Consider the following 57,671-nt stretch of genomic DNA (forward strand, 5'->3'; position numbering starts at 1 on the left):
CAATGCGCTGCACCGGCCACTGATAAGCCAGCGGCCAGGCCAGCGGCGACCAGCCCTGGGCCGGTAGCGCGGCTTCGCTGACATCCAGCGCCAGCTCGACCCATTCGTAATGCGCCAGTTCGAGCATAAACGGCGGATCACCGGCTTCGGCGACGTAGCCCTGCTGCAACCAGGCAAGAAACTCCTGACTGATCTGCAGAAAATATGGTGTGCGTGCCTGATGCTCGGCGATAAAACTGCGCACCAATCGCCGCCAGCGACTCGCCTCAATCAGCCGATGCAGCACCGGAAAGGCGCCACTGATAAAGCCTTCGATATTGTTGAAGAACAGCGTTTCATACACCGCCATACGCTCGGCGCTGATGCCATCGAGCAGCGGCTGCTCTGCTGGTTGGCGAATTCGCGCGGCAAAAGCACGCTGCGCTTCGACGCCGCTCATGTGCCGTAACTCCGCAAAGGAGCCGCAGCCGCTTGCAGCTGGCGAATCTGCGCCACCTCGGCATACAGCTCGGCAATCGGCGGAAAGTTGAAATCCCGCTCCAGCAAGGTCGGGCGCACGCCATGCACGGCGTAGGCCTGCGCAAGCAAGGCCCAGACCGGGTCAATCACCGGGGCACCGTGGGTGTCGATTTTCAGATCACTGGCCTGATCGTAATGCCCGGCCACATGCAGATAGGCGATGCGCGCACTGGGCATGCTGGCGATATACGCCTGCGCATCGAAGTTGAAATTGATGCTGTTGACGAAGACGTTATTCACATCCAGCAACAGCTGGCAGTCGGCCTGTTCCAGCACCGCGCGGACAAACGCCGCTTCATCCAGCTCGCCCGGCAACTGCGCGTAGGCCGAGACGTTCTCGATGATCAGCGGCCGTTCCAGCACATCCTGAACGATGCGCACGCGCTCGGCGATACGCAGCACCGACTCCTCGGAAAACGGCAGCGGCATCAGGTCATACAGTTGGCCATGGTCAGCGCAGGCCGACAGATGCTCGCTGTAACCGCGCACACCGTGCTGCTCGAGAAAGCCCTTGATGGCCTTGAGCAGCTCAATATCCAACGGGGCATAACCGCCGAGGTTGAGGGACAGACCATGGCAGAGCAGTGGTAGACGCTCGCTTAAGGCATGCAACTGCTTGCCCAGACGCCCGCCCACGCCGATCCAGTTCTCCGGCGCCACTTCGAGGAAATCTACCTCGCCGGCGCTGCAGTCCTGCAGCGCGCCAAGCAGGCCGCGACGCAAGCCCAGACCGGCACCGTTGACGAAATCCATCTGCATACTCTGCCCCTGCCTCAGTTATTCAGTTACTCGGCTTTCTTCTCAGCGCCGCACTTGCCTTCACCGCATTTGCCCTCGCCATCGGCTTTGGCTTCGCCACCGCACTTACCTTCGCCACACTTGCCTTCGCCTTCGGCTTTCTTCATTTCGCCGCCACATTTGCCTTCACCGCAGCTGCCTTCGGCGGATTTTTCGCCAGCAGCCAGGCTGTAGCCGCTGCTCAGTTCCTGCGCAGCAAAGGGGTTGCTCGCGGCCTGTACGGTGAAGGCTGCGCTGCTCAGCAGTACCGCGCCCAGGGATGCAACAACAGTGTTCAGGTGGTTCATAGCAACTCTCCAATGGTGGTTTACAGTGGCGGCCGATTGGCTGCCTCGGCCTAATAGACGCGGCCGACAAGCGGCTGTTACAGATAACCCGTAAAAAGAATTCCGCGCAGGCAAAACCCTAGAAGATTTTTGCCGCCGGCCAAGCGATCCGGCACACTACGCCCCCCGAGCAAATGCTCGTTTTCAAGCCTGCAGACTCCGTATGACCCGATCCCCGCTCCGTCGACTTATTTTTGGCACCCTGCGCCGTGTGCTGTACCTCTGGGTGCGCTCGGAAACCATCAACCAGTCGGCCTTCACTCTCAAGCTCGACCGCAGCAAGCCGGTGTTTTACGTGCTGCAACAGCCGTCGCTGAGCGATCTGGCTGTGGTCGATACCGAGTGCCGCAAGGCCGGTCTGCCGCGCCCGGTGCTACCGGTGGGAGTGGGTGAGCTGCTGGAGCCGGCAGCCTTCTTCTACCTGACCCCGGAGCCCGATTGGCTCGGCCGGCAGGACAAACGCGGCATCTCGCCCACCCTGCAACGCCTGGTCAGCGCGCTGAGCCAGCATGCGGTGGACGATGCGCAAATCATTCCAGTCAGCGTGTTCTGGGGCCAATCGCCCGACCGTGAAACCAGCCCGTGGAAGCTGCTGTTTGCCGACAGCTGGGCAGTGACCGGGCGCCTGCGCCGGCTGGTGAGCATTCTGATTCTGGGGCGCAAGACCCGCGTGCAGTTCTCCACACCTATTCATATGCGCGAGCTGATCGAGCAGGACAAAGGCCACGAGCGCACCCTGCGTATGGTCCAGCGCATCCTGCGGGTGCACTTTCGCAACCAGAAGGCCGCGGTGATCGGCCCGGACGTGTCGCACCGGCGCAACCTGGTCAAAGGCCTGGTGCACGGCCCGCAGGTACGTCAGGCGATCATCGAGGAAGCCGAACGCGAAGGCATCAGCCTGGAGAAAGCAGAAAGCCAGGCCCTGCGCTATGGCAACGAAATCGCCTCGGACTACACCTACACCGCCATTCGCTTCCTTGAACTGGTGCTGAGCTGGTTCTGGAACAAGATCTACGACGGCATCAAGGTCAACCATATCGAGGGCGTGCAGGAAGTCGCCCAGGGCCATGAGGTGATCTATGTGCCCTGCCACCGCAGCCATATCGACTATCTGCTGCTGTCCTATCTACTGTTCCGCAATGGCCTGACGCCGCCGCATATCGCCGCCGGGATCAACCTGAATATGCCGGTAATCGGCAGCCTGCTGCGGCGTGGCGGCGCGTTCTTTATGCGCCGCACCTTCAAGGGCAACCCGCTGTACACCGCCGTGTTCAATGAATACCTGCACACCTTGTTCAGCAAGGGCTTCCCGGTCGAGTACTTCGTCGAAGGCGGGCGTTCGCGCACCGGGCGTATGCTGCAGCCGAAAACCGGCATGCTGGCCATCACCATGCGCAGCTTCCTGCGCAGCAACCGCCTGCCAGTGGTGTTCGTGCCGGTGTATATCGGCTACGAGCGCGTGCTGGAAGGCCGCACCTACCTCGGCGAGCTGCGCGGCGCGAGCAAGAAGAAAGAGTCGATTTTCGACATCTTCAAGGTCATCGGCGCACTCAAACAGCGTTTTGGCCATGTCTGGGTCAACTTCGGCGAGCCGATCAAGCTGGCGGAATTCCTCGACAGTGAGCAACCCGACTGGCGCACGCAGGATTATGGCAGCCAGTACCGCCCGGCCTGGCTTAATGAAGCCACCAATAACCTCGGCGAGCGCGTGGCCCAGCACCTCAACGAAGCGGCGGCGATCAACCCGGTCAATCTGGTGGCGCTGGCGCTGCTTTCCACCAGCAAACTGGCGCTGGATGAACGCGCCCTGTCGCGGGTGCTCGACCTCTACCTAGCCCTGCTACGCAGCGTGCCCTACTCGCCGCACACCACCCTGCCGGACGGCAACGGCCAGGCGCTGATCGAATACGTGCAGAAGATGGACCTGCTCGCCGAACAGAAGGATGCCCTCGGCAAAATTCTCTATCTGGACGAGCACAACGCCGTTCTGATGACCTACTACCGCAACAACGTGCTGCATATCTTCGCCCTGCCGGCGCTGCTGGCGAGCTTCTTCCAGAGCAGCTCGCGGATGAGCCGCGAGCAGATTTTGCGCTTTACCCGTGCGCTCTATCCCTACCTGCAGTCCGAGCTGTTTATCCGCTGGGATATGGACGAGCTGGACGCCGTGGTCGATCAGTGGCTGGCCGCCTTTGTCGAACAGGGCCTGCTCAAGCTCGATGGCGACATGTACGTGCGCCCGGCGCCGAGCTCGCGCGAGTTCGTCCTGCTCACCCTGCTGGCCCGCGCCATCGTGCAGACCCTGCAGCGCTTCTATATGGCCACTGCCCTGCTGCTGAATGCCGGGCAGAACGCCATCAGCGCCGAAGAGCTGGAAGACCTCTGCACCGTGATGGCCCAGCGCCTGTCGATCCTGCATGGCCTCAACGCCCCGGAGTTCTTCGACAAGAGCCTGTTCCGCCACTTTATCCAGAGCCTGCTGGAGCATGGCGTGCTGCGTCAGGATGAAGCCGGCAAGCTCAGCCACCACCCGCTGCTCAGCGAACTGGCCGAAGGCGCCGCCAAACGCGTACTGCCAGCAGAAATTCGCCTATCGATTCGTCAAGTGGCCATGGATCGCAACGAGGATGTCGCCGAGCTGGTGTAAACAGAAAATTGTAGGAACGGCTGGGCGACACTTCGCCATGCCCGCGAACACAGCGCATCCAGCCAAGTGATCGCGGGCATGGCCCGCTCCTACACCATTCGCGACGTAGGGTGGATGACGCTTTTCTCATTCACCATGCGATTCGGTGGATGGATAAAGCGTCAGCCACGCGCCCCGATCCACCCTACGAAGCCACAGGCTTGTAGATACCCGAAGATCGACCACGGCAGAGCACCATGGCCCCAAGCGATGAGAAAACCAGCAAACCGTCCCGCGCGGAGTTTCATCAGGCCAACCAGGCCCACGCTGAAGCCGAAGCTCTGCGCCTTCTAGCCGCCAAGGCTGAAATGGGTGGACGCTGGTTAAGCTGGGTGGCAGCAGAGCTGTACGCCCTAAAGCCTGCTGCCTATGCGCAGATGGTGCGCCGCGAGTTGCAACGCCTAAACCACTAACGCCACAGCCACACGATGGAGTGAACGAGGGCACTGACTGCAAAGAATATGCGCGTTTACCGGCCTTACTGCTGATCAGTCAGCGCGCACGAACTGACGCGAGCACGCCCTGCTTGCTTGGCCAGGTAGAGCTGCCGATCAGCTTCGCCCACAACGGTTTCGGATGTCGTCCCGGCAGTCGGCACAATAGTCGCCACCCCAAGCGAAACAGTAACAACGTGCTCCACTTCCGCATCCATATGTTCAAGCTTGAGCGCCCGCACGGCTGTTTGCATGCGCTCGGCAAGCTGCACAGCCTCACTCAACCCCGTGTTGGGCAACACGCAGGCAAATTCCTCACCGCCATAACGCGCCAGTAAATCGTATGGGCGTTTAATCACACCATTAAGCGCCACAGCCACTGCCTGCAAACATGAATCACCCCGTTGATGGCCATAGCAATCATTGAAACGTTTGAAGTGATCGACATCGATCATGATGACCGACAACGCAGTTTTCTCCCGCAAGCTACGCCGCCAGTTGAGCTCAAGTGCTTCATCAAACTTGCGTCGATTAGCAACGCCGGTGAGGCCATCCAATAACGCAAAAGAGCGCAAAATGTCGCTCTGTAGTTTCAGCGTCAGATGGGTGTTGACCCGCGCTTTTACAATGACGGGGTTGATCGGTTTGACGATGAAATCCACCGCACCCAGCTCAAATCCACGCACCTCATCCTGCTCTGCCCCCTGAGCGGTAACAAAGATGATCGGGATGTCACGGGTTTCCGGGGCCTCTTTGAGATGACGGCACACGTCATGACCGTTGAGTCCCTCCATATGCACATCAAGCAGGACCAGGTCCGGCAATATCGTGCGGCAGCTCTGCAAGGCTTGCTCACCGTCCGTGGCCATAAAAATTTCGCACTCGTCACGAAACAACTCGTGCAGCACCAAGATGTTGACGCGTTGATCATCAACTAAAAGTATTTTTGGTTTCTGCCGTGTAGCCGCTTGCCACCTTTGCATCAGTAATCCTCAGACCGAATTCAGCAGTTCATGCCCAGCCAATAAAGATGCAGCAAAGTCTAAGGATTGCACCAAATCTAAAAACTTGCCAAATTGCGGCCGCAGCTCGTGTGATGTCTGTGCCAGCAATGCCTCGCTTTGGGCGATTGCCTGCATATTCCCCGCTTCTAACAACTGCAGAATATCCCCTAACGCTTCACGCCATTGATCCAGCGGCAAACCAACAGAATTTATATCTGCTGAAGGCAACTCAGTTGGCAATTCAAACATAGCCTTCAGCGCTTGATCACTTGTGTGCAGCAGCTCACGCAACGCCTCAACAAAGCTGCCATCGGCTAACACTTGCGCCTTGGACGCGTCATCTCCATGCAGTAATTGCTGCTCCAGCTCACCCGCCAGCTGTGAAATGGCCCACGCGCCCATGGTGCCGCTGCTGCCTTTGATGGCATGCAACACAGCGGCCGCACCGGCGGCATTGCGCTGTTCAACCTGCTCTTGCAAGCGAGCGAGCTGCTTCGCCTGCTCTGGCGCGAAACTGCTCAGCACATTGCGAATCAATTGATGATTACCGCCAAAACGTTGATTAATCGAAGCGGCTGACTCCACCGCAGAGTCATGCGGTTCTGCTTGTGGCTGGGTTACTGGCGCCACATCCTCGCGCCCCGCGTGACGCAGTAGTGTGGCAACCATTTTTTCCAGATCAATGGGCTTACCGAGGTGATCATCCATCCCCGCCGCACGGCATGCTTGCTCATCAGCGCTGGACGCATTGGCCGTCATGGCAATGATTTTTAGCCCCTGGTTCCGTGCATCTGCGCGAATCCGCCGCGTTGCTTCCAGGCCGTCGATGTCAGGCATCTGAACATCCATCAACACGGCATCCAGGGTTTGTGCGTTGTCAGTGACCATCTGCACCCCGTCAAGGCCTCCCTCGGCAAGGGTCACCTGGGCTCCCTCGCCTTTCAATAACTCGAAGGCGACCTGACGGTTGAGCATGTTGTCCTCGACCACCAGCAAGCGCATGCCACTCAACCGCTTTGGCTGCGCAGCGCGTTGGCTGGCTACAGACGGCTGAGGAGCGACCTCCCCCATGGAGACTCGCTGGATCGTATCGGCTAACTGCTGAGGCGTTACCGGTTTACTGAGGAACCCGGCAAAAGGCGCATCGCCTTCCTGCTGCGCATCCGCCAATACCTCTCGCCCGTATGCAGTAATCATGATGATCAAAGGCACCGACTGCCCCTGATTTTGCTGACGGATCAGCCGTGCTGCGCTCAACCCATCCATATCAGGCATACGCCAGTCCATCAGGATTACATCGTAAGTTTTGCCCTCGCGCTGCGCTTGCTCGACGCGCGCAACAGCTTGCAGACCATCGCTGACAAGGTCCGCCTGCCAGCCTAGCGCCTCGACCGTACGCGCCAGCAAGTAACCGGCCACCTCGTTGTCATCCACCACCAGCAAGTGCATCGGTTGATCAACACCGGGGCAGAGCGCACGCAATGGCATGGTTTGCGAGACACCCAGTTCGATGTCAAACCAGAAGCGGCTACCTACGCCCACTTCGCTGCTGACCTGCAGTTCACCGCCCATCAGGTTGATCAGCCGTTTGGAAATGACCAAGCCCAATCCGCTGCCACCAAAACGCCGCGTAGTCGATGCCTCGGCTTGAGTGAAGCCATCGAAAATACGGGTCAGCTGATCGCTGTTGATACCGATACCGGTATCAGTGACTTCAATGCGGACGCGTACCACCTCACCCAGCCGCTGCAGCTCCTCAACCCTGACCACCACCTGACCGTCCCGGGTGAATTTAAGGGCATTGCCTGCCAAATTGATCAGCACTTGCTGTAAACGCAGGCTGTCGCCAAACAAGGCACTGGGTAATTGCGGGTCCAGATCGAACATTACCTCCACATCTTTAAGGCCCTGATTACCAGACAGCACGACCGCTAAATCGCGCATTAACGTCTCAAGCTCAAAGGTGTGTAGATCCAGCTGCAACTTGCCGGCATCAATTTTTGAATAGTCGAGAATGTCGTTCAGCAGCCCCAGCAGAGACTTTGCAGCCGTCTCGGCTTTACTGACGTAATCCAGTTGCCGGGTATCCAGTTCGGTGTTCTGCACCAAGTGCAGCATGCCCAGCACTGCATTCATTGGCGTGCGAATTTCATGGCTCATATTGGCCAGGAATGAAGATTTGGATGCGCTGGCCGCATCCGCCTGCTCCTTAGCATCAAGTAACCGTGATTCGAGCTCACGTTGTTCCGTGATGTCGCGATTGATACCCGTAACCCGGACCGCAACACCCCTACTGTCCCTCTCCACCTGAGCGCCGGCCTGAACAACCCGCACCTGGCCATCAGGTCTTACAACACGAAAAATCGGGTCGTACAAGCCCCGCCCCTCTACGGCCATATTCAGCTTGCTCGCCGCCATTTCCACATCGTCAGGGTGTACGCGTGAATGCCAGTGTTCGTAGTTCAAGCCCGTATCACGCAAGCTCAGCGGCTGGTCATACAACTCGAACATACGGTCGTTCCAGCTCAACGAGTTGTCAGCCAGGGTCCAGGACCAGATGCCCAGCTCGGCCACATCAGCCGCCATCAACAACTGCTCGCGCGCCGACGCAAAGGCATTCTCAGAAGCCTTACGGGCAGTCAAATCCACAGCAATGCTGAGGTAACCGGTGATCTCGTCATGTTCATCACGCATGGCCGTGACAGCCAGGGACACAGGTAAATAGGTGCCGTTCTTACGCACATAGGTCCACTCACGTGTCTCGGCCCCCTTGAGTTCGGCCGTGTGCACAAATACGCGGAAGCCTTCTATGGTTTGCCCGTATTGCGCAGTCAATTCGCGTGAGCGAGCCTCTACTTCTTGATTCAGGTGGAAGATGGCCGGGCTGCTCTTATCGATCAGCTCAGCCGACGTGTAACCCAATATGCGCTCTGCACCCGTGTTGAATAAGCGAATAATGCCCTCGCGATCAGTGGCAATAATCGCCACTTCGGAGGCTGAACGCATCACGTTGCCAAGCAATACATTGAGCTGGTTTAACTCGGATGTACGTTGAACAACCTGAGCCTCAAGGCTGCTGTTGAGCTCATGAATTTTCGCCTCAGCAGCGACTTGCTCAGAATTATCCCGTACGGTTTTTGATGCCCCGATCACTTGGCCAGCAGAGTCGCGGATAGGCGACACGGTGACGGAAACAGGGATCAACGTACCGTTTTTATCTTGCCGTAGGGTATTAAAACTGGGCACTGATTTGCCCGCTTCAATACAGGCCAGAATCTCGGCTTCTTCACTTTTTAGCGACTCGGGAACGATCAGTTCAGAAAGGCGGCGCCCCAACGCCTCCTGCGCACTAAATCCAAATAGCCTCTCGGCGCCTCCATTCCAACTGGTCACCGTGCCATCAAGGTTTTTCCCAATAATTCCGTCTACCGAACTTGCAACAATCGCGGCCAATTTGGCTTGCTCTGCGATGAACTGCAGTTGACGTGTACGACTAACGCTTAGCACGCCGACCAAGGCAGCCAACAGCACAGAACCAATCAACCCAAGACTCAAGACCAATATCGGGGAAAACTGACGAAGTTGGCTGATAAACAGCGGATGCACGCCGAACTGCAACTGCCAGCGCCGGCCATACACATCACGCTCTACAGTTTTTGAAAGCACAATATCCTGAGTAGCCTCATCCTCAGACTTATAAAAAACGACACCTTGTGTGGGGTCGGTAATGTCACGTAACTCAAGGCTAACGGCCTGCTCCGGCGGGCGTATCCCACTGAGTACGGCATCCATACTTAACGCCGCATAGCTCCAGCCAAATGCTTGCGCCTCACGTGCATCAACGGTGCTTGGATCAACCACGCTACGATAGATGGGCATCAGAATCAGAAACGATTGCTGCGGCTGACCAATGCCCTGCACCAGCGTAATAGGGCCTGACAGACGCACTTCACCACTCAACATGGCGGAACGTGCGGCCTGCCGCCGATTCGCCTCGGAGGCGATATCCAGACCAATGGCCACCCTATTGGGCTCGACCGGGCTGATGTATTGGATGACATAACGCTCGGCGTCATGGGGTGTAAGCTGGCGAATAGCAAAGTCTGGCCAGCCATCAGCACGTGCCTGAGCCAAAAATACCACTTCATCTTGCGGGGCTACGCGGCGAATAAAGCCAAACCCTCGCGCCCCCGGGAACTCTACTTCAACGTTGCGCGTCTTGCTGTAGCGGTCAAAACCCTCACGGGTGATGCCGTGCTCGCCCATCGTTTGGATCGAGCCGCGCGCGCCTCGCAAACCATACTGATAAAGCTTGATTCGATTGACCACGGCATCGGCAGACTTCTGCGCAGCAGTATTGACGGCCTCACCAGCCTGCTGCTGATTAAACCGAGCAACTCCCACCGCTGCAGCAATGCTGATAAGCAGGCCGGCAAGCAGGCTGAGAATGGTCCATTTATTGGCAGCAACGATGGCGTAATTGTTTTTTATCGACATAGCATCCCTACAACAATGTCAGAGCGCTGATCAGCAATGTTCACCCACAGCAAAACCTGGGTAACTCAAGCGTGGTGCGGTGATTGGCGAATCAACAAAACGTATCGCACGACTGCTTTTATGGTTATCGAGCACTGAGGTTGCCAGAGTCCAGCAGTACGCAGAGTTGGATAAACGGCACCGGCCGAGAGTACAAGTAGCCCTGCATGATTTGGCAACCAAAGACTTGCAAGGCAGTAGCTTGCTCCTGGGTTTCCACGCCTTCGGCGACCAATTCAAGGCCGAACGCCTGAGCCAGTCTGACAATGGCCTCAATAATCGCTGCATCACTCTTATCAACCAACATGTCACGCACAAAACTTTGGTCGATTTTCAACACATCAACCGGAAAGCGTTTGAGGTAGCTAAGGCTTGAGTAACCCGTACCAAAATCATCGAGCGCAATACGCACCCCCATACCGCGCAAGGCGTTCAGTACGTGTTGCGTGTGCGCGACATCCTTTGCCAGTACACCCTCGGTGATTTCCAGCTCAAGAAACTCTGGCGCAAGCTTCGACGCCAGCAAGGCATCCTGCACTATCTGTAGAAATGACTCTTCGCGAAACTGCACCGCCGAAATATTCACACTAACCACAAGACGCATGCCCTGCGCGATAAGCATCTGGGCATCCTCACAGGCCTGCTGCAGTACGAATGTGCCGATGGGGATAATTAGCCCGGTCTCTTCGGCCAGGGGGATAAACTCGGCAGGGGAGATAAGCTGACCACTGCTGTTACGCCAACGTACGAGCGCCTCCATACCGACCACTACATTCTCGGTGGCCATGACCTTTGCCTGGTAGAAGACCTCAAATACGCCATTCTCCAGCGCTCCACGCATGTGCTGTTCCAACAGGTGCCGCCCGCGGGTGCTGCGCTCGATATCGGGGGAAAAGAAACGACAACGGTTACGCCCATCGAGCTTGGCTTGATACATGGCCGAATCCGCATGACGGTAGAGCGACTCGGTGTCCTCGCTGTCGTCAGGAAACAGACTGATGCCGATACTTGCCGTCAGGTCGTAGCGATTACCTTGAATCATGAAGGGTGTACTGATGATGGCGAGCAATCGCTCAGCAAAATCGCCGACCACATCAAACCCGCTGACTTCTGGCAATAGGACGATGAACTCGTCTCCGCCCTGTCGACTGACCGTATCCAACGCCCTGGATGCCAGCGATAAGCGAGCAGCGACTTCCTTGAGTAGCTCATCACCAATGGAATGCCCCTGCGAGTCATTAATGCCTTTGAAGTTATCCAGGTCCAGCAACAGCATGGCCACATGAACCTCGCTGCGACGGGCCTTCTGCAAGGCTTGCTCGGTACGGTCCTGCAGCAGCGTACGGTTTGGCAACCCTGTCAATACATCATGATTGGCGAGTTTCTTAGCCTCATAACGCAATGCCAGGTGGGCTTTGATATGGGCCCTGGCCACCGGCGCGTTCAGCGGTTTGTGAATGAAATCAATGCCGCCATATTCCAGCGCGCGCAATTCGTTCTCAGACTGAACATGCGAAGTGACAAAGATAATGGCGGCATCGCAAAGTTTCGGATCAGCCTTCAGTGCCTTGCAGACGGCAAAGCCGCTCATACCAGCCATCTCGATATCCAGCAACACAAGATCCGGCTTGCACTGCCTGGCCATTGCCAAGGCAGAAGGGCCATCATTGGCTAAATGTACCTCCCCTAGATCGCGCACGGCCTCATGCAGAGCGAGCGCATCCGTGGTCTGGTCTTCGACGATCAGAATGACCGACTCGACGTCAATTCCTTTACTTATGCGCATGCGCGGCTCCAGATCCTTGCGTTGCAACTCCATACTCGCTCAGCCTAGCTCGCTTTGTGTTTACTGGTAGTTCACCGAATGTATGCCCATACCTCACGCCAAACCAGCGAGTCTGCTCAGCCGGTCAACAGTGGCCGGTGGTTCGCTATTATTTATAGCGGCTGCAAGCCGCATCAGTACCTGCTCGCGGCGGACCTGCGCCTGTGGCAGCGCATAAACAGCACCTATCAATTCTCGCAAGGCCATAGGCAGTTCCCACTGGGCTTTCAGCTTGATCGCAAATGGCGCGGCAAAATCGCAGATAGCCTGCATAAGCAGGTTTTCATCCAGCGTATTACCTTGGTTTTCCCACTTATAAGCTTGATAGATCACACACAGCTCGCCGATTCGATGTAACAGAGCAGCAGTCTGCAGTGGCACCGGCTCAATGCCACACTGCTTAGCCAACGAAACCACACGCTCAGCAAGAGCGGTGGCATTGTCCAAATAATCTTTCATGAGCACTGACAGGACTAAATTGTCCTGCATGTTGACCTGCTTTAAGGCAAACCCCATCGCCAGATTCACACTGGTACGCGGCCCGAGGCGCCTAAGCGCATCACGCAAGCTGGTGCACTGCGCGCCCAAACCGATATAGGCCGCGCTATTGGACGCGGCAATAAGGTGCACGCAAAGTGACGGGTCACCTTGCCAGCCACTCGCCAATTCACGCAAATCAAGTGACTCTCCGCGATAACCCAGTTGAAGCTGCTCTTTCACCTGTTCCAGCATCGGCAAGTCGAGGCCGTCAGCTGTCAGCCCGCTCAAATAGGCGGTGAATGCTTCCTGAGTCATGGGAGCCGTGGCTACAAAATCCTGCTGCGGGAGGAGCCCTTCAATACACGCCACAACACGTGGCACATCAAATGGCTTGGTAATGAAAGCACTAATGCCCAGCCGCCTTACCTCAAGCACACTCTGCCGGTCAGAGCGGCCGGTAATCATCACCAGTGGTGTTTCGCGGTCCTGTAAACGAATTTTCTGCAGCAAACTCACGCCCGAACCGTCAGGCAAATTCCAATCAGCAAGCACCAGGGTATAGCGCGCCTCCTGCCAAGAAGCGAAAGCACTTTGCATGTCACCAAAGCAATTGACCTGAATGCCGGGACGAAGGCTTAGGACGATCTGTTTCAACAAATCTGCTATCCATGGATCATCGTCAACAATCATCACCTGCATGTACCGCCCCCATGGCCGCTTCAATCCGTTACGCGATGTAGCTATAGGCTCGTGCCGCGTTTCTGACCGTCATTTCACCAACTCAGCCTAGCACTCCATTGATGACCCTGACCTGGCAGTAGACATTGACACGAGCACTGGCAGAGCAGCCGCCAAACGTGGAATGCCCGCAGAGATTCGAGAGATGCGCTGTCGACTCGCCAAGTTGCCATAGACCAAAACGCAGACGTCAGCAACCCGGTGTACGGACTGTAGAAACGGCGTGAACGCTTCGGCCAATGGCCGCGAATAGGCATGCCCCGCTCCATCTCCTACGAGACTTGGGGAATAACGCTTTAACCCGCTAACACAACCGTTCTACGAAGCAGGCACCTGCCCCACTGCCGGGCTAACACAAAAGACGCAACGCCTCGGGCGGCATGGGCCGGCTGAGAAAATAGCCCTGAGCTTCATCGCAACCGTATTTGCGCAGCAGATCAAGTTGCTCCTGGGTTTCCACACCCTCGGCAGTCACGGTCAGCGCCAACGCCCGGCCGAGGCCGATAATGGCCTGGATAATCGCCTGGCTATTCTCGGCGGCGTGCAGGTCGGTCATAAAGCTGCGGTCGATCTTCAGGCCATCGAAGGGGAAGGTGCGCAAGTAGCTCAGGGATGAATAACCGGTCCCGAAATCATCCATGGACAGCCGCACGCCCAAGCCTTTGAGCTCCAGCATCAACGCCAGGGCACCCTCGGCATCCTCCACCATCACGCTCTCGGTAAGTTCCAGTTCCAAGCGGTGCGCTGGCAGGCCGGTTTCTTCGAGCACAGCACGGATCTGCGCCACCAGTTGGCCGCGGCGAAACTCCACCGGTGACAGGTTGACCGACACGATCAGCGCTTCGCTCCAGCTTAGGGCTTCCCTGCAAGCGGCACGTAGCACCCAAGCGCTGAGCGGAATGATCAGACCGGTGCTTTCGGCAATCGCAATAAAGCTGTCCGGCCCCAACAGACCACGCTGCGGGTGCTGCCAGCGAACCAGGGCTTCGGCCGCCACTATGCGTTGGCTGCTAACGCTGTAACGCGGCTGCAGCACCAAGCGTAATTCTTCATTGGCCAGGGCCTGGCGCAGGTCACTCTCCAGTTGGCGACGCTCGATGACTCGCTCGTTCATATCTTTGGCGTAAAAACACCAAGAGCTTTGCCCAATGCCTTTGGCTTGGTAGAGGGCGATATCAGCAAAGCGCAACAGCTCATCCGCCTCGCTAGTGTCAGCCGGTGACATGGCCACACCAATGCTGGCGCCGAGAAAAATAGTGTGGCTGCCAATGTTGAAAGGCTGTTCGATACCGGCGATCAGGCGCGCGCAAAGCCGCTCGACTTCCTGCGCCGCAGCTATACCGCAGACAATCAGGATAAATTCATCGTTGCCCATGCGCGCCACCAAGTCACCGTCACGCAGAGCGAAGCGCAAACGTTGCGACACCTCGGCAAGCACCTGATCGCCCACCTCATGGCCGAACGAGTCATTCACCGGTTTGAAACGGTCCAAATCAATGCTCAGCATGACCAAAGGCTTGGATGCTGAAGACAGGGCCTTGAGTTTGCCTTCGAGAAACGCCTGCATGCGATTGCGATTCGGCAGGCCGGTCAGCGCATCATGCAATAACAGATGCTCGATGCGCGCCTGAGCCTGTAGTTCATCGGTGATATCGCTAACCGTACCGCGGTAGCCATCGGCCATCGGGCCGTCCTCAATACGCAGCAATGTCAGATGACAGGTGCGCAGCTCACCATCGAGATCGCGGTACTGGCATTCGCAGTTATGGCTGGCCATTGCATGGCTGTTGCACCCCTGCAGCCAGGCATCCAACCCGCCAGGGAACTGCATCAACTCGCTCAACGGACGACCTAGCCAGGAACTGACCGGATGCCCGGTCAACGTCTGAAAGCGAGTCGACAGGTACGTCAGACGCAGCTCTGCATCAGCCTCCCAGATCCAGTCCGAAGCGGCCTCGGCTACATCGCGAAAGCGCAGTTCACTGGCAGCCAGCGCCTGCTGACTGGCATATAAAGAGGCATAACTGGCATCTACTTCCCGCGCCGACGCGATGGCCCAACGCAGGTTCAGCCAAGTGATCAGAGCAAAAATAGCGCCGCCCAGGCCCAGCAGCGGCAAAATCAGATAGAGCAATTGTCTACCGGGCTGTGCAGGCTCCCAGTGCAACCACAGAGGCCCTGCCCCCACACTGGTCAGCGACAATGTGGGCGAGGCTTGGGGGTCGGCAGGCGCAGCCACCAGCCGTAAGTTATCGACGCCGAAATCCTGGCCAAGGGCCTGCAGCTTTGCGGGAGTGAGCAGGTCGACAAACAGCAGAAGCGAGGGCGGCCCTGTCTGTATGCCGACCTGCGGATCGCCACCCGTGGTAAAACCGGTAGCGGCCAGCAGCGCTGCTTGCCCGCCGACCTGCGCAAACCCGACAACCGGCTCCTCATCTTCGGTTTGTCTGCGTGCCTGCTCCAGCAGTTCGTCTATGTCTTGCCCCAGCCATTGCCCCAGTTCGCTGCTCACCCTCTGGCCGTTGACCACCGAATAGGAGGTACGCCCCTGAGGATCGACCACGAACACGCCCTCATAGGCGAAGTCCTGAAATAGGCTGGGACCCAAATTCTGCCGGGTATAAGCCCACTCATAATTGACTGTGACGTGCAGGTTGCGATACGCCTCCCCCCAGTATGCGTAGTCTTTAAGGGTCGCCAATATCGACTTTTCTCGGGCTCTGATGGCCTTGTCGAGATAGAACAAGCTCTGCTCGGTCGCCCGCGCATTCTGCTGTAGGGCGATCTGCACCAGGCCCCCGCTGGTCACCACAAACAACAGCAATAGCAACGCGGCCATAAACAACAGGGAGTGGCGAGTGGCAGTTGAAGAGGCAACAGCTTTGCCGGGGAGGCGGGCCAATTCGGCGGGTAGCGGCATTTAGAGTCCTTAGGGCCTGTCCAAAAACACTGTCGTGCGGGAACCCCTTTTATTTCACGAGCATAGCAGCATTAAAACGCCCTGCTCGCCGCCGACAGCCGTAGCTTTACTGAGCTAAAAGCCGCACGCCACAAGGCGTTAAGCCGACAGGCGCGCCCCAAAATCATTGACCAAGCGCAACACCTGTTGGCCGCCAAGGCCGACCTTGGTGGGTGCTGGCCCAGCTGGATAGCCGCCGGGCTGCGCACGCCTAAACTCTGCGCTTACACGCAACAAACACCCGTTGGTTACAGCCGCTAAATAACAGCTAGCCCCGGCTTAATCCGGTCAACCGTGACGACAACGCCTGCATGGCACTGCTGACCTCATCCAGCGCCTGGGCGTCGCGGGCGTTTTCCTCGCTGATGCTGTGGATACGCACCGCCAGTTCGTTGATCTCCTGGGTCACATGGCTTTGCTGCTGCGCCGCCACGGCAATCTGCTGAGCGCGCTGGGAAATATCGTCGAAACTCTGCACAGTGCTGGACAGCGCCGTCGCCGCGCCTTCGGCCTCGACCACCGCCTGTTCGGTACGCGCCTCGCCAGCCTGCATCGCCTGCACCGCCTGGCGTGAGGCCTGCTGCAGCGCACTGATCATGGTACTGATCTCATTGGCCGAGGCCTGGGTTTTACCCGCCAGGGTGCGCACTTCATCGGCCACCACGGCAAAACCACGGCCCTGCTCACCGGCCCGCGCGGCCTCGATGGCGGCATTCAGCGCTAGCAGGTTGGTCTGTTCGGAAATCGCCTTGATCACATCCAGCACCGCACCAACCTGCTGGCTGTCTTTCTCCAGCCGACTGATCACCATGGCCGCGCCGGCCATTTCCGCCGACAGCGCCTGAATCGCCGAGCTATTGGAGGCAACCTTTTGCTGCCCCTGCTGCACGACTACCAGTGAACTCTGCGCGGTATTGGCGCAATCGTTGGTGTTCTGCGCCACTTCCTGGGCACTCGACGACATCTCGGTAATCGCCGCAGCCAGCTGGGTGTTCTCTTGCCGCTGTTGTTCAGCGCGCCCGGCCAAGGTGCTGCTCAAGCCGCCCAGTTGTGCGGCTTCGGCCTGCAGGTGATCGGCTTCCTCGGCGATGCGCTGGAGCATGGTGCGTAACTGCCCGGCATAGCGATTGACCGCGTGGCGCAACGCGCCGATTTCATCCTCGCGCTCCACACTCAGCTCAACATCGCGGCTGGCCGACCCTCGGCCCAGGGAATCGATCTGCGCGGTGGTTTCTTCCAGTTGGCCGATTAGCTTGCGACCAGCAAACCAGGCCAGCGCCAGTAACACCGCCAGCAGCGGCAGGAGGAACAGCAGAATCTCCCAGGTCAGCGCCCTGGCCAGGCCGGTAACCCGCTCCTGCGGGGTTGCCAGGCCGATTACCCAGCCGGTATCGGGCATCACAAACAGGCTGACGCGGCTGGCCTGCTTAAGCTGCTCATCGTTCTCCAGGTCAAGGTTGCGAATCGCCCCTGAACTGCTGCTGGCCAGCGCCTCCTGCACCGGCTTAAGCCAGCTGTGCTGCTGCGCCAAATCGGCGAACTTGAGCATTGCGCCGCCCTTAGTTCCGGTCATGGCAGGAAAATGCAGCACGTTACCGGCCTGATCGAGGGCGAAGGCGTAGCCATCGGTGACCTTGCCCTGCTCGGTGAGAAAGCGCGCCAGATCATCCAGCAGCAGATCCAGGGTGGCGACGCCGGCAAAGCGACCCTCAAGCTGGTAAGGCACGCTACAGGTCACCATCGGCACGCCGGTCACCGCATCCTGATAAGCCTCCGACCACAGGCACTGACCGGCCGGGCTGCTGCGCGCACCGGTGTACCAGGCATCGTTGTGGTAACCGGGACCATCGGCGGCGTTGTAATCGTCGGAATAGGCCAACTGCCCGTCACCACCGCGCGCCCAGAAGAAACTACGGCGCGCCGTGCCCTCACTAAAGGCATTTGGCTCTGGCCACACACCACCGCCGGCAATCGCTTTATCACCCTGGCTATCGATCAGATTGGGCAGGCTGTTGAGGTACAACGGCTCTTCACGCGGCAGCACTTCGGCCAAGTGCGCCAGGCTGGCGGTCACCCCTTCTATCTTGGCCAACTGCAACGCCAGCTGGCGCACGATGGCGCTACCGGTCTGCTCGATCAGCTCGCCACTGGCCGCCACTACACGCGGCTGACCACGCAGAGCCATCACCGCAAACACCGCCAACGCGGTAAGAATCAGAAGGACGACGCAACCGAGGGTCAAACGCTGCGACAACCGAACGGGGACAAAAGCCATGCCATTACTCCTGCAAAGGAAGGACGCTCAAGAGGGGCTACCAGAACTGCTTACGAACCGCTCCAAGTTCTACCGGCAAAATCAGGTACTGCAAAAACAGTACTAATGTTGCGTGCGCGCTCTGATGCTGAACACCTCAGATGTATGCCATGAGTTATAGATGAATAAGCGCAGGGCCGTGGCGCTTGACCCGCGCAGCACCAACTACCAGCACGGGCTTGCAACAGCCAGAGTACGACACGAGCACATTTGCCTGCGCGCAACACTCCGTTAAGCTCCAGCTATTGCCTTACCCATCGCACAAGGATTCCCCTCATGCTTCGTCTTATCTCCCTGGCCGCCGGCCTCGCCCTCTCCAGCAGCGCCTTCGCCCTGTCGCTGGCCGACCTCACGCAAAGCGACGCCAGCGGCGGCCTCAAGGACGCCCTCACCCAAGGCGCCAAAGTGGCCGTGCAGCAACTGGGTAAACCCGGCGGCTTCAGCAACAACCCGGACGTACGCATCGAACTGCCGGGCAACCTCGGTAAAGCCGCAAAAACCATGAAGATGATGGGCATGGGCGCGCAGGTTGATCAGCTCGAAGCAAGCATGAACAAAGCTGCTGAGGCTGCCGTGCCACAAGCCCAGGCGCTGCTGGTGGACTCGGTGAAGAAGATGACCGTGCAAGACGCCAAGAGCATCCTCAGCGGCCCGCAGGACTCCGCCACCCAATACCTGAACAAGACCAGCCGCGAACAGATCCGCGCCAAGTTCCTGCCCATCGTCAAGCAAGCCACCGACCAGGTCGGTCTGGCCAAGCAATACAACAGCTTCGCCGGCCAAGCCGCGAGCTTCGGCGTGATCGACGCAAAAAGCGCGAATATTGAGAACTATGTAACTGAGCAGGCGCTGGACGGTCTGTTCGCCATGATCGCCGAGCAGGAAGCCAGCATCCGGGAGAACCCGGCTGGTGCGGCGACCAGTTTGGCCAAGAAGGTGTTTGGGGCGTTGTAAGAAAGGTTGGATAGATGTGAAAAAGCCAGACCGTTAGGTCTGGCTGTTTAGGAGCGGCAGAAAGCGGGTTTATTGGAAATAATATCTCCTCTCCTTCCCCCACAATCACACAGCTGTCGAGCCGCAAAAAAAAAAGCAGCAAGAGATTGTTTTAATTTGAAAAGCAGAGCACCGACTTAGACATTTCCACCCTTATACCGAGGCAAGTATAGAACGTCAAAATTGCCATATGTGGATGATATAAACTCTCGATAAAAATTATAAATCTATTTGAGGTCAATATGTCTCAGTGGAATGACAAACTTAATAATCACCCGGTTTTTAGTCAGTGGGAGAGCTTGGGGAACTTAATTCACCGCGAGTGGAGCGAGGCTTTGCTGACACCGAGCACATTTGAAAGCATTGCGCGAATGAAAAAGGCCTATTCCTATGTGGGAGATATTCTCGACAAGGCTGATCCCGAGCTTACACCCCATAGTAGTCTTTCCGGGATGCAAGGTGCAGTCACAAAATGCATTGCTGAACTCAATGCATTTATTGGAAACAACAATGAAGGGCATTTGAATAATGCCAATTCGCACATCGATACCATTCTGGTGGTATCTCAACAAATGCCGTCCTCTATTCATTCTCTTTCAAAATCCAGCATAGAAAAAAGTGTAAAGTATTATTCGGATGCGATAGATGATTTTGTTATTGGGTTAAAGAACCAATATGAGCTCGGAGTCCAAGAACTTCAGGAGGAAGCCAGCAATGTCAAATCGAGTCTTGAGTTAGAGCAAGGCCTATTGACTGAAATAAAGGCTGAACTGAAGAACATTCAACAAGTCATCCAGCAGCAGACCTCCGAGTTCAACAATCAATTTCAGCGTTCGGAAACTGAGCGCACAAATAAATATGAGAAAGAAATAGAATCATACGAAGGAAAATTTTCGACTCTCTACGAGAGCAACAAGAATACTTCAGATGCGCAATTTAATAATTTATCTCTAAGAATAGGTAAAATAATAGAAGTACTGACGCGATTGCAAGATGATGCATCTAAAGTCTATGGCGTCACAATCAACACTTTGCAGGCAGGTGCATATTCCTCTTATGCAAATGAAGAGAGGAAGATTGCAAATAGGTTTCGATGGCTTGCTGGCGGACTTATGCTTATTGGTGTTGGCTTGCTTGTAACCCCAGAAATTAAGGGCTTACTAGGGAATGGCGAGTATATTTTTGAGTGGATGAAAGTACTTGGGCGCGTCCCATTGTCTTTGGTGGTTTTTGTACCTGCATTTTATTTTGCAAGAGAATCAGGAAAGCATAGGTCTAATGAAGTTCTGAATAGACGGCGTCAACATATATTGTCTACGCTAGACCCCTACATAGAGCTTATGGATAAAGCAAGTGCAGACGCGCTCAAGGCCGATGTGGCAAAGTCGATTTTTGCAGACACCTCAAGTGCAAGTAAAACAGAAGATAGTGATCTCAGTAATTTGATTTCCCAGATAGCTAACCTTATTAAGCAGGCTAGGTCAGACAAGTAAATTTGAGCAAGACATGTGCCCGAAGCTTGATTGATAAAATTCATGGTCGGATTAGTGGGTAGAGGGATTGAGCGCAGAGATACCCAACTCGCCTCTAACACCCGCCGCATCTGCTTTGAATGTGAATCCCCCTTTCGCCCTTACGGCGAGTCACTTTCTCTTTGCGCGCGCAAAGAGAAAGTAACCAAAGAGAAAGCGCGCCCGGCATCCGGGTTTCGCTTCGCTCAACTTCCCTTGCTCCGGTGCTGTTCCGAGGGTCGGCAAGACGGGCCATCCATGGCCCGGCATGCCTCGTTTGGCATCCATGCCAAACGCCCCTCTCCACAGCACCTCCGCTCGGCCTCCTGACGGGATTCGGGGATCGCGTTGTTTGGGCGATTTGTGGAGGGCAGAGCGAAAGGCAAAAGCAGAGCGGAAAAGCAGAAGAAAAAGCAAAAACGTCGCGGACAAGCCCGCTCCTACGGTTTGTTCTGCGTTATCACAGACGACGCCAAACGCCCCATCAGAAGGCCGAGTGGAATCGTTGTGGAAGGGAGCGAGCCGCATGGATGCGGCGAGAGGCGTAAAGGGCCAGGGACGGCCCTTGTACGCCGGCCTCTGGAGCAATGATGGAGCGAGGGAACCCGACGAAGTCGGGCCGAATGCAAGGGGCAAGACTTTTTGCTTACTTTTGGGGCGTCTGCCAAAAGTGAGCCGCCGTAAGGGCGGAACCAATATCCGAAACGCTGCAAAAGCGGCGCAAACAAAGCCCCCCCCAAAAAGAAGCAGCAAAGCTCGCGGCCATGGCCGCTCCTACAGGGGATCTGCCCTCGCCCGCCGAAAAACAAAACCCCGCCAATCCGCGGGGTTTTGTCGGCCAAGCGCCAGGCTTATTCCGCCTGCGCCACCAGCGTGCCGTTGTGGTCACGGCTCCACTGCGGCAGCAGCGTGCCAATCAACATACCGGCCATGCTGAACAACAGACCCGCCAGCTGTGGCGGCCAGAAGGCGGCTTCGCTCCAGCTGTATTCCAGGTAAATCCACGACACCAGACCAAAGGCGATAGCCACCAGCGCGCCCTGGGTGGTCGCGCGCTTCCAGAACAGGCCGGCGAACAACGGCACCACGGCCGCCACCAGAGTCACCTTGTAGGCATTACCGACCATCTCGTAGATGCTCGCATCCGAATACAGGGCAAAGCTCAGGGTGGCTACGGCGCAGACCAGGATGGTGCAGCGCATCAGCAGCAGGTATTGCTTGTCATCCAGCTGTGGCAAGAAGCGCTTGAGCACGTTCTCGGTCAGGGTTACCGATGGCGCCAGCAGGGTGCCGGAGGCGGTGGACATGATCGCCGAGAGCAGCGCGCCGAAGAACATGATCTGGGCGAACAGCGGGGTCTTTTCCAGGATCATCAGCGGCAGGATCATCTGCGAATCTTCAGCCAACCACTTCTCGACCAGCGCCGGGTCGATCATCGAGGCGGCGTACACCAGAAACACCGGCAGCATGCAGAAGCCGAGGTAGAACACCGCACCGGTCATCGAGGCGCGGGCGGCGATGTTCTCGCTCTTGGCCGACATCACGCGCTGGTACACGTCCTGCTGCGGGATGGAGCCGAGCATCATGGTCACCGCCGCGCCGATAAAGGCGACGATATCCTTGGGCTCGAAGGCGTGCATAAAGGTGAACTTGCCTTCGCTGGCCGCCTTGCTGATCACCAGATCGGCGCCGCCGGCCATGTCGCTGAACAGCCAGACCAGGTAGATCAGGCCGACCACGATGATGATCATCTGGAAGAAGTCGGTCAGGGCAATCGACCACATGCCGCCGAACAGGGTGTACAGCAGCACGATAAAGGTGCCGAGGAACATGCCCTGAGTGGTGCTGATGCTGCCGTCGGAGATGACGTTAAACACCAGGCCGAGGGCGATCAGCTGCGCGGCGATCCAGCCTAGGTAGGACATGACGATGACCAGGCTGATGATCAGCTCGACCTGCGGGCCGAAGCGCTTCTTGAAGTAGTCGCCGATGGTCAGCAGGTTCATCCGGTACAGCGGCCGGGCGATAAGCAGGCCGACCAAAAACAGACAACCGAAGGAGCCGAACGGGTCTTCGACGATGCCGGCGAAGCCTTCTTCGAGGAAGGTGGCGGGGATGCCCAGCACGGCCTCGGAGCCAAACCAGGTGGCAAACACCATGGCGGCGACGATGGGGAAGCCCATGCTACGACCACCGGAGGCGAAATCGCGGGTGTTGTGCACCCGGGTGGAGGCGTAGAAACCGATGGCGACAGTCACCAGCAAATAGAGCGCAACGAACCAGATCAGCATGCTTTCCCGTTCCACAGACGTCAGCCCACCGCATGCATGGCCCGCGCAGGCTGCGCGGGACGGATCGATGGGCTACAGGTTTTTGTTATGGCCATTCTCGACGGGTTGCTGCACGCGCCCGTTCAAGGTCGCGCAGTCTGGCAAATACGTAAAATATGTCAAACAAAAACGACGAAACGTAAGCAGATAATTCATCAAAACGCTCTGCACGCCTCGGTAACAGACTGTAATCGCTGCATAACCTGTTCAAGCGCAGCTGCAGGTAGTTGCATATTTTTGACAGCAAACCAGCAAACGCCCTATCCGAAAGGCATAAAAAAGCCAGGCGCTGGGCCTGGCTTTTTCACATCAGCAACAGCCGCTTCAGGCGGGTTTCGCTTCCGCTTCCTTGACCCGGAACCACGCCGCATACAGCGCAGGCAGGAACAGCAAGGTCAACGCGGTGGCGACGATCAGGCCGCCCATGATCGCGACCGCCATCGGCCCGAAGAACACGCTGCGCGACAGCGGGATCATCGCCAGTACCGCCGCCAGGGCGGTCAGTACGATGGGGCGGAAACGGCGCACGGTGGCTTCGATAATCGCGTGCCAACGGTCCATGCCAGCGGCGATGTCCTGCTCGATCTGGTCGACCAGAATCACCGAGTTACGCATGATCATCCCCGACAGGGCGATGGTGCCGAGCATGGCAACGAAGCCGAACGGCTGCCGGAAGATCAGCAGGAACAGCGTCACGCCAATCAGCCCCAGCGGCGCGGTGAGGAACACCATGGCCGAGCGCGAGAAGCTTTTCAGCTGCAACATCAGCAGGGTCAGAACCACCACGATAAACAGCGGAACACCGGCGTTGACTGACTTCTGCCCACGGCTGGAGTCTTCCACGGTGCCACCGACATCCAGCTGGTAGCCGTCCGGCAGTTGTGCACGCACCGGTTCAAGGGTCGGCAGGATCTGCTTGACCAGGCTGGCCGGCTGTTCCTTGCCGTACACATCGGCGCGCACGGTGACGGTCGGCAGACGGTTGCGGTGCCAGATGATGCCTTCCTCGAAGCCGTACTCCAGGGTAGCGATCTGCGACAGCGGCACGCTGCGGCCATTGTCGGTCGGCACCGCCAGGCTCGGCAGCAGGCCGAGCTCCTGACGCTCACTCAGCGTGCCGCGCAGGAGGATTTCGATCAGCTCGTTGCCTTCGCGGTACTGGCTGACCGGCGAGCCGGTCAGCGAGCTTTGCAGGAAGCGCGACAGATCGGCGGTGCTGACGCCCAGGGCGCGGGCGCGTTCCTGGTCGATGTTCAGACGCACCACTTTGCTCGGTTCTTCCCAGTCCAGGTGCACGTTGGTCACGTGGCTGTTCTCGCGCACCTTGTCGGCGACCTGACGGGCCAGTTGGCGCACTTCGTCGATATGCTCGCCGGAAACGCGGAACTGCACCGGGTACCCCACAGGCGGGCCGTTTTCCAAACGCGAGATACGCGTGCGCAGGGTGGGGAATTCGTCGTTAAGAATCTCGATCAGCCAGGTGCGAATCTTCTCGCGGTCTTCGATGCTTTTCGCCAGTACCACGAACTGGGCAAAGCTGGCGGCCGGCAGTTGCTGGTCCAGCGGCAGGTAAAAGCGCGGCGAGCCGGTGCCGACGTAGGCGACGAAGTTGTCGATGCCTTCATGGCCGCTAAGCAGCTGCTCCAGACGCTTGGCCTGCTCTTCGGTGGCGGCCAGGGACGCGCCTTCGCTGAGTTTGAGGTCGACCATCAGTTCCAGACGGCCGGAGGCCGGGAAGAACTGCTGCGGGACAAAGCGGAACAGCAGAATCGAGCCAATAAACAGGGCGATGGTCAGTACGATCACCGTCTTGCGCCGACGCACGCACCACTCCACCGCTGTACGCACGCGGCGGTAAAACGGCGTGCCGTAAGGGTCATGACCATCGGCGCTACCGCCGTGCTTGGCCGCGTGCAGCTTGGCCAGATCCGGCAGTAGTTTGGCGCCCAGGTACGGCACAAACACCACGGCGGCGATCCACGACACCAGCAGAGCAATGGCCACCACCTGGAAGATCGAGCGGGTGTATTCACCAGTGCCGGACTGCGCGGTGGCAATCGGCAGGAAGCCGGCGGCGGTAATCAGGGTGCCGGTGAGCATGGGAAAAGCGGTGCTGGTCCAGGCATAACTGGCCGCTTTGATGCGATCAAAGCCCTGCTCCATCTTGATCGCCATCATCTCCACGGCAATGATCGCGTCATCCACCATTAGGCCCAGCGCCAGCACCAGCGCACCGAGGGAAATCTTGTGCAGGCCGATGCCGAGGTAGTACATGGCGGCAAAGGTCATCGCCAGCACCAGCGGAATCGACAGCGCCACCACCAGGCCGGTGCGCAGGCCGAGGGAGAAGAAGCTCACCAGCAGTACGATGATCACCGCCTCGGTAAGCACGCGGACGAACTCGCCGACGCCGGTCTTTACCGCCGCCGGTTGATCCGACACCTTGTTCAGCTGCATGCCGGCCGGCAGGGTTTCCTGCAGGCGAGCGAACTCGCCTTCCAGTGCCTCCCCCAGTACCAGAATGTCGCCACCAGGCTTCATCGACACGGCGAGACCAATGGCGTCTTCGCCCATGTAGCGCATGCGTGGTGCGGGTGGATCATTGAAGCCGCGCTTGACCTCGGCCACATCCGCGATGCGGAAGGTGCGATCGGCCACGCGAATCGGGAAATTGCGGATTTCATCGACCGTCTCGAAGCGACCGGTGACGCGCAGTTGCACACGATCGGAGGCGGTTTCGAAGAAGCCCGCAGCAGCCACGGCATTCTGTTCTTCCAGCGCCTGCTGCACGGCGGCCAGCGGCAGGCCGAGGGTGGCCAGCTTGGTGTTGGACAGCTCGATCCACACCTTCTCGTCCTGCAGGCCGAGCAGGTCGACCTTGCCGACGTCCTTGACGCGCTGCAGCTGCAGCTGGACGCGGTCGGCGTAATCCTTGAGCACGGCATAGTCGAAGCCCTTACCCGTCAGCGCGTAGATATTGCCGAAGGTGGTGCCGAATTCGTCGTTATAGAACGGCCCCTGAATACCCTGGGGCAAGGTGTGGCGAATGTCGCTGACCTTCTTGCGCACCTGATAGAACAGCTCGGGAATGTCGGCAGAATGCATCGAATCGCGGGCGATAAAGGTGACCTGGGATTCACCCGGACGCGAGAACGAGACGATCTTGTCGTAGTCGCCGGTCTCCATCAGCTTCTTTTCGATGCGCTCGGTTACCTGGCGCGACACCTCTTCGGCGCTCGCCCCCGGCCAGTTGGTACGTACCACCATGGCCTTGAAGGTAAAGGGCGGGTCTTCGCTCTGGCCCAGCTTGGTGTAGGAAAGAGCCCCGACCACCGCCAGCAGCAGCATGAGATACAGCACGATCTGGCGATTACGCAGCGCCCAGGCGGATAGGTTGAAATCCATCAGGCTTACTCCTCGACCGTCAGATCGGCCTTGGCCGTCAGCTGTACCGCACGGTTATCGCGGTCAACCGGACGCACCTGCTGGCCTTCACGCAGCACCTGACCACCGGCTGCCACTACCCAGTCGGTGGCTTGCAGACCTTCGAGTACCGGTACGGTCTTCTCGCCATAAGCGCCGATGCGCACGTCGGTGCGCTTGAGGGTGGAGTCCTTCGGATCAACCACCCAGACGTAGGGCTGGCCCTTCTCCGCCGTCAGCGCCGACAGCGGCACGGCCAGCGGCACATCGCCGTTGTGGGCGATAAACACGCGGGCACTCTGGCCCAGTTCGGCCGGCACCTTGCCTTCGGTAAAAGCTACGCGGGCAGCAAAGGTACGTGACTGCGGATCGGCCGATGGCGACATCTCGCGGATACGCCCGGGGAAGCGCTGATCCGGCTGCGACCACAACTCAACGGCCACTTCCTGGCCAACCTTGAAGCGCTCGAAGGCTTGCTCCGGCAGGTTGATCAGTACTTCACGTTCGCCATCGGCAGCCAAGGTGAACACGGTCTGTCCAGCGGCCACCACTTGGCCAACTTCGACCATGCGCCGCGCCACCACACCATCCTCGGAGGCACGCAACACGGCATAGCCGGCCTGGTTATTGGCCACGTTGAATTCGGCTTTGATCTGTTTCACCCGCGCTTCACCGGCACGGTAGGTATTTTCCGCATTGTCGTACTGCGAACGGCTGACCAGATTACGCGCCAGCAGGGTCTTGTAGCGATCACGCTCGGCGCGCGCCAGCTGCAGGTTGGCCTCGGCCGCCGCGACCTGGGCGCGAGTGGCTTCCAGCTGCAGACGCACGTCCTGCGGGTCCAGCTCGGCCAGCGGCTGATCCTTCTTCACCCGCGCACCGACATCGACCAGACGCTTGGCCACCTTGCCGCCGATGCGGAACGCCAGTTCCGGCTCCAGGCGCGCGCGCACCTCACCGGGGTAGGCATCCATCAGGTCGCCAGCCAATTGCGGCTGCACCACCATGGCCGGGCGCACGGCCACCTTGGCGGGCTCGCCATTGCCGCAAGCGCCAAGCAACAGGATAAGACTGACAGGCAACGCAACAGACAGTGCATGACGAAGCATGATGACGAACCTTTGTGGAGGCTTTTGAATAATTAAACTGGCAGGTATAGTAAAAATAGCAAACTCACTAGTCCAGTATTAAAAACGACCAATGCCAAACAAAGTGTTGCCAACCAGCGGCCCCGGCCGCCCCAAAGACCTAGCCAAGCGCAAAGCCATTCTGGAAGCGGCGAAGACCCTATTCCTCAGCAATGGTTATGACGGTAGCAGTATGGATGCGATTGCCGCGGAAGCCGGGGTATCCAAGCTCACGGTGTACAGCCACTTCACCGACAAGGAGAAGCTGTTTGCCGCGGCGGTGCAGTCCAAATGCGAGGAGCAACTGCCGGAGTTGCTGTTCGAGCTGAACGACGAAGTGCCGGTGGCACAACTGCTGCTGAATATCGGCCGGGGCTTCAATGAACTGATCAACAGCCGTGAGTCGGTGGAGTTGCACCGGGTGATGGTGAGCCTGGCGGCGCAGGACTCCAAGCTCTCGCGGATGTTCTATGAAGCCGGGCCGCAACGCGTGCTGCACGGCATGGAAGAGCTGCTGCGCCGCGCCGATCAGAGCGGCAAGCTGCGCGTTGCCGACCCGCTGAGCGCGGCGGATCAGTTCTTCTGCCTGATCAAGGGCGGCGCCAACTTCCGCCTGCTGATCGGCTGCGGCGAAGCCCTGCAGGGCGCCGAAGCGGAAGCCCATGTGCGCGATGCGGTTGAAGTCTTTCTGCGCGCTTTCCGCGCGGATTGACAGACGCTTGCCGCTCCAGCCGTAGCCTGGATGCAATCCAGGGCTGCCTTCCCCCGGATTACATCCGGGCTACCCTGCTTATGGCTTGTCGCTTGAAGTCTGCAGCTTCTTCTTCGGGTAGATGTCGTAGCGGCTGGATTTGCCTTCCAAGGCATAACCGGGCTTGGCACCATCAATCAACGGGGCCTTGCGCGGGCGCTTGACCACCACCCGATGGCTGGCCAGGTTTAGCGCTGCCTCAAGCAGTGCCGGGGCGTCCAGGTCATCACCGACAAAGGGGCGGAACAGGCGCATCTCTTTCTTCACCAGCGCGCTCTTGTCGCGGTGTGGGAACATCGGATCGAGGTAAATCACCTGCGGCGGATCGCCCTGCCAGGCGCGCATCAGCTCGATGGCATTGCCATTAAGCAACTGCATCTGCGCGGCAATCGGCGCGACGTCGCGATCCAGCGCAGCGCGGGCCAGGCCATCTTCCAACAGTGCAGCGATCAGTGGCTGGCGCTCGATCAAGGTCATGCAACACCCCAGGCTGGCCAGCACAAATGCATCACGGCCCAGGCCAGCCGTGGCATCCAACACCGTCGGGCGTACCCCGGCCTGCAAGCCTACCGCCTTGGCGATCATCTGCCCGCTGCCACCGCCGAATAGCCGGCGATGCGCCACAGCGCCTTCGACGAAATCCACCTTAACCGGCCCCGGCGCCTGCGGACCCAGCTCCACCAGTTGCAAGCCGCCCTCACCCAGCTGCAGGGCAAACTCGCTGTCGCCGTCCAGCGGTAAACCCAGGCGCTCCGCCCAAGTCTCGGCCGCCGCCTGCAGATGGGGAGCCAGGGCTTGCATACGAATTCTGGCTATTAGCCGCTCATCACTCATCAGGAAATATGCTCAAAAATCACTCAATTGACCGCTATAGCGGCCGATAACCTGCCTGAGCGGCATTTTGCCAGACCCGGCAGCTTCCGGCCGCAACGAGTTCGCCATGTTCGATGTCACAGCAGCCCCGCGCAGTGCCGCTTCGTCGGCGGCCAACACCAGCTCGATCAGCGAAACGCTGGAGGACGGCAAGCGTGCCTCGCTGGATTACCAGATTCTGCGCCGCACCCTGATGCCCGATGAAATCGAGGCCGATGCACCACCCAGCCAGCCCGAAGCGCCCAGCGAACCACCCGCCGTCAGCGCTCAGGCCAGCGACTTTCAGGAACTGGCCGCCCAACGCGAGCTAGAGCTGAACGTCACTGTCAACGCCGAACCGCAAAAAACCGACCCTCTGGTGCTCGACCTGGCCGGTAACGGCTTCAGCACCAGCGGCCTGAATCGTTCAGTGCGTTTCGATCTGGATGGCGACGGCAAACTCGACCAGATCAGCGTGCCCACCGGTGACGACGCCCTGCTCGCCTACGACCGCAACGGTAACGGCCGCATCGATGATGGCAGCGAACTGTTCGGCGACCAGAACGGTGCCGCCAACGGCTTTGCCGAACTGCGCAAATACGATGATAACGGCGACGGCCGTATCGACAGCCAGGATGCGATCTTCGAGCGCCTGAGCCTGTTGCGTTTCGATGCCCAGGGCCGGCAATCCAGCCAGTCGTTGAGTCAGGCCGGGGTTAGCGCCATCGACCTGCAAGCGCGTGACGTGAAGATTGCCCTAGGCGCCTACGACGAAATCGCCCAACTCGGCCGCTTCGAATTCGCCGACGGCCGCAGTGGCCAGGCTGCCGACCTATTGTTGGCGCAGCGTTAAGTCAAAGCGGCCCGTAGGGACGCTTTCAGAACTGGTGTTCCGATCTCGCGAGCTAGAGCCATGCAAGGCGCTACGTAGTAACAGCCTCCGGCTGGTCAAAACAGGTGAGGAAGCGGACTGGGCTCGCACGAGTGTACTTTTGTACATGAGCAGTACTCGTTTCACTCGCCCTTCGGGCCGCGCTGAAGCGCGTTAGCCGCAAGCGGCTTGCCGAGCCGGTTTTAACGCAGCAGGGCCGACGCGCAGCAGATCCGCACCGGGTTCTTAGCGGCACATCCGCCACAACCCCATATCCACATGAAAGTGGTCACGATGGGCCGCGTTGTATTCCGGCCCCAGGGTGGTGTTAAAGCGCTTGCAGGCGGCCTGCTGCACCTGGCGCAGAAATTCGGCGTTCTTGCCCTGCTTGGCCCAATCCTGCAGCACACTGATGCGCCGACCATCGGCCAAGCGAAACCCAACAATATCCAGCGCATTGGCCGAGGCATGCTGGCTACGCCGCTGACTACCGGCGATGGTGCGACAGGCGAAGCTACCGACATGCTCAACCCGCGCGACCCGCTGGCCAAACACGGCTTGGGCAGCGGGCTGCAGATCATGTTGTTCAAACAGGGCAAAGGCCGCAGCCAGCGGACAACTGGCAAGAAAGCTGCTGCTGAACGCAACCACGGAGCTGTGAACCCGCAGGGTATTGTTCAGCGGGCAGGCCACTCCCGGGTTGCTGTCGACCTGCGGTGTAAAGCGCAGTGATGAGGTGTTCAAGGCCTGCTGGCACAGCACCGGATCATCCTGCAGCCGCCACAGTTTGAAGCCGGTCAGCAGGTTCGGTGTTTCGCGGATATTCAGCACCGCCCAGGGGTTCCAGCGCGGCGGTACATCCAGCCAGCCACGCCAGATCGCCAACAGCAGGCCAGCGAGCACTACACAGAGAAGCAGAAAAGCACGAAAGAAGGTCATGCGGCGCAGCCTATCAGAGCAGCCCCAATTGCTCGACCGCGTCCTCACGCTGTATTTGTGGCAAGGCTGGCAAACCCGGTAAACGCTGCATCAACTGCTGATGAAAGCGCTGCGCCAGTTGCGGCGCCAGACGGTTATCCGAGGTGTGCAGAAAGACGTAGGGCGTACGCCCCTCTTCGATCCAGCCTGCAACCTTATCCAGCCAGGGTGCCATAAACGGATCATTGGCCGGCAGCTCGGGATGACCAATAAAACGCAGCTGCGGCGACTGACTAAAGGCCGTAGGGCGCAGCGGCAGGCGCGGTTTCTTGGCCTGCGCATGCAGTACCGCCGGGGCTGTGGAAACACAGCTGAACAGCGCCCGCGAGTCCAGGCAGATGCGCTCGATACCACGGCCATGCAGCAGGCGATTAAGGCTGCGTTCCTCCTCGCCCTTGGTAAAGAACCCCGGATGACGCACCTCGACGGCCAGCTCCCCAGCCTGCCAAGGCTCGATAAAGGCGACCAGTTCCGCCAGACGCTGCGGACTGAAGCTCGCCGGCAACTGCAGCCAGAACGGCGACAACCGCTTGCCCAGCGGCGCCAGCAAGCGGCGAAAATCTTCGGTGGCGCTTAGCTGGTCACGCAGGTCGCCGTTATGGCTGATTTCACGCGGCAGCTTGGCGCAAAAGCGCAGGTGCGCCGGCATATGCTCGGCCCAGCGCGCAACAGTTGCTGAGGACGGCTGCGCATAGAAGGTGGTGTTGCCCTCAACCGCGTTGAACACTTGGGCATACATCGGCAGAAAGTCGGCGCTACGACTGCCATCTGGATACAAGGACCCGCGCCAGACCGGCTCGCTCCATGATGGGCAACCGAGGTAGTAAGGCAGCATCAATTTGAAGACCGTTGAGAAATGTAACGAGCGCTGGCCAGGCAAGACGAGATCAGCCGAGGGGGCGCAGTGTACGAGTTGTATATGAGTACGACGAGGCTGATCTCAACCCGGCCTAGCCAAACGCAGTAGTTTCGCAGGGGTCTTCTATGCGTAAAGGTCGAGGCCCAGAACTTGCTGGGCATCTGTCTCGCTGGCGAACCTCGCGGTTGAGCCGTAGCTGGCCAACGCCTGGGCGGCGCGGTTGTTCAACGGCGGCTGGTACAGCTGATCTTGCAGGCGCGCTGGCAGGCGGTCAGTGCTGGCATTGCTGGCTTCGACCTTGCGCATTTGCGCAACTTGCTCAATGCCCTGAGTACTGGCGGGAGATGCCGGTTGCTCACGACGCTGCTCAATTTCGCGCTGTGCGTCGCGAAATGGCGTAACCGCAGAGCCCGGACGGGCACTGCGGTCTGGCAAGTAAGAGGAGGTAAAACCGTCAATACGCATCAATTACTGCTCGGCGTGTTGGGCCAACGATGGTCACAGATGGGTGGCAATTTAGTCTCCAGAGACCGGCTTGGCAATCGAGCATGATGCAATGCTGCAATCTCCGCGACAGAAGGTTGCATTGCAGCCTAGCCGTTTAGACCGCAGCCTTGGGCGTGGCCACCTGATCACGCAAATAAACCGGTTGTGCCAGGTCGGCATCTAACGCCTCACCACGGGCCCAGGCAAAGCGCGCCAGACTAAGCAGATCTTCGGCGTGGGGCAGCATGGCGACATCGTGCCCGCTGATCGCAACAGGAATACGCGCGGCAAAGGTGCCCCAGCCGGTGCCGGCGGCAAACCAGTCGCCGCTGGCATCAACCGGCAAGTTGGCGCGCTCCGGTGGCAATACCGCCTCGACACCGGCCAGGCGCATTTCGCCTTGTTCGGCGCGGTAGCAGCCCCAGTAGACTTCATCCATACGCGCATCAATGGCTGCGGCCACCTGCTGCGCGCCATGCTCACGCAGGCTGCGCTGCGCCAATACCGCCAGATTGGACACCGGCAGCACCGGGCGTTCCAGCGCAAACGCCAGGCCCTGCACAACACCGATGGCGATACGCACCCCGGTAAAAGCACCCGGGCCACGGCCAAAGGCAATCGCGTCAAGCGCCGACAGCGGTACTTCGGCGTCGGCCAGCAGTTGTTTGATCATTGGCAGCAAGCGCTGGGCATGCAGGCGTGGAATCACTTCGTAATGGCTGAGCACCTGACCGTTATGCAGCAGCGCAACGGAGCAGGCTTCGGTAGCGGTATCCAGAGCCAGGAGAGTGGTCATTGCATTCGGACAGGTGACGAAATGGACCGGCATTAGAACGGCTTGAGGCTTTTTTTTCCAGCGTAATCACTGCCTCGCGCGCCTGTCACGCGAGGGAAATCACAGCACTAGAGGCATGCAGAGGCCCGAACAGACCCGCTGCATGCCAGAACAAAAGCTGCTTACCAGGGTTCGATAACGGTCTTGGCGTCCCAACCTTGCAAAGGCGCTTTGGACCAGGTGCCGTAACTGGCGTTGGGGAAGACGATCCACTCGGCGCCCCATTTACCAGCCTCAGCGGCGACGGTAGCGCGCTGATCGGCCAACGGCGTCTTGCGGAAGCGTCCATCGAAGTCATGCAACGTATCGCCCAGCAGCAACACAATTTGATGATCGGCACTGACGATGGCGCGGCGCTCGACCTTGGGCGGGCCCAGCAGCAATACACTGTCTTCGGATATCTGCGGCAGGCCTAGTTTGCTCAGGGTGGCCAGGGTGTGTGGCTTCTGCTCGTCGGCACGGTCCGAGATATAGCGAATGGTCACGCCGAGCTTGTCGGCGTGCTCAAGAAATTTCTTCGCCCCTGGAATCAGTACTGGAGTGCCGTCGCGCTCCCAGGGCAGCCAGGTATCCCAGGCGTCATAGGTGTGACAGTTGGCCAGATCGCGCGCAAGCAACGCGCTGTTATCAATAACCGTTTCATCCAGATCGGTAACGATGGCCAGTTTGGACGGATCTTTCGCTGCGGCCACTGCAGCATCCAGCTTAAGTGTGGCGATGTTGTAGGCTTGCAGCTGCAGGGCCTGAACCTCCGCCGATTGCTGCTGGAAGCGCAAGCCCATGGTGAACTCGGCAACTGCGCAGTCCGTTTTGGGCTTCGCCGCGGTATCGGCAAAGGCCACAGGACTCCCCACCAGCGCTAACGCTAGGCCCAACCAGATGGCACTCTTTGCTGTTTTCTCGGTCATTGAATGCGCTCTCTTCCTTAGTACGGATTAAGGCTGAACGTCTACGACCACCTTATCTCGTGGTATAGACCAGCCAGATGCTAGCTTAGGCGAACAAGGTTACTGTTCTATGAACGACGCTCAGCGATTCCTGCGCGCCAACCGCAGAAACGACAACGGCCCGCAAAGCGAGCCGTTGACTGACTGCAACAGGCTTAGCTGAGTGCAGCGAGCACCTTGGCAGTGATCTCGTCAACCGAACCAACACCAGCAATGGCGCTGTACTTCGGTGTGCCTTCAGCGGCTGCAAGTTTCTGGTAGAAGTCCACCAGCGGCTTGGTCTGCGAGTGGTAGACCGACAGGCGATGACGCACGGTTTCTTCTTTGTCGTCGTCACGCTGAATCAGCGCTTCGCCGGTCTCGTCGTCAATACCGGCGACTTTCGGCGGATTGTGCTCGGTGTGGTAGACGCGACCCGAGGCCGGGTGAACACGGCGACCGGCGATACGACCGACGATTTCTTCGTCATCAACGGCGATTTCGACCACGTTGTCGATGGTCACGCCAGCTTCTTTCAGGGCTTCGGCCTGAGGAATGGTGCGCGGGAAGCCATCGAAGAGGAAACCATTGGCGCAATCGGCTTGGGCGATGCGTTCCTTGACCAGATTGATGATCAGGTCGTCGGAGACCAGGCCACCGCTGTCCATCACGCTTTTGGCAACCAGGCCCAGTTCAGTGCCGGCCTTGACCGCAGCACGCAGCATGTCACCGGTGGAGATTTGCGGAATACCAAATTTCTTGGTGATGAAACCAGCTTGGGTACCTTTACCGGCACCGGGCGCCCCCAGCAAAATCACACGCATCGATGTGCTCCTCAAGATTTAAGTAAAAATCGTCGGACTCGCCTCGTGGGGCCAATCTCAGAATTGTTCAAGCAGCGCTGCCAAACTGGGCCAGAGTGCCGAAAGGCCGCTCAAGATACACAGCGCACCCATAGCGCACAAGCCACCGAAAGTCGGATACACCTGCGACTACATCTAGCAGGTAGTGCTTTCGCCGACGCACTACATCGACGCTGGCGAAAGCACCACTGCACTGATTAATCCACCTAGCCGGTGTTGCGTAAACCGGCTGCAATACCCGCCACACTGACCAGCAACGCCTGTTCCAGAGGGCTGTCAGCCTGATTGTCACGCAGCCGCGAGCGCGCCAACAGCTCGGCCTGGAGCAGATGCAGCGGGTCCAGGTAGGTGTTGCGCACACTGATCGACTCCAGGGTTTCCGGGCTGTGCGCCAAGAGCTGCGACTGCCTGGTCAAACCCAGCACTGCGGTCACCGCCTGCGACAATAGGCCGCGTAGATGTTCGCCTAGCGGACGCAGGGCCGGCTCGACCAAACGCTCGTCATACAATTGGGCGATAGACTCGTCGGCCTTGGCCAACACCATCTCCAGCATGTCGATACGGGTGCGGAAAAACGGCCAATGTTCACGCATCTGCCCGAGCAGCTCGCCTTCACCGCGCTGAAAAGCATTCTCCAGCGCAGCTTCCCAGCCCAGCCAGGCCGGCAGCATCAAACGCGTCTGGGTCCAAGCGAAAATCCATGGAATGGCGCGCAGGCTCTCCACCCCACCCTCGCGCCGCTTGGCCGGGCGACTGCCCAGGGGCAAGCGACCCAGCTCCTGCTCCGGCGTGGCCTGGCGGAAGTAATCGACGAACTGTGGGTGCTCGCGTACGACCGCGCGGTAAGCGCTGACGCCATCGCTAGCCAGTTTATCCATCAGCTCACGCCAGGCCGGCTCTGGACTGGGTGGCGGTAACAAGGTGGCTTCCAGCACAGCCGCCAGATAGAGGTTGAGATTCTGTTCGGCAATATCCGGCAGGCCGAATTTGAAACGAATCATTTCACCCTGCTCGGTGGTGCGGAAACGGCCCATTACCGACCCCGGCGGCTGCGACAGGATCGCCGCATGGGCCGGGCCGCCGCCGCGTCCCACGGTGCCGCCACGACCGTGAAACAGCAGCAGCTCGACATCCTGTTCACGGCACACCTGCACCAGAGTTTCCTGGGCGCGGTACTGCGCCCAGGCCGCCGCAGTGGTGCCGGCGTCCTTGGCGGAGTCGGAGTAACCGATCATCACTTCCTGCGGCCCGTGCAAGCGCGCCCGATAGCCATGCAGCGCCAGCAGCCGGCTGATCACCGGGCCGGCGTTGTCCAGATCGGCCAGGGTTTCGAACAGCGGCACCACGCGCATCGGCCGTTGCAACCCGGCTTCCTTGAGCAACAGCTGCACCGCCAGCACATCGGAGGCCGCACCGGCCATGGAGATCACGTAGGAACCCAGCGATGCAGCGGGGGCACCAGCCACTTCGCGGCAGGTGGCCAGCACCTCCTCGGTTTCGCCGCTGGGTTTGAAGTGCCCCGGCAACAGCGGCCGGCGGTTTTCCAGCTCTTTCAACAAAAACGCCAGACGCGCTTCTTCATCCCACTCGGCGTAACGACCCAGGCCGAGGTAATCGGTAATTTCACTCATGGCCGCAGCGTGGCGGCTGGAGTCCTGACGCACATCCAGACGTACCAGAAACAGGCCAAACGTCGCCGCACGGCGCAGGCAATCGAGTAACGGACCATCGGCGATCACGCCCATGCCGCACTCATGCAGCGACTGGTAGCACAGGGTCAGCGGCTCCAGCAGCTCGCGATTGTCCTGTAACACCGCTACGGGCGCGGGCACCTGCTCCTGCAGTGCGGCCTGAGCCCAGCTGCGGGTGGCGCGCAGACGCTCACGCAGTTGTTTGAGCAGGCTGCGATAAGGTTCGGCACTCTCGCCTACCCGCGCCAGCAGCGCCGGGCTGGCCTGCTGCATGGACAGATCGGCGGCCAGGTTATCGACATCGCGCAAGTACAGATCCGCCGCCATCCAGCGCGCCAGCAGCAGCACTTCGCGGGTAATAGTGGCCGTGACATTGGGATTGCCGTCACGGTCGCCGCCCATCCAGGAAGCAAAGCGAATCGGCGCCGCATCCAGCGGCAGGTGCAACCCGGTGGCGCTATTCAGCACCTGATCGGCTTTACGCAGCACATTGGGAATGGCGTGCCAGAGCGAATGCTCGATCACCGCAAAGCCCCACTTGGCTTCATCCACCGGACTCGGCCGGCTGCGACGGATTTCTTCAGTGTGCCAGGCTTCGGCAATCAGCCGCTGTAGGCGCTGCTTGACCTGCTCACGCTCGGCCGCCGACAAATCACTATGGTCGCCAGCCGCCAGCTGTTCGGCCATCGCATCGTATTTCTGAATCAGGGTGCGTCGCGCCACCTCGGTGGGGTGCGCGGTCAATACCAGCTCGATATCCAACCGGCCGAACTGGCGGGCCAGGGCCTCGCCCTTATGGCCGTTGCTGGACAGCCGCTGCAGCAGGTCGGCGAGCATATTGTCTTCAAACGGTTGCGCTTCACCCGGCGCGCGGCGGCGTACGCGGTGGTACTGCTCGGCGATATTGGCCAGGTTGAGAAACTGGTTGAATGCCCGCGCCACCGGTAACAGTTCGTCATCGTCCAGTTGGTTCAGGGTTGCACTGAGTTGCTCCGCACCCTGCTGCGAACCACGGCGCGAGGCCTTGGCCCCCTTGCGAATGCGCTCGATCTTGTCGAGAAAGACAGCGCCATGCTGCACGCTGATGGTGTTACCCAGTAGCTCGCCGAGCTGGTGGACGTCCTCGCGCAGACGCGCGTCGATTTCTGCCATGAGTCTTGCCTCCGCTGATCCTGCCTTCAGAGTGCCCAGCGCGCCAACTTCTTACAAGTGCGCGACGCCCAGACCGCACTAATCGCCCTAAGCACTAGTCTCAACTATGCAGCCCGCCCAACAAACGGCGGGCATAGAACAGACACGAGGCAATCATGAAGATTCGCGAGCTTGTTCAGCACTGGCAGGAAAATGCCCAGGGGCGGCTGAGCGCAACGCCTTATCAGATAAGGCTCGACCTGGAAGCCGCAGCACGCTTGGCGGCATTGCAGGAGATGTACCCCAAGCACCACGTTGAAGAGTTGCTGGGCGAGTTGCTCGGCGCTGCTTTGGAAGAACTAGAAGAGCACTTCCCGTACGTCCAGGGAACCCGTGTCATCGCCACCGACGAGCAGGGTGATCCGCAGTATGAGGACGTGGGTCCCACGCCTCGCTATCTCGCCCTCGCGCGCCAGCATCTGCAGCGCCTACTCATTGAGTGAGTGAGCGCCGCCCGTCACTTTTCTGTCTAGCAAGGCGTCTTTTGCAAGCGTCTTGCTAACAGCCTGAGAGCACCGCTGCAGAGCGGCTCATGCCATCGCCTACGAGGTCGGGACGGCGATTACCCTGAACCATTGCGCCACTCCTTCAGTCGGAAATAGTGAGTCATGGCACTGTGCCGCTGATTTACAGCAGCGCCTTGCAGCGTTTGCAAAGTGCTTCCCGAGCCATAGCGGCCGGGCTTTTCAGGACTTCCACGGAGTTCACCAATGGAGACGAACAGCATGAAGACCCAGGACAACACACCCGCCTCGAACCCTCTGCGTAACCTGAAACTGGCCGCACTGTTGGTCGGCAGCAGCGTGGTTCTGGCTGGCTGTGCCGGCAATCCACCATCCGAACAGTTCGCTGTCACGCAGTTGGCTGTGAATAACGCCGTCAGCGCGGGCGCCACAGAGTTTGCAGCCGTAGAAATGCAGTCCGCTCGCGACAAGCTCAAGCAGGCTGAGCTGGCCATGCATGACAAGGACTACGAAAAGGCCAAGCGCCTGGCCGAGCAGGCCGAATGGGATGCCCGTGTAGCCGAGCGTAAGGCCGAGGCGACCAAAGCTGAAAGAGCTCTGCAGGACGCCAACCAAGGCATTGAAGAGCTGCGCCAGGAAGGCATGCGCGGCACGCAGCAATAACGCCCGCCCTTCATGACCTCATTTGATTAAGGATGAACCGCTATGCGTAAACACATCATGATTCCCGCCCTTCTCACCCTCAGCGTCGGCCTGGCGGCCTGCTCATCGCAGCCCAATGTCAACCTTGAAGAGGCGCAAAGCAACTTCTCCAGCCTGCAGAGTGATCCGCAAGCAGCCAAAGTCGCCGCACTGGAAACCAAAGATGCGAGCGAAATGCTCAAGCGCGCCGAGAAAGCGTACCTGGACGAGGAAGACGAGGCGAAGGTCGACCAACTTGCCTATTTGGCCAACCAGCGTGTCGAGGTGGCCAAGCAGACCATCAACCTGCGCAATGCTGAAGCCAATCTGCAAAACAGCGCAGCCAAACGTGCGGAAGCGCGTCTGGCTGCCCGTGATGCACAGATTCAGCAATTGCAGCAAAGCCTGAATGCCAAGCAGACCGAGCGCGGCACCCTGATTACCTTTGGCGATGTGCTGTTCGATCTTAACCGCGCCGAGCTTAAACCCGCCGGGCTGGGCAGTATCAACAAGCTGGCCCAGTTCCTTCAGGAGAATCCGGAGCGTAAGGTCGTGGTCGAGGGCTATACCGACAGCAGCGGTGCAGCCAACTATAACCAGCAGCTGTCCGAACGCCGCGCCAACTCCGTTCGCGCTGCGCTGGTGAAGATGGGCGTAGGGCCGGAGCGCATCGTCGCCCAAGGCTATGGCAAGGAGTACCCGGTAGCGGATAACAACAGCTCCTCGGGGCGCGCCATGAACCGCCGCGTGGAAGTCACCATCTCAAACGACAGCCAACAGGTCGCACCGCGCTCGTCGATGGGCAGCAACTGAGTACGCTGTGACCGACTGGCACTCCGGTTAAAAAGCCGCGCCCTTTCGGGGCGCGGCTTTTTTGTACGTACTTGAACCTGAAGACCCGGCTAGCATCACGGTTCGTTGCAGCGCACAGCCTGCTTGCGCCGGTCGACCAGCACGCCGCTGAGGCCCTTCTGCTCCAGATCGAACAGCACCAGCACGCCATCGATGCACTGGGCGACCTGGCTGGCGGGTTTGAGCGAGACTTTATAGTCCTCACCCGGCACGGTCTTGAGCATGGTGAACTCGGACAGCAGCAAGGCGTCTTCCGGCTTGGCGATATGCAGGTAGCCGTAATAACCGAGCACAGCCACCGTGGCGCAGATGCTGCCGATGCCGGTAAGGATCAGCGGGATAGGGTTTACTTCGCTCATAACAGACTCTCGGAATGATCAATTGACGCAACAAGCGGCGCAGCTTGCAGCAAACCCCCACGCCTGCAAAGGCCCAGATTGCCGCATCATTTATCGCCGCCAGCGCGCACTTCCTCGCGAGCCTTGAAGGTCGCTTCATAGATGCGTTCAGCCAGACGCGAGAACGGCAGGCTCTGCACCCACACCGTACCAGTCCCCTTGAGGGTAGCGAGGAGGATGCCCTCGCCGCCAAACAGCATGCTTTTCAGGCCGCCGGCCAAGGCGATGTCGTAATCGATGCCGCTGGTAAAGGCCACCAGGCAACCGGTGTCCAGGCGCAGGGTTTCGTTGTTCAGCTCCTTGCGAATCACCGTGCCGCCGGCATGCACAAAGGCCAGACCATCACCTTCAAGCTTCTGCAGGATAAAACCCTCGCCGCCGAAGAACCCGGCGCCCAAACGCTTGTTAAAGCTGATACCGACCGCCGTGCCGTAGGCAGCGCAGAGAAAAGCGTCCTTCTGGCAGATCAGTGTGCCGCCATGCTCAGCCAACTGAATCGGCACTACGGTGCCGGGGTACGGCGCGGCAAACGCCACCCGCGCAGAGGTTTTACCGACATTGGAAAAGTGCGTCATAAACAGCGACTCACCCGTCAGCATGCGTTTGCCCATACCCCACAGCTTGCCTAGCACGCCCGTGGCCGCGCCATCACCCATACGCGTTTCAAAGCGGATGCCGTCGGTCATGTAATTCATCACCCCGGCCTCGGCGATCACCGTTTCGCCCGGATCGAGAATAATCTCCACGCTCTGCGCCGAAGCGCCGAGGATTTCGTAGTCGAGTTGATGGCTGGGCATGTGTAACTCCTGACAATTAGGCAACGACTCGGTGAAGGCTCCCCGAATTTCATCCGGGCTAAAAAACGACTTTATTTCCTGGAGTGAAAGCGTCGCGAGCGAAGAGCAGGCAAGGCGAAGATTAGGCCGGAAAGCGGAGTTTACTGCTGTAAATGAGCATTTCCGGCCTCACCTTCAACGCCGCATGATCGAGCGCAGCAGCTTTCAGAGGATATTGGCGTAGTCGGCTTCGATCCGATCAAGACTCAGGTGATTGAGGAAGTTGGAGAAGCACATCCAGGCCGACAACGAGTTGAGGTCGCTGAACTGCGGTGGCAGGTACTTAGGCGCAACAACCAGCCCCTCATCCACCAACTGGCGCAGGGTGCGCATGTCTTCTAGGGTGGTCTTGCCGCAGAACAGCAGCGGAATCTGCTCCAGCTTGCCCTTGCGCACGGCCAACTGGATATAGTTGTAGATCATGATGAAGCCTTTCAGGTAGGACAGATCCTTGGTGAAAGGCAGGCCATTGGGGGTGGAGCCACGGAACACCCGGTTGGCGTTGCTGTAGCTGTCTTCCTGGCTGAAACCCTGCTCACGGTAGAAGTCGAACACCTGCAAAAAATCCGCGCCCTCTTCGGCCATATGGATGGCGCGAGTGCGGTTGGTCAACTTACGCAAACGGGTTGGATAGGAGGCGAAGGTGATCACCTCCATCAGGATCGCCAGGCCTTCCTGGGTCACCGTAGACGAGGGCGGACCCTTGGCCAGAAAGGTGCAGATCGGCTGATTCAGCCCGTTCAGGGTGGTCGCCACATGCACCAGGCCCTCGTGCACTTCCAAGGCTTTTACATCGCGGTCATTGAACATCGCATCGGCGCGAATCTTGATGTAGTCGGCACCGGCAGCGGCATCGGCAAGAATACCGTCGGACTCGAACACCCGAATGGTGCCCTCCTCCTCGCCAAACACCTTGTTCAGGCGGTGCTGCAGCAGGCTGACGGCCTCCCTGGCGGTCAGGGTCTTGGCTTCATCCTTCAGGTCGCCGCGCTTATCGATGTTATTGAGGAAGTCAGAAAACATCAGGCCCAGATCAGCCAGGGTCGGGTCGCCGGCATGGAAGGCATCGGAAGCCGCGCCGTAGAGTTCCTGGCTGATCAGACCGAAATCCTCGGTACCACGCGCTTCGAGCATGCGAATGACCATGCGGTACTCGCGACACATGCGCCGCATGATCTTGCCCACCGGGTTGAATTGGCCGAGCTGGCGGGTAATGTCGCGCTCGATATTCTGAAACTCCAGCTTCTTCGCCGCCGCATCAAAGGGCAGCGGGCGATTGGCGTAGTAGGCACGATCGACAGCGGGCAGCTTCTTACCCTTGTGCTTGAGAAACTCGCTGCGGATCGAGTCATCCCATTTCACCGCGTCCAGCACGCGAATCGGCGTCTGCGCGTCGACCAGACGGTCGGACAGCGCACGCACGATCAACTGATAATCGTCCAAACCGGTATGACTGTTCATGCGCTCCCCATCACCCACTAGTCGCCCGCCCGCTGATAACGCGCGACTTCGATAAATACATCCGAATTAGCCTGATCGTCGAGGTAGCTGAACACCTGTTCCAGCGGGCTGCTGATCAGCACACCATCGCCTTCAGCGCCGTCAATCACCTCGCCCTGCAAGGCGCCCTGCTCCAACTCCTGAAGGATCCGGTCGACATCCAGGTTGTAGATCACCAACTCATTATTGGTGGTCAGCTCGAAACCGGCGATGGCGAAGTTTGCTCCCAGACTTTTCGGCAAGCCCGCCGAGAGGTACCAGCGACGGCCATGGTGAGCCACGGTAAAGCCGTATTCTTCAACGCTGTCGAGGTTATCCAAACTGTCGACATAGGCCCGCGCTTTATAGACGTTGGAGCCGGCACGGGTGATCTGCAGATACAGCTGCTCGCCCCATTCATTCTTGCGCGACCATTCGCCAAGCAGGGGAATCGGGGCTGCTTCATTGGCGGGAATCGGGTCCTTGAAGGTCACCAGACAACCACCAAGCAGCAGGAAGGACACGGCAAGCAGCGCGCGCCAGGCTTTCATTCAGCTCTCCTTGTGAACGGATCTAGCAGGCTATCAGGCCTTTGAAAAACGTAGCCGAGGCAGGTAGGACAAGGCAAAAACAGGCGAGGAAACGGAGTTTCCGGGTTGTAAATGAGCATTCCGAGCCTGTTTTTAACGCAGTATTGCCAACGCAGGTAGTTTTTCAACGGCCTGTTATAGCCCCAGCACCAGATGCATATAACGTTTAAGCATGGCCAACATATCCTCACTGTCCAGATGATCAACGCCATCGAGCAGGCCCTGATACTCCATGCGCACAATAATCGCCGTCAAGAGCTTGGCATCCTGCTCTGCCTGCTGAGAACCCAGCACCTCGAAGAAGTGCGTGACGCCCTGCAGCAGTATCTGCCGATGGGCACGCATCAGCCCGTGCAGACGCGGGTTAAGCAAAGCCTCCTGCTGAAAGGCCTGCTCGGCCAGCAAATGTTCGCGGCGGGTCAGCAGCTGCTGGCGCACGTACTCCACGGCCAGCCGGGCGATTTCATTGGCCAGGCGCCGCCGCGCCTCGGCGCTGCCATCCAGGCGACTGACCTGCTCACGCAACAAACCTTCGGTGCTACTCCAGAACTGGCCCATATGCGCCGCACTGCGTTCAACGAACAGAGCGAAGGTGTCGGTAATCAGATCATTGATGTCTTTGAAGTAATAGGTCGTCGCCGACAACGGCACTTCGGCTTCGGCGGCCACGGCGCGGTGGCGTACCGCACGTACGCCTTCACGCACAATAAGACGCATGGCGGCATCGAGAATGGCCTGACGACGCTGTTCGCTGCCTTGGCGGCTGGCTTTGCGTCCTTGGTACTGCACGCTCTCAGCGACGGCATTGGCCACCAGGGTGGCGCTTTCTTGGGCAGGCTTGGCTGTCACAGCAAGGCGATCCTCAGTCGGTTATTCACGATTAGTCAGTAAATCGCAAAATTAATCCATTGGCGGGTGATAAAAAGACCGGCAACCAATAACCAGGTAATAAAAAGCCGCCCGGAGGCGGCTTATCAGCATCAGGCTTGCGGGCGCATGTGCGGGAACAGGATCACGTCGCGAATCGACGGTGAGTTGGTCAGCAGCATCACCAGACGGTCGATGCCAATGCCCTCACCTGCAGTCGGCGGCATACCATATTCCAGGGCGCGAACGAAGTCGGCGTCAAAGTGCATCGCTTCATCGTCGCCGGCGTCCTTGTCGGCCACCTGCTGCATAAAGCGCGCAGCCTGATCTTCCGCATCGTTGAGCTCGGAGTAGGCGTTGGCGATTTCACGGCCACCGATAAACAGCTCGAAGCGATCGGTAACGCTCGGATCGTCATCGCTGCGACGAGCCAGTGGCGAGACTTCGAACGGGTAGCGAGTAATGAAGTGCGGCTGCTCCAGCTTGTGCTCGACCAGCTCTTCGAAAATCATCACCTGCAGCTTGCCCAGGCCTTCGAAGCCCAACACTTTGGCACCGGCCTTCTTGGCGATGGCGCGGGCCTTGTCGATGTTGGTCAGGTCGTCAGCGGTCAACTCAGGGTTGTACTTGAGGATCGAGTCGAACACTGACAGGCGCACAAACGGCTCGCCGAAGTGGAACACCTTGTCGCCGTACGGCACGTCGGTAGTGCCAAGTACCAGCTGAGCCAACTCGCGGAACAGCTCCTCGGTCAGGTCCATGTTGTCTTCGTAGTCGGCGTACGCCTGGTAGAACTCCAGCATGGTGAATTCTGGGTTATGACGAGTCGAAACGCCTTCGTTACGGAAGTTGCGGTTGATCTCGAAAACCTTTTCAAAACCACCCACCACCAGACGCTTGAGATACAGCTCCGGAGCGATACGCAGGAACATTTCCATGTCCAGCGCGTTGTGGTGAGTTTCAAACGGCTTGGCCGCCGCGCCGCCTGGGATGGTTTGCAGCATCGGCGTTTCCACTTCAAGGAAGTCGCGCTGCATCAAGAAGCTGCGAATGTGCGCAATCACCTGCGAGCGCACACGGAAGGTGTGGCGCACGTCTTCGTTGACAATCAGGTCAACGTAACGCTGGCGATAGCGCTGCTCGGTGTCGGACAGGCCATGGTGCTTGTCCGGCAGCGGACGCAGGGACTTGGTCAGCAGGCGTACGGTGGTCATTTCCACATACAGATCACCCTTACCGGAGCGGGCCAGGGTGCCTTCGGCGGAGATGATGTCGCCCATGTCCCAGGTTTTTACGGCAGCCAGGGTTTCTTCCGACAGGGTCTTGCGGTTGACGTAGACCTGGATGCGCCCGGTCATGTCCTGAATCACCATAAACGAGCCACGGTTGAGCATGATGCGGCCGGCAACCTTGACCGGAATGGCAGCCTCGGCCAGCTCTTCCTTGGTCTTCTCGGCGTACTGTTTCTGCAGGTCGGCGCAGTAGTTGTCGCGGCGGAAGTCGTTGGGGAAGGCATTGCCCTGCTCACGGATGGCAGCAAGCTTTTCCTTGCGCTGGGCAATCAGCTTGTTTTCGTCCTGTTGCAGTTCGTTCTGGTCGAGTTGTTGGTCGCTCATGGTGGTCTATCTGCCTGGCATCTAAATCAAAGGGGTTACTGGCCGGAGCGAGCCGAGCTCACTCCGGCGGGAACGGATCAAAGGCCCTGCTTCAGGCTGGCCTCGAGGTACTGGTCGAGGTCGCCATCGAGCACCTTCTGGCAATCGCTGCGTTCGACGCCAGTACGCAGATCCTTGATGCGCGAGTCATCAAGCACGTAGGAGCGAATCTGATGACCCCAGCCAATATCCGACTTGGAGTCTTCCAGAGCCTGAGACGCAGCGTTGCGCTTCATCATTTCCAGCTCGTACAACTTGGCCCGCAGCATTTTCATGGCGGTGTCCTTGTTGGCGTGCTGCGAGCGCTCGTTCTGGCACGCCACCACGGTGTTGGTCGGTACGTGGGTGATACGTACAGCCGAGTCGGTGGTGTTGACGTGCTGACCACCGGCGCCGGAGGAGCGGTAGGTATCGATACGCAGGTCAGACGGGTTGATCTCGATCTCAACCTTGTCGTCGATCTCGGGCGACACAAACACCGCCGAGAACGAGGTGTGGCGGCGAGCGCCTGAGTCGAACGGGCTCTTGCGCACCAGCCGGTGCACGCCGATTTCGGTGCGCAGCCAACCAAAGGCGTATTCGCCCTTGATATGCACGGTGGCGCCCTTGATACCGGCGACTTCACCTTCGGACAGCTCGACGATCTCGGCACTGAAGCCGCGCTTGTCGGCCCAGCGCAGGTACATGCGTAGCAGGATGTTGGCCCAGTCTTGCGCCTCGGTGCCGCCGGAACCGGCCTGAATATCCAGGTAGCAGTTGTTCGGGTCCATCTCGTGGCTGAACATGCGGCGGAATTCCAGCTTCTCGAGAATGTCGCGCAGGCGTTCGATTTCGGCGGCGACGTCGTCGACCGCGCCCTGATCGTCTTCTTCGACGGCCATATCGAGCAGGTCGCGCGAGTCGGCCAGGCTGCCGGTCAGATCGTCGATGGTTTCGACTATCTGCGCCAGCGTGGCGCGCTCACGGCCCAGGCTCTGGGCGTATTCGGGCTTGTTCCAGACGTTCGGGTCTTCGAGTTCGCGGTTTACTTCGACCAGACGATCATGCTTGTGATCGTAGTCAAAGATACCCCCGAATAGTCTGGGTGCGCTCGGACAGGTCCTTGATGCTGTTAAGGATCGGGTTGATTTCCATGGCGTTCAGCACTCGCAGGCGATTGAGGTGTACAGCGGCTCAGTGCGGCCCGACAACCCACCTCACGGCAGCTGATCGGACGCGGCAACCGGACCGTGGCCCCGAAGTTTCAGAAAAGCCGGCGAGTATACCCCAGTCAGCGCCCCCTGGCAGCCCATGCCGCACACTGGCAGACAACACGCAACAGGCCCCCACGCGTGCGCACCACGTCTCAACCAGGCTCAACAACCCCCACCTGGTTACGCCCACTCTGTTTGGCCAGGTATAAACCTCGATCAGCCAGCTCGACCAACTCGGTGGGGGCCATGTCGACCCGAGGCGTGAGCGTGGCAACCCCCAGGCTGATGCTGACAATAGAACCCTGCACGGGACATTCATGGGGGATCGCCAGGGCCTGCACGGAGAGCCGCACTTTCTCGGCAAACAAACGTGCGCCTCCACGCGTTGTTCCCGGCAGAATCATGGCGAATTCTTCTCCGCCATAGCGCGCGGCCATATCTGAAGAGCGACTGCACATCTCATTCATGCATGCAGCAACCTTGCGCAGGGTTTCATCGCCCTCCACATGGCCAAAGCGATCATTGAAAGCTTTGAAGTAGTCGACATCGATCATCAACAGCGATAACTCGCTCTGCTCGCGCAGCGCACGTGCCCACTCACTGTTCAGGCAATCATCAAAGTGTCGGCGATTGGCCAAACCCGTGAGTCCGTCAGACCTCATCAGGCGCTGTAGTACGAGGTTGGCCTCCAGCAACTGCTGCTGACTCTCACGCAACGCACGAAAGGCATCATCGCGCTGCTGCAATGCCAGATAGGAACGTGAGTGGTAACGAATACGCGCAACCAGTTCGATGACATCCGGTAGTTTAACCAGATAGTCATTGGCCCCCAGGGTAAATGCTGCGCTCTTGACCTTGGGGTCTTCCTTGGTCGACAGCACGATAATCGGCACATCCTGCAGGGCGCGGCGAGCCCGATACTGGGTCAACAGTTCGAGGCCGTCGACCCCCGGCATAACCAAATCCTGCAGGATCACCGTAGGTTTTATCTGTTCGGCCAGACTCACTGCTTGCAGGGGGTCCGAGCAGAAGTGAAAGCTAATGTTCGCTTCAGATGCCAAGGCCCTACGCACGGCCTCACCAATCATCGCTTGATCATCAACCAGTAGAACCATCAATGGCGCAGATGTCGATGCATCCTCATGAGCACCGCTAAACTGAGGAAAACCCTGCATACCACTTTCTCCGGGCTTAATGCCCTCTATTGTTATAGACCCTGCGACACCCAATAGCACTTAGCCATCTCCAGCAGTTAGTCAATCAACATCATCAAGCGTCGGCCAATATCGACCAGCGGCAATATTTCGGTTGCGGCCTCAAGCTGTGCTGCCGCCTTGGGCATACCGTATACCGCGCAACTGGCCTGATCCTGGGCGATGGTCATAAAGCCACGCTGCCGCATATTCAACAGGCCCTGAGCCCCATCGCGGCCCATGCCCGTGAGTAGCACACCAATTGCTTCACCCTTCCAATTGGCCGTCACACTGTCAAAGAACACATCGATCGAAGGTCGGTAAATGTGCGCACTGGGCGTGGCGCTATAAGCCAGCTCCCCATTGCCCTGTAAAATCAGATGGTCATTGGTTCCTGCCAATAGCACGCAGCCCGGCTGCGGTATATCCCCCATACGCGCCAGGCGCACCGGTAGGGGCGACTCACTGGCCAACCACTGCGCCATGCCAGTAGCGAATGATTGATCCACGTGCTGCACCAGCACGATGGCAGCGGGGAAACCCGGCGAAAGCTGTTTGAGCAGGTCAACCAAGGCTGCCGGCCCCCCCGCCGAGGCGCCAATCGCCACCAGGGACTGGCGGCAACTGTTACTGTCGCGCAAAGCCGGCTCAGGCGCTTTACGCGCTGTTTTCTGCCCCAGCAGCAGGCCCAGGTTATGGATCTTGCGCAGCAGCGCAGCAGCATCCGGCAACGGTTCCGCCCCCAGTACAGGCGTCGCCACTACATCCAGCGCACCATACCCCATGGCTTCAAATACCCGGCCGACATGCCGTTCAACATCCGAGGTAACGATCAAAATGGCGCAGGGGGTGTTGGCCATGATCTGCCGCGTGGCTTCAACACCATCCATTTCTGGCATCAGCAAGTCCATCAACAGCAGGTCCGGGGTATCTTCACAGCATCGCCGCACGGCCTCCGCGCCGCTGCCCGCAACCCAGGCTACTTGGTGCTCGGGGGCACGCGTCAGTGCACGACGTAACGCCTCCACAGCCAATGGCATATCGTTGACGATACCGATTCTCATCCTTGTGCCTCGCCTATCAATACCTGCACCGCATCAAGCAGCGCTTCGTCATGGAAACTGGCTTTGGCCAGGTAATAATCCGCGCCGGCATCCAGACCTCGGCGACGGTCTTCTTCGCGATCCTTATAGGACACCACCATCACCGGCAACGTGCGTAAACGGTTATCACGGCGCACCAGAGTGACCAGTTCGATACCGTCCATGCGTGGCATGTCGATATCGGTAATCAGCAAATCGAAGTGCTCTGCGCGCAGCACATTCCAGCCATCCATGCCGTCCACGGCAACCGCCACGTCATAGCCGCGGCTGAGCAGCAGCTTGCGCTCAAGCTCGCGCACCGTCAGTGAGTCATCGACTACCAGCACCCGCTTACGGGCGGCTTCCTGAGTACCTTGACTGCGCCTATCGACTCGCTCCAACTGGCCGCTGCCCAAGAGTTTGCTAATCGAACTGAACAAGTCTTCAACGTCCAGAATCAGCACCGGCGTGCCGTCATCCAGCAAGGCACCTGCAGCCACATCTCTGATCTTGCCCAGCCGCGCATCCAACGGCATGACCACCAGCGTGCGCTCGCCAATAAAACGCTCCACGGCAATGCCATAAAGGTTGTCGCGTTCGCGAATCAATACCAGCGGGATGCCAGCGTCTTCGGTACGGCCCTCTGGGCGTTGCAACAGCTGGCTGGCCGAGATCAGGCTGACATGACGGTCGCCGTGCCAGAAGTGCTGACGTCCCTCCAGCTGCACGAGATCTTCCGGGTTTACCCGCACCATGTGTTCGATATGCGCCAAGGGAAAGGCATAGGCCTCGCCGGCGACTTCAACTACCAGGCTGCGCACCACGGAAAGTGTCAGCGGGACTTGCAGAATGAAGGTACTGCCCTCGCCTCGACGATGCTCAAGCCGCACGCTGCCGCGCAACTGACGCAGTTCATGCTGCACCGCATCGAGCCCCACACCGCGTCCGGAAACCTCCGTCACCTGCTCGCGCAAGCTGAAACCCGGCAAGAACAGAAACGCCAGTAATTCGTCTTCATCCAACTTGGCCGCCGTTTCGCTGCTGGCAAACTTGCGCGCCACCACCACCTCACGCAGGCGCTCCATATCAACGCCCGCGCCATCATCGCTCAGCTCCAGCAGCAGCATGCCAGCTCGGTGACGCGCCCTTAGCAACAGTCGCCCCTCTTGCGCTTTACCCTTGCGCGCGCGCAGCTCAGACGGCTCGATGCCATGGTCGATCGCATTGCGCAACAGGTGGGTTAAGGGCGCCTCCAGGCGTTCAAGCACATCACGATCGACTTGCGTGGCCTCCCCTTCGATATCCAGGCGCACCTGTTTACCGAGTGAGCGCCCTAGATCACGCACCATCCGCGCACGTCCGACCAAGACATCGGCCAACGGCCGCATACGCGAAGCCAATGCCGCGTCATAGAGTGAACGGCTGCGCTGCCCGCCCTCCCAGGAAAACTCATCAAAGGCTTCAAAATGATCGTGCAACAGCTGCTGACACTCTTCGAGCTGCGCTCTGGATTCTTCCAGCAACGCCAACACCTGCGGCTCCAGCGAGCTATTCAAGGTGGCATCGCGCAACCCATCCAGGCTCCGTCGAACAGAGGCTTGCTGGCGCTTGAGGCGTTGCAGCGAATCAGCCAGGGGTTGAATACGCTGAAATTCGACCAGTGCTTTACCGGACATATCCAGCAGGTGATCAAGGCGCTCAGCCGACACCCGCAAAACCCGCCCACGACCATCCTCATGCAACTCCTCAGCGGGCTCTTGCGCAGGAGCCGGCGGCGGCATGGCTTCGTTCTGGACCGTGGGTTCTTCTGCCGCAGCCGCACGCCCCAAGGCAGGCACCGCAGTGGCCAACTGCTGCTGCAACAAGCTCACCAGTTGTTCAATCCGCTCAGCCGACGGCGCATCGGCAACAAGCGGTGCGCCCACCCGGCGTAATAGATCGCTCCCCTGCAAGAGCCCGTCAATTTGCTCTGGTAGCAGGCGCAGCAGCCCCTCCTGAGCTGCAACCAACAGGTCTTCCATGGCGTGAGCGACTTTCACCCCATCATCCAGACCGACAATACGTGCCGCGCCCTTGAGCGAGTGCGCCGCACGCATGCAGGCTTCCAGCTGCCCCGCATGATTGGGCTCGCGCTCCAAGACCAATAGGCCTGCGTCCAGCACCTGCGCTTGGGCATCGGCCTCCATGCGGTAGAGTTCCAGCAGCGAAGCGTCCCTCATCTGATCGGGTGTCATGCGAGGCTCCTGACCAGGGCCTGCTGCAGCCGTTCGTCATCGAGTTGGGTAATGCTACGGCCCTGCCACTGCAATACCCCACTGGCAAACTGGCTGACTGCCAGGCCACCATCGCGTACCGCGGGCTGCACGCTATGCAGAGGAATCGCGTGAATACCTTCCACCTCATCCACCGGCACCACCACCGGGCCACCTTGCCCGACCAGAATCAACATACGCGGAACGACCCGCTGATGAGACGTCGGTGCCGCGCCGCTAGCGATACCCAGCAGCTCAGCCAGCGACACACAGGCCACCAAGGTGCCGCGCACATTGGCCACCCCTAATAGACTGCGTGAACGCTGGTGGGGTAGCGAATGAATCGGCATCGGTGCCACGACCTCGTCCAGGCTACGCGTCGCAATCGCCAGCCACTCCTCAGCGACCCGGAATACCAACAGCGAACGACATTCGACAGCTTGCTCTTGTGCAACAACTTCAACATCGTCTTGCACCGACGCATAGCGTTCAAGCAGACGAATGGCGGCCGCCGCATATACCTCACAGTTGCGGCAGTGCACATGTTCACGCAGGCGCTCACAGCTCTTGTCGCCCTGCACACCGATACGGTTCCAGCAATCATCGATAGCTGCCCCGCCTTCCACCAGCCTCAGCTCATCGCCCATCGCGCGTCACTCCAGAAGGACTTGCCCGACTCACCCGTTGCTGTAGACGCCTGGCACCCTCATGGTCGCCGCGCGCAGCCAGTAGGGCCGCTAAGTGCACCAGACTTTCGACATGCTCAGGCTCAAGATAAAGCGCTTTGCGGTAGTAAGTCTGGGCACTGTCGACCTGACCAGCCATGTCGTTAAGCAAGGCCATCCAATAGAACGCATCGGCACAGGGGCCGTGCTCAAGCAGGTACTGCTCGCAAGCGCGTAGTGCCTCCTCGCTGCGCCCAGCATCGGCCAACTCAACAATCCTGGCCAACGCACTGACGGCATGATCACGCGGCGCGGGAGGTGCCGATGTGATGGTCGGCAGTACACGAGGTTGTTGCAGTGGCCGCGCCGGGCGAATGGGGGCAGGTGCAGCCAGGTTTACTGGGGCTTTCACGGGAGGTGCCGCGACCATGCGTTTGAAAGCAAAGGTCAGAGGTGCGCCCAGCACCTGCATTCCGCGCTGACTCAGCAAGCTGGCCTCAGCTGGACCGACGAAGAACGTGCCAGCGGCGTGCAACAGGTTCTGTAATACATCCAGCACGGCATTCTGTGTTGGGCGGTCAAAGTAGATCAGCAGGTTGCGACAGAAGATAAAATCAAACGGGGCTTCCCCACCCAGCAATGTGCTGTCCAACAAGTTGCCACAACGCAGCTTGACCCTATCGCGTACCCGCGCCTGCAGCTGAAAACCACTGTCAGTGGCCTCAAAATATCGCTCGCGAAAGCTCAGTTCCTGACCACGAAATGAATTGCGCCCGTAGTGCCCCAAACGCGCCAGCTCGACTACCCGGGCACTGACATCCAGCGCTTCGACCTGAAACGCAGCGGGGGCAAACCCGGCATCCAGCAGCGCCATGACAATCGAATACGGTTCTTCGCCACTGGAACACGGCAAACTGAGTAAGCGCAGCGGACGGCTACCTGCCAGCGCAGCCTTACGCTTGAGCGCCAAGTCGACCAAGGTGACAAACGACTCCGGATAACGAAAAAACCAGGTTTCCGGCACGACAACAGCCTCAATCAAAGCCTGTTGTTCACCGCTCGATCGATTCAGCTGCTGCCAATAGGCATCACCCTCCGAAATATCCAGCGCCTGCATACGCTGACGGACAGCTCGTTCAATCACCAGCCGCCCCACTGACTCGGCCTCCAGGCCGATCAGTTGTTTCAGCAGGTGCTCTACCTGGTTAATCATGTGGCATCGCCCACCTCAGGGAACAGCAGCGCACGGACATCGGCAGGCAGTAGCCCGGCCACATCGATGCGCTGCACCAGCCCTTGCGTGCAGCCCTGTACTGCGCCCAGATAAGGCGCCTCATCCGAGGCCAAGCCAGAACCACGAAAATCACGGGTATGCAGGCGCACGGTATCGGAGGCCTTTTCCAGAATCAGGCCCAGCACACGACCGGCCGGAGGATAGTGCACCAGCACCAAGCGCGTACTGGTCAGTTGCGCAGAGGGCCGTCCACATGCACGCACCAGTAGATCGATCACCGGCACCAGCGCCCCACGGTATGCAAAGCCACCCGCCACCCAAGCTGGCGCTTGCGGGAACGCCTTCAGGCGGCGTAACGGCAGTACCTCGACCACCTCATGCACGTTGAGGGCATAGCGGTCGCGGTCCAGACTAAACAGCAAATACAGCTCACCCGCCTCACGATTGGCGGACGCTTGGCCGGTACTCGGGCTGTGCATACTCAGACCTTGAATCGGCTAACGCCGCTGCGCAAGCTACCAGCCACTTGGTTCAATTCATCAATCGCAGCACCGGCCTGACGCAGCGAATCAACCGTCTGCCCACTGGCCTCACTCAGCTGCACCAGCGCCTGGTTGATCTGCTCAGCGCCGGTCGCTTGGGCTTGCATGCCTTCGTCCATCATCTGCACCCGTGGTGCCAGCGCCTGTACCTGATGAATGATCTGCGACAGCTGATCACCGACCTGGATCATCTCGCTATTACCCCGACGCACCTCTTCGGAGAATTTGTCCATGCCCATAACCCCCGCCGACACTGCAGACTGGATCTCACGCACCATCTGCTCGATGTCATAGGTAGCAACAGCGGTCTGATCGGCCAGGCGCCGGACCTGGGTGGCGACCACCGCAAATCCACGTCCGTATTCACCGGCTTTCTCGGCCTCGATAGCCGCATTGAGGGACAGCAAATTGGTCTGATCCGCCACTTTGACAATGGTGGTCACCACATGATTGATATTGCTCGCCTTCTCATTGAGGATCGCCAGCTTGGCATTCACTACCTCGGCGGCACCCGCCACATGGCGCATCACGTCTTCCATACGCGCCAGACCTAACTGACCAGAACCCGCAAGCACCGAGGTTTGCTCGGCAGTACCGGACACCTCACTCATGGTGCGGACCAGGTCACGTGAGGTCGCGGCAATTTCACGCGAAGTAGCGCCGATTTCAGTGGTAGTGGCGGCCGTTTCGGTGGCCGTGGCCTGCTGCTGCCGGGACGTCGCCGCGATTTCGGTAAGCGATGTGGTCATCTGTACGGCCGAACGCTGGGCTTGGGCTACCAGGCTCTTCAGCTCGTCAGCCATGCTATTAAACCCTTCCTCGATGGCGTTGAACTCATCACGCCGGCCCATACTCAGGCGCGCAGAAAGATCACCCGACCCGAGCACTTTGAAGGTATCTACCACCACAGTAATGGGCTGGCTGATCGCCCGTTGCAGGCTCACGGAACTCATGGCCGCGACACCCAGGACAATCAGAATGGCCAGAACCAGACTCAATTTGGTCAACTCTACATCGGTAACAATTTGCTCCACCGCCTGGTCGGCAGTTTGCTGATTCATCTCAAACAGCTGAGTCAGTACAGCGCGTGCCTCTAACCAGGCCGGCAGCAATTGTTCACGCGCCAACTGCACAGCCGCGACATCATTCCCGGCCGCAATCAGCTCAAGCAACTGAGCATGCAATTTCATGTACTGGTCACGCTTGACCAGAAAAGCCTGCGATTCAAGACGATCCTCTTCAGTGCGAAGGATCGCCTGGTAGGCATTCCAGGTTGTATCCAGCCGCTGAGCTAACTCGGAGAAAGCCTGATTGCCTTGCGCTTCATCATCTTGGCCAACCATCAACAGACGCTGGGTTGCCATAAAGTGATCAGCCCAGGTCAGGCGCATCAGACCGGCCTGGTGCATACCCGGCGCGGCCGAAGCTCGCACGTTGATCGCGGCTTGCTCAACCATGGCCAAGCGGTAGTAGGCCGTGACAGAGAGCAGTAATAGGATAACTACCACCACAGAAAAGCTCGCGATGATGCGTTGCTGGACAGTCCAGTTTTTCACAGTATTCCCCACTCGATTAAACACGCCTGGTCTGCCATATGCCGCTCACGCGCAGATGTAAGGACTCTAGAGTTTGCTTCAGCCAGCGGCAAGCGTTGAAGTATGAGCGCATGCTTAGTGAGGGGACGCTGTGCCTCAGTGTCGCTAAGCTAAACTTCTAAACATTCATGCGGGCCTTCTTGGCTAGGCTCCTGAAACAGCTTGATGCCTCAGCCTGAGATCAACGGAGTTGCTTCAGCATGGCTAGACCGTACAGCCTGCGTAGCCGTTTTGCGCTTCTAATCGCCTTATTGGTCGCAGGCTTGAGCTGGATGCTCGGCAGCCTGATAGGTCAGGACGCCAGCCAGCGAATCCGCGAGGAAGTCGGCCGGGACCTTGCCGAGGTCTCATTTATGATGGTTGACCGCCTGGACCGCGACATGCAAAGCCGCGCCGCCATGCTGCAAGTCCTGGGAAATCTGCGGGCGCTCAGTCAACCGGACGATATCGACGAGATTCGCGGGTTGCTTGACCGCCTGCAAAGCGAATTCCCCAGCATTGCCTGGATCGGCTTTACCGATGCCAAAGGTACGGTACTGGCTTCCAGCAACCGTGTATTGGAAGGCGCCAGCATCGCCCAGCGCCCGGTGTACCTTGAGGCGCAAAAAAGCGTGTTTATCGGCGATGTACATGAGGCCGTACTGCTGGCCAAGCTGCTGCCCAACCCCACGGGTGAGGCGATGAAATTTGTCGACATCAGCCTGCCGGTGTTCGGCCCGGATGGCAGCTTGGTCGGCGTGCTGGCGTCACATTTGTCCTGGTCATGGGCAGACGAAGTACGCATGGCCATTCTTGAGCCCATCCAGAAACGCCGTAATGTCGAATTCTTTGTCATCGGCCAGGATCGCACCGTACTGCTCGCCCCCAAAGACATGATCGGCCAGCGCTTGCACCTGCCAGCCCTCCAGCAACTGGAGACGCAGAACGACCTCTGGGCTGTTCAAGAATGGTCTAACGGCAAGCAATACCTCACAGGCATTGCTCGCAGCCAGGGCCATATGGAATACAAAGGCCTCGGCTGGACGGTGATTGCCCGCCAGCCGCTGGACGAAGCCTATGCCCCGGCGCGTGAGACAACGCGCTATATACTTTTCTGGGGCAGCGGCCTGGCTGTTGCCTTTGCGCTGATCGGCTGGCTCGGCGCCGGATATTTTACCCGCCCACTCAGGCAAATTGCCGAGGCCGCGGACCGCCTCAGCGCCGGTGAAATTGGCGTGATTCCCGAACTGAAAAGCACCCGAGAGATCGAGATTCTCAGCCACTCGATTCGCCACCTAGTGGAAAGCCTGACCCACCAGCAAAACGCCCTCGGCGCCATGAAGAACCTCGCCCACCACGACGCGCTCACCGGCCTGCCCAACCGCATCGCCCTGGAGAGTTATCTGCCGCGCGCGCAACAACGTAGTCAGACCAACCATAACTGCCTGGCCTTGTTTTATCTGGATCTGGACGGATTCAAACCCATCAATGACCAGTTTGGTCATGCGGCAGGCGATCAGCTGCTACGTGAGGTGGCACAACGTCTGCGTAGCTGCCTGCGTGATGGCGACCTGGTAGCACGCCTGGGCGGCGATGAATTCCTGATGGTGCTGCAAGTGCCCAGCGGCGAAGCCCTGCCGCAGGCGCAACTGGTGGCCGAACGCACCCTGAAGGCGCTAAGTGCGCCGGTCGACCTGGGTGAGTACCAGGTTAAGGTCAGCTGCAGCATAGGTGGCGCGCTCTGGCCGCTGGACAGCAGCAACCTGGCCGAAGCATTGGAACTGGCCGACCAGGCCCTGTACCGGGCG

The 57,671-nt window shown here is 59.1% G+C and carries 44 protein-coding genes and 1 pseudogene (2 of these 45 only partly in view); 10 read left to right on the top strand and 35 right to left on the bottom strand.

What is annotated here, in order from left to right; all coding sequences use genetic code 11:
* The 3 genes in view from AACX99_RS06080 to AACX99_RS06090 are tightly spaced (at most 26 nt apart) and all read right to left on the bottom strand, a layout consistent with a single transcriptional unit that may run on beyond the window.
* On the bottom strand, nucleotides 1-439 hold the 5' portion of the coding sequence (locus tag AACX99_RS06080) for an HvfC family RiPP maturation protein (RefSeq protein WP_339410264.1). The gene continues 269 nt to the left of window position 1, outside the view; 439 of the gene's 708 nt are visible here — the first part of the coding sequence; the start codon lies at nucleotides 437-439; its stop codon lies off the left edge, out of view.
* A complete protein-coding gene (locus tag AACX99_RS06085; RefSeq protein ID WP_339410266.1) occupies nucleotides 436-1,278 on the bottom strand; it encodes an HvfB family MNIO-type RiPP peptide maturase in 843 nt (280 codons plus the stop codon). Before AACX99_RS06085 ends, AACX99_RS06080 begins: the two co-directional genes overlap by 4 nt.
* Before the next feature lie 26 nt (nucleotides 1,279-1,304).
* Nucleotides 1,305-1,604, bottom strand: coding sequence for an HvfA family oxazolone/thioamide-modified RiPP metallophore (locus tag AACX99_RS06090; protein ID WP_339410268.1), 300 nt, complete (start codon nucleotides 1,602-1,604; stop codon nucleotides 1,305-1,307).
* Nucleotides 1,605-1,806: 202 nt separating this feature from the next.
* Between AACX99_RS06090 and plsB the strand changes: the two genes are divergently transcribed.
* Entirely contained in the window at nucleotides 1,807-4,290 is a 2,484-nt protein-coding gene (gene plsB / locus AACX99_RS06095; RefSeq protein ID WP_339410270.1) for a glycerol-3-phosphate 1-O-acyltransferase PlsB, read from the top strand.
* Nucleotides 4,291-4,526: 236 nt separating this feature from the next.
* Complete coding sequence (locus AACX99_RS06100; RefSeq protein ID WP_339410272.1) at nucleotides 4,527-4,742, top strand: hypothetical protein; 216 nt, start codon at nucleotides 4,527-4,529, stop codon at nucleotides 4,740-4,742.
* A gap of 65 nt (nucleotides 4,743-4,807) precedes the next feature.
* On the opposite strand, the gene AACX99_RS06105 is transcribed toward AACX99_RS06100, so the two are convergent.
* The 7 genes and pseudogenes from AACX99_RS06105 to AACX99_RS22150 form a co-directional block, all read right to left on the bottom strand.
* Nucleotides 4,808-5,746, bottom strand: a complete 939-nt coding sequence (locus AACX99_RS06105; protein ID WP_339410274.1) for a diguanylate cyclase domain-containing protein — start codon at nucleotides 5,744-5,746, stop codon at nucleotides 4,808-4,810.
* Nucleotides 5,747-5,755: 9 nt separating this feature from the next.
* Nucleotides 5,756-10,264 carry a PAS domain-containing hybrid sensor histidine kinase/response regulator gene (locus AACX99_RS06110; RefSeq protein ID WP_339410276.1) on the bottom strand — a complete coding sequence of 1,503 codons (4,509 nt, stop codon included), beginning with the start codon at nucleotides 10,262-10,264 and terminating at the stop codon, nucleotides 5,756-5,758.
* 124 nt (nucleotides 10,265-10,388) lie between these two features.
* On the bottom strand, nucleotides 10,389-12,122 hold the full coding sequence (locus AACX99_RS06115) for a putative bifunctional diguanylate cyclase/phosphodiesterase (protein WP_339410278.1): 1,734 nt from the start codon (nucleotides 12,120-12,122) through the stop codon (nucleotides 10,389-10,391).
* Nucleotides 12,123-12,182: 60 nt separating this feature from the next.
* A complete protein-coding gene (locus tag AACX99_RS06120) occupies nucleotides 12,183-13,307 on the bottom strand; it encodes an HDOD domain-containing protein (protein ID WP_339410280.1) in 1,125 nt (374 codons plus the stop codon).
* Nucleotides 13,308-13,695: 388 nt separating this feature from the next.
* Nucleotides 13,696-16,266: a bifunctional diguanylate cyclase/phosphodiesterase gene (locus tag AACX99_RS06125; protein ID WP_339410281.1), complete on the bottom strand. Its 2,571-nt coding sequence runs from the start codon at nucleotides 16,264-16,266 to the stop codon at nucleotides 13,696-13,698.
* A gap of 307 nt (nucleotides 16,267-16,573) precedes the next feature.
* Nucleotides 16,574-17,704 (bottom strand): methyl-accepting chemotaxis protein, encoded by a 1,131-nt coding sequence (locus AACX99_RS22145; RefSeq protein WP_445261842.1) that lies wholly within the window; start codon nucleotides 17,702-17,704, stop codon nucleotides 16,574-16,576.
* Nucleotides 17,690-18,580 (bottom strand): annotated as a pseudogene (locus tag AACX99_RS22150) (cache domain-containing protein); the annotation flags it as partial. The pseudogene AACX99_RS22150 and the gene AACX99_RS22145, both read right to left, overlap by 15 nt.
* Nucleotides 18,581-18,895: 315 nt before the next feature.
* On the opposite strand from AACX99_RS22150, the gene AACX99_RS06135 reads away from it, so the two are divergent.
* Together AACX99_RS06135 and AACX99_RS06140 are read left to right on the top strand one after the other, a co-directional pair.
* Nucleotides 18,896-19,573: a DUF4197 domain-containing protein gene (locus AACX99_RS06135; RefSeq protein ID WP_339410284.1), complete on the top strand. Its 678-nt coding sequence runs from the start codon at nucleotides 18,896-18,898 to the stop codon at nucleotides 19,571-19,573.
* A gap of 281 nt (nucleotides 19,574-19,854) precedes the next feature.
* Nucleotides 19,855-21,105 (top strand): hypothetical protein, encoded by a 1,251-nt coding sequence (locus AACX99_RS06140; protein ID WP_339410286.1) that lies wholly within the window; start codon nucleotides 19,855-19,857, stop codon nucleotides 21,103-21,105.
* Between the two features lie 869 nt (nucleotides 21,106-21,974).
* Here AACX99_RS06140 and AACX99_RS06145 read toward each other — a convergent pair.
* The 3 genes from AACX99_RS06145 to AACX99_RS06155 form a co-directional block, all read right to left on the bottom strand.
* Nucleotides 21,975-23,414, bottom strand: a complete 1,440-nt coding sequence (locus AACX99_RS06145) for a sodium:solute symporter family protein (RefSeq protein ID WP_339410288.1) — start codon at nucleotides 23,412-23,414, stop codon at nucleotides 21,975-21,977.
* Nucleotides 23,415-23,777: 363 nt separating this feature from the next.
* A complete protein-coding gene (locus tag AACX99_RS06150) occupies nucleotides 23,778-26,858 on the bottom strand; it encodes an efflux RND transporter permease subunit (RefSeq protein WP_339410290.1) in 3,081 nt (1,026 codons plus the stop codon).
* A gap of 5 nt (nucleotides 26,859-26,863) precedes the next feature.
* Entirely contained in the window at nucleotides 26,864-27,985 is a 1,122-nt protein-coding gene (locus AACX99_RS06155; protein ID WP_339410292.1) for an efflux RND transporter periplasmic adaptor subunit, read from the bottom strand.
* 91 nt (nucleotides 27,986-28,076) lie between these two features.
* On the opposite strand from AACX99_RS06155, the gene AACX99_RS06160 reads away from it, so the two are divergent.
* Nucleotides 28,077-28,715, top strand: coding sequence for a TetR/AcrR family transcriptional regulator (locus AACX99_RS06160; protein WP_339410294.1), 639 nt, complete (start codon nucleotides 28,077-28,079; stop codon nucleotides 28,713-28,715).
* A 78-nt stretch (nucleotides 28,716-28,793) separates the two neighbouring features.
* Here AACX99_RS06160 and AACX99_RS06165 read toward each other — a convergent pair whose 3' ends face one another.
* Nucleotides 28,794-29,588, bottom strand: coding sequence for a class I SAM-dependent methyltransferase (locus AACX99_RS06165; RefSeq protein ID WP_339410295.1), 795 nt, complete (start codon nucleotides 29,586-29,588; stop codon nucleotides 28,794-28,796).
* A gap of 106 nt (nucleotides 29,589-29,694) precedes the next feature.
* Here AACX99_RS06165 and AACX99_RS06170 point away from each other — a divergent pair, with 106 nt between their 5' ends.
* Nucleotides 29,695-30,459, top strand: coding sequence for a hypothetical protein (locus tag AACX99_RS06170; protein ID WP_339410296.1), 765 nt, complete (start codon nucleotides 29,695-29,697; stop codon nucleotides 30,457-30,459).
* Nucleotides 30,460-30,723: 264 nt separating this feature from the next.
* On the opposite strand, the gene AACX99_RS06175 is transcribed toward AACX99_RS06170, so the two are convergent.
* The 7 genes from AACX99_RS06175 to ppc form a co-directional block, all read right to left on the bottom strand.
* A complete protein-coding gene (locus AACX99_RS06175) occupies nucleotides 30,724-31,416 on the bottom strand; it encodes an extensin-like domain-containing protein (RefSeq protein WP_339410297.1) in 693 nt (230 codons plus the stop codon).
* 13 nt (nucleotides 31,417-31,429) lie between these two features.
* Nucleotides 31,430-32,290 (bottom strand): DUF72 domain-containing protein, encoded by an 861-nt coding sequence (locus AACX99_RS06180; RefSeq protein ID WP_339410298.1) that lies wholly within the window; start codon nucleotides 32,288-32,290, stop codon nucleotides 31,430-31,432.
* Between the two features lie 147 nt (nucleotides 32,291-32,437).
* A complete protein-coding gene (locus AACX99_RS06185) occupies nucleotides 32,438-32,779 on the bottom strand; it encodes a hypothetical protein (protein ID WP_339410299.1) in 342 nt (113 codons plus the stop codon).
* Between the two features lie 136 nt (nucleotides 32,780-32,915).
* On the bottom strand, nucleotides 32,916-33,596 hold the full coding sequence (gene tsaB, locus AACX99_RS06190; protein ID WP_339410300.1) for a tRNA (adenosine(37)-N6)-threonylcarbamoyltransferase complex dimerization subunit type 1 TsaB: 681 nt from the start codon (nucleotides 33,594-33,596) through the stop codon (nucleotides 32,916-32,918).
* Nucleotides 33,597-33,757: 161 nt separating this feature from the next.
* Nucleotides 33,758-34,543, bottom strand: coding sequence for a 5'-nucleotidase, lipoprotein e(P4) family (locus tag AACX99_RS06195; RefSeq protein WP_339410302.1), 786 nt, complete (start codon nucleotides 34,541-34,543; stop codon nucleotides 33,758-33,760).
* A gap of 194 nt (nucleotides 34,544-34,737) precedes the next feature.
* Entirely contained in the window at nucleotides 34,738-35,385 is a 648-nt protein-coding gene (adk, locus tag AACX99_RS06200; protein WP_339410304.1) for an adenylate kinase, read from the bottom strand.
* A 245-nt stretch (nucleotides 35,386-35,630) separates the two neighbouring features.
* Nucleotides 35,631-38,267 carry a phosphoenolpyruvate carboxylase gene (ppc, locus tag AACX99_RS06205; protein ID WP_339410306.1) on the bottom strand — a complete coding sequence of 879 codons (2,637 nt, stop codon included), beginning with the start codon at nucleotides 38,265-38,267 and terminating at the stop codon, nucleotides 35,631-35,633.
* Between the two features lie 155 nt (nucleotides 38,268-38,422).
* Between ppc and AACX99_RS06210 the strand changes: the two genes are divergently transcribed.
* From AACX99_RS06210 to AACX99_RS06220, 3 genes are all read left to right on the top strand, one after another.
* Nucleotides 38,423-38,749 (top strand): pilin assembly protein, encoded by a 327-nt coding sequence (locus tag AACX99_RS06210; protein ID WP_339410307.1) that lies wholly within the window; start codon nucleotides 38,423-38,425, stop codon nucleotides 38,747-38,749.
* A gap of 267 nt (nucleotides 38,750-39,016) precedes the next feature.
* Nucleotides 39,017-39,433, top strand: coding sequence for a DUF4398 domain-containing protein (locus AACX99_RS06215; protein ID WP_339410309.1), 417 nt, complete (start codon nucleotides 39,017-39,019; stop codon nucleotides 39,431-39,433).
* 42 nt (nucleotides 39,434-39,475) lie between these two features.
* Nucleotides 39,476-40,264 (top strand): OmpA family protein, encoded by a 789-nt coding sequence (locus AACX99_RS06220; protein WP_339410310.1) that lies wholly within the window; start codon nucleotides 39,476-39,478, stop codon nucleotides 40,262-40,264.
* Between the two features lie 95 nt (nucleotides 40,265-40,359).
* Here AACX99_RS06220 and AACX99_RS06225 read toward each other — a convergent pair whose 3' ends face one another.
* The 14 genes from AACX99_RS06225 to AACX99_RS06290 all read right to left on the bottom strand — a co-directional run bounded on the left by AACX99_RS06225 (nucleotide 40,360) and on the right by AACX99_RS06290 (nucleotide 55,845).
* Nucleotides 40,360-40,662, bottom strand: a complete 303-nt coding sequence (locus AACX99_RS06225; RefSeq protein WP_339410311.1) for a hypothetical protein — start codon at nucleotides 40,660-40,662, stop codon at nucleotides 40,360-40,362.
* 86 nt (nucleotides 40,663-40,748) lie between these two features.
* The gene (locus tag AACX99_RS06230) at nucleotides 40,749-41,498 is read right to left on the bottom strand and encodes a TIGR00266 family protein (RefSeq protein ID WP_339410313.1); all 750 of its coding nucleotides are present in this window, start codon (nucleotides 41,496-41,498) and stop codon (nucleotides 40,749-40,751) included.
* 204 nt (nucleotides 41,499-41,702) lie between these two features.
* On the bottom strand, nucleotides 41,703-42,998 hold the full coding sequence (locus tag AACX99_RS06235; RefSeq protein ID WP_339410314.1) for a flavohemoglobin expression-modulating QEGLA motif protein: 1,296 nt from the start codon (nucleotides 42,996-42,998) through the stop codon (nucleotides 41,703-41,705).
* Between the two features lie 17 nt (nucleotides 42,999-43,015).
* Entirely contained in the window at nucleotides 43,016-43,567 is a 552-nt protein-coding gene (locus AACX99_RS06240; RefSeq protein WP_311088926.1) for a hypothetical protein, read from the bottom strand.
* A 174-nt stretch (nucleotides 43,568-43,741) separates the two neighbouring features.
* Nucleotides 43,742-44,455, bottom strand: coding sequence for a TetR/AcrR family transcriptional regulator (locus AACX99_RS06245; protein ID WP_339410316.1), 714 nt, complete (start codon nucleotides 44,453-44,455; stop codon nucleotides 43,742-43,744).
* Nucleotides 44,456-44,586: 131 nt separating this feature from the next.
* The gene (gene lysS / locus AACX99_RS06250; RefSeq protein ID WP_339410318.1) at nucleotides 44,587-46,089 is read right to left on the bottom strand and encodes a lysine--tRNA ligase; all 1,503 of its coding nucleotides are present in this window, start codon (nucleotides 46,087-46,089) and stop codon (nucleotides 44,587-44,589) included.
* A gap of 77 nt (nucleotides 46,090-46,166) precedes the next feature.
* A protein-coding gene (gene prfB / locus AACX99_RS06255) for a peptide chain release factor 2 (protein ID WP_339410319.1) occupies nucleotides 46,167-47,262 on the bottom strand; the annotation gives its coding sequence in 2 pieces (ribosomal slippage) (nucleotides 46,167-47,189 and nucleotides 47,191-47,262; 1,095 coding nt in all).
* Between the two features lie 211 nt (nucleotides 47,263-47,473).
* Nucleotides 47,474-48,496, bottom strand: a complete 1,023-nt coding sequence (locus AACX99_RS06260; RefSeq protein ID WP_339410321.1) for a diguanylate cyclase — start codon at nucleotides 48,494-48,496, stop codon at nucleotides 47,474-47,476.
* 77 nt (nucleotides 48,497-48,573) lie between these two features.
* On the bottom strand, nucleotides 48,574-49,578 hold the full coding sequence (locus tag AACX99_RS06265; protein ID WP_339410323.1) for a chemotaxis response regulator protein-glutamate methylesterase: 1,005 nt from the start codon (nucleotides 49,576-49,578) through the stop codon (nucleotides 48,574-48,576).
* A complete protein-coding gene (locus AACX99_RS06270; protein WP_339410325.1) occupies nucleotides 49,575-51,830 on the bottom strand; it encodes a hybrid sensor histidine kinase/response regulator in 2,256 nt (751 codons plus the stop codon). The genes AACX99_RS06265 and AACX99_RS06270 overlap by 4 nt, the downstream gene beginning before the upstream one ends.
* The gene (locus AACX99_RS06275) at nucleotides 51,827-52,495 is read right to left on the bottom strand and encodes a chemotaxis protein CheW (protein WP_339410327.1); all 669 of its coding nucleotides are present in this window, start codon (nucleotides 52,493-52,495) and stop codon (nucleotides 51,827-51,829) included. The genes AACX99_RS06270 and AACX99_RS06275 overlap by 4 nt, the downstream gene beginning before the upstream one ends.
* The gene (locus tag AACX99_RS06280; RefSeq protein WP_339410329.1) at nucleotides 52,485-53,726 is read right to left on the bottom strand and encodes a protein-glutamate O-methyltransferase CheR; all 1,242 of its coding nucleotides are present in this window, start codon (nucleotides 53,724-53,726) and stop codon (nucleotides 52,485-52,487) included. The genes AACX99_RS06275 and AACX99_RS06280 overlap by 11 nt, the downstream gene beginning before the upstream one ends.
* Complete coding sequence (locus AACX99_RS06285) at nucleotides 53,723-54,226, bottom strand: chemotaxis protein CheW (protein ID WP_339410331.1); 504 nt, start codon at nucleotides 54,224-54,226, stop codon at nucleotides 53,723-53,725. The genes AACX99_RS06280 and AACX99_RS06285 overlap by 4 nt, the downstream gene beginning before the upstream one ends.
* A 2-nt stretch (nucleotides 54,227-54,228) precedes the next feature.
* A complete protein-coding gene (locus AACX99_RS06290; protein ID WP_339410332.1) occupies nucleotides 54,229-55,845 on the bottom strand; it encodes a methyl-accepting chemotaxis protein in 1,617 nt (538 codons plus the stop codon).
* 239 nt (nucleotides 55,846-56,084) lie between these two features.
* Between AACX99_RS06290 and AACX99_RS06295 the strand changes: the two genes are divergently transcribed.
* A protein-coding gene (locus AACX99_RS06295) for a diguanylate cyclase domain-containing protein (RefSeq protein ID WP_339410333.1) crosses the window boundary here: on the top strand, nucleotides 56,085-57,671 show its 5' portion. 51 nt of this gene lie beyond the right edge of the window; 1,587 of the gene's 1,638 nt are visible here — the first part of the coding sequence; it begins with the start codon at nucleotides 56,085-56,087; its stop codon lies off the right edge, out of view.

The organism is Pseudomonas sp. EA_35y_Pfl2_R5 (assembly GCF_963970805.1).
Lineage (GTDB): Bacteria > Pseudomonadota > Gammaproteobacteria > Pseudomonadales > Pseudomonadaceae > Aquipseudomonas.

Excerpts from the sequence above, each read along its gene's own strand:
- AACX99_RS06085 (WP_339410266.1), bottom strand. The coding sequence starts at position 1,278 with ATGCAGATGGATTTCGTCAACGGTGCCGGTCTGGGCTTGCGTCGCGGC.
- AACX99_RS06090 (WP_339410268.1), bottom strand. The coding sequence starts at position 1,604 with ATGAACCACCTGAACACTGTTGTTGCATCCCTGGGCGCGGTACTGCTG.
- plsB (WP_339410270.1), top strand. The coding sequence starts at position 1,807 with ATGACCCGATCCCCGCTCCGTCGACTTATTTTTGGCACCCTGCGCCGT.
- AACX99_RS06100 (WP_339410272.1), top strand. The coding sequence starts at position 4,527 with ATGGCCCCAAGCGATGAGAAAACCAGCAAACCGTCCCGCGCGGAGTTT.
- AACX99_RS06105 (WP_339410274.1), bottom strand. The coding sequence starts at position 5,746 with ATGCAAAGGTGGCAAGCGGCTACACGGCAGAAACCAAAAATACTTTTA.
- AACX99_RS06110 (WP_339410276.1), bottom strand. The coding sequence starts at position 10,264 with ATGTCGATAAAAAACAATTACGCCATCGTTGCTGCCAATAAATGGACC.
- AACX99_RS06115 (WP_339410278.1), bottom strand. The coding sequence starts at position 12,122 with ATGGAGTTGCAACGCAAGGATCTGGAGCCGCGCATGCGCATAAGTAAA.
- AACX99_RS06120 (WP_339410280.1), bottom strand. The coding sequence starts at position 13,307 with ATGCAGGTGATGATTGTTGACGATGATCCATGGATAGCAGATTTGTTG.
- AACX99_RS06125 (WP_339410281.1), bottom strand. The coding sequence starts at position 16,266 with ATGCCGCTACCCGCCGAATTGGCCCGCCTCCCCGGCAAAGCTGTTGCC.
- AACX99_RS22145 (WP_445261842.1), bottom strand. The coding sequence starts at position 17,704 with ATGCCCGATACCGGCTGGGTAATCGGCCTGGCAACCCCGCAGGAGCGG.
- AACX99_RS06135 (WP_339410284.1), top strand. The coding sequence starts at position 18,896 with ATGCTTCGTCTTATCTCCCTGGCCGCCGGCCTCGCCCTCTCCAGCAGC.
- AACX99_RS06140 (WP_339410286.1), top strand. The coding sequence starts at position 19,855 with ATGTCTCAGTGGAATGACAAACTTAATAATCACCCGGTTTTTAGTCAG.
- AACX99_RS06145 (WP_339410288.1), bottom strand. The coding sequence starts at position 23,414 with ATGCTGATCTGGTTCGTTGCGCTCTATTTGCTGGTGACTGTCGCCATC.
- AACX99_RS06150 (WP_339410290.1), bottom strand. The coding sequence starts at position 26,858 with ATGGATTTCAACCTATCCGCCTGGGCGCTGCGTAATCGCCAGATCGTG.
- AACX99_RS06155 (WP_339410292.1), bottom strand. The coding sequence starts at position 27,985 with ATGCTTCGTCATGCACTGTCTGTTGCGTTGCCTGTCAGTCTTATCCTG.
- AACX99_RS06160 (WP_339410294.1), top strand. The coding sequence starts at position 28,077 with ATGCCAAACAAAGTGTTGCCAACCAGCGGCCCCGGCCGCCCCAAAGAC.
- AACX99_RS06165 (WP_339410295.1), bottom strand. The coding sequence starts at position 29,588 with ATGAGTGATGAGCGGCTAATAGCCAGAATTCGTATGCAAGCCCTGGCT.
- AACX99_RS06170 (WP_339410296.1), top strand. The coding sequence starts at position 29,695 with ATGTTCGATGTCACAGCAGCCCCGCGCAGTGCCGCTTCGTCGGCGGCC.
- AACX99_RS06175 (WP_339410297.1), bottom strand. The coding sequence starts at position 31,416 with ATGACCTTCTTTCGTGCTTTTCTGCTTCTCTGTGTAGTGCTCGCTGGC.
- AACX99_RS06180 (WP_339410298.1), bottom strand. The coding sequence starts at position 32,290 with ATGCTGCCTTACTACCTCGGTTGCCCATCATGGAGCGAGCCGGTCTGG.
- AACX99_RS06185 (WP_339410299.1), bottom strand. The coding sequence starts at position 32,779 with ATGCGTATTGACGGTTTTACCTCCTCTTACTTGCCAGACCGCAGTGCC.
- tsaB (WP_339410300.1), bottom strand. The coding sequence starts at position 33,596 with ATGACCACTCTCCTGGCTCTGGATACCGCTACCGAAGCCTGCTCCGTT.
- AACX99_RS06195 (WP_339410302.1), bottom strand. The coding sequence starts at position 34,543 with ATGACCGAGAAAACAGCAAAGAGTGCCATCTGGTTGGGCCTAGCGTTA.
- adk (WP_339410304.1), bottom strand. The coding sequence starts at position 35,385 with ATGCGTGTGATTTTGCTGGGGGCGCCCGGTGCCGGTAAAGGTACCCAA.
- ppc (WP_339410306.1), bottom strand. The coding sequence starts at position 38,267 with ATGGCAGAAATCGACGCGCGTCTGCGCGAGGACGTCCACCAGCTCGGC.
- AACX99_RS06210 (WP_339410307.1), top strand. The coding sequence starts at position 38,423 with ATGAAGATTCGCGAGCTTGTTCAGCACTGGCAGGAAAATGCCCAGGGG.
- AACX99_RS06215 (WP_339410309.1), top strand. The coding sequence starts at position 39,017 with ATGGAGACGAACAGCATGAAGACCCAGGACAACACACCCGCCTCGAAC.
- AACX99_RS06220 (WP_339410310.1), top strand. The coding sequence starts at position 39,476 with ATGCGTAAACACATCATGATTCCCGCCCTTCTCACCCTCAGCGTCGGC.
- AACX99_RS06225 (WP_339410311.1), bottom strand. The coding sequence starts at position 40,662 with ATGAGCGAAGTAAACCCTATCCCGCTGATCCTTACCGGCATCGGCAGC.
- AACX99_RS06230 (WP_339410313.1), bottom strand. The coding sequence starts at position 41,498 with ATGCCCAGCCATCAACTCGACTACGAAATCCTCGGCGCTTCGGCGCAG.
- AACX99_RS06235 (WP_339410314.1), bottom strand. The coding sequence starts at position 42,998 with ATGAACAGTCATACCGGTTTGGACGATTATCAGTTGATCGTGCGTGCG.
- AACX99_RS06240 (WP_311088926.1), bottom strand. The coding sequence starts at position 43,567 with ATGAAAGCCTGGCGCGCGCTGCTTGCCGTGTCCTTCCTGCTGCTTGGT.
- lysS (WP_339410318.1), bottom strand. The coding sequence starts at position 46,089 with ATGAGCGACCAACAACTCGACCAGAACGAACTGCAACAGGACGAAAAC.
- AACX99_RS06260 (WP_339410321.1), bottom strand. The coding sequence starts at position 48,496 with ATGCAGGGTTTTCCTCAGTTTAGCGGTGCTCATGAGGATGCATCGACA.
- AACX99_RS06265 (WP_339410323.1), bottom strand. The coding sequence starts at position 49,578 with ATGAGAATCGGTATCGTCAACGATATGCCATTGGCTGTGGAGGCGTTA.
- AACX99_RS06270 (WP_339410325.1), bottom strand. The coding sequence starts at position 51,830 with ATGACACCCGATCAGATGAGGGACGCTTCGCTGCTGGAACTCTACCGC.
- AACX99_RS06275 (WP_339410327.1), bottom strand. The coding sequence starts at position 52,495 with ATGGGCGATGAGCTGAGGCTGGTGGAAGGCGGGGCAGCTATCGATGAT.
- AACX99_RS06280 (WP_339410329.1), bottom strand. The coding sequence starts at position 53,726 with ATGATTAACCAGGTAGAGCACCTGCTGAAACAACTGATCGGCCTGGAG.
- AACX99_RS06285 (WP_339410331.1), bottom strand. The coding sequence starts at position 54,226 with ATGCACAGCCCGAGTACCGGCCAAGCGTCCGCCAATCGTGAGGCGGGT.